Annotated in this window: 51 protein-coding genes and 7 pseudogenes (1 of these 58 running past the window's edge); 36 read left to right on the top strand and 22 right to left on the bottom strand. The window is 71.2% G+C overall.

Annotated features, from left to right (window positions below):
* Together AB0G47_RS36470 and AB0G47_RS36465 are read right to left on the bottom strand one after the other, a co-directional pair.
* Window positions 1-195, bottom strand: the 5' end (the start) of a protein-coding gene (locus tag AB0G47_RS36470) for a YncE family protein (RefSeq protein WP_360778953.1). The gene continues 879 nt to the left of window position 1, outside the view; the window shows 195 of its 1074 coding nt (coding positions 1-195); the start codon lies at window positions 193-195; its stop codon lies beyond the left edge, outside the window.
* A 148-nt stretch (window positions 196-343) separates the two neighbouring features.
* The gene (locus AB0G47_RS36465) at window positions 344-1219 is read right to left on the bottom strand and encodes a LysR family transcriptional regulator (RefSeq protein WP_360778950.1); all 876 of its coding nucleotides are present in this window, start codon (window positions 1217-1219) and stop codon (window positions 344-346) included.
* Window positions 1220-1369: 150 nt separating this feature from the next.
* Between AB0G47_RS36465 and AB0G47_RS36460 the strand changes: the two genes are divergently transcribed.
* Window positions 1370-2254, top strand: a complete 885-nt coding sequence (locus tag AB0G47_RS36460; protein WP_360779170.1) for an EamA family transporter — start codon at window positions 1370-1372, stop codon at window positions 2252-2254.
* Between the two features lie 19 nt (window positions 2255-2273).
* Here AB0G47_RS36460 and AB0G47_RS36455 read toward each other — a convergent pair whose 3' ends face one another.
* A complete protein-coding gene (locus AB0G47_RS36455; protein ID WP_360778947.1) occupies window positions 2274-2894 on the bottom strand; it encodes an L-threonylcarbamoyladenylate synthase in 621 nt (206 codons plus the stop codon).
* A 191-nt stretch (window positions 2895-3085) separates the two neighbouring features.
* On the opposite strand from AB0G47_RS36455, the gene AB0G47_RS36450 reads away from it, so the two are divergent.
* From AB0G47_RS36450 to AB0G47_RS36400, 11 genes are all read left to right on the top strand, one after another.
* Window positions 3086-4081 (top strand): DMT family transporter, encoded by a 996-nt coding sequence (locus tag AB0G47_RS36450; protein ID WP_360778943.1) that lies wholly within the window; start codon window positions 3086-3088, stop codon window positions 4079-4081.
* Window positions 4078-5559, top strand: coding sequence for a leucyl aminopeptidase (locus AB0G47_RS36445; protein WP_360778940.1), 1482 nt, complete (start codon window positions 4078-4080; stop codon window positions 5557-5559). Before AB0G47_RS36450 ends, AB0G47_RS36445 begins: the two co-directional genes overlap by 4 nt.
* Before the next feature lie 69 nt (window positions 5560-5628).
* On the top strand, window positions 5629-6546 hold the full coding sequence (locus tag AB0G47_RS36440) for a PhzF family phenazine biosynthesis isomerase (RefSeq protein WP_360778937.1): 918 nt from the start codon (window positions 5629-5631) through the stop codon (window positions 6544-6546).
* 150 nt (window positions 6547-6696) lie between these two features.
* Window positions 6697-7200, top strand: a complete 504-nt coding sequence (locus AB0G47_RS36435; RefSeq protein ID WP_360778935.1) for a methylated-DNA--[protein]-cysteine S-methyltransferase — start codon at window positions 6697-6699, stop codon at window positions 7198-7200.
* Between the two features lie 97 nt (window positions 7201-7297).
* Window positions 7298-8029, top strand: a complete 732-nt coding sequence (locus tag AB0G47_RS36430) for a 2OG-Fe(II) oxygenase (protein WP_360778933.1) — start codon at window positions 7298-7300, stop codon at window positions 8027-8029.
* Complete coding sequence (locus tag AB0G47_RS36425) at window positions 8026-8349, top strand: metal-binding protein (RefSeq protein ID WP_360778930.1); 324 nt, start codon at window positions 8026-8028, stop codon at window positions 8347-8349. The genes AB0G47_RS36430 and AB0G47_RS36425 overlap by 4 nt, the downstream gene beginning before the upstream one ends.
* Entirely contained in the window at window positions 8346-8942 is a 597-nt protein-coding gene (locus AB0G47_RS36420; protein WP_360778927.1) for a hypothetical protein, read from the top strand. Before AB0G47_RS36425 ends, AB0G47_RS36420 begins: the two co-directional genes overlap by 4 nt.
* Before the next feature lie 16 nt (window positions 8943-8958).
* Window positions 8959-9744 (top strand): SAM-dependent methyltransferase, encoded by a 786-nt coding sequence (locus AB0G47_RS36415; RefSeq protein ID WP_360778925.1) that lies wholly within the window; start codon window positions 8959-8961, stop codon window positions 9742-9744.
* Between the two features lie 74 nt (window positions 9745-9818).
* Window positions 9819-10625 carry an alpha/beta hydrolase gene (locus AB0G47_RS36410; protein WP_360778922.1) on the top strand — a complete coding sequence of 269 codons (807 nt, stop codon included), beginning with the start codon at window positions 9819-9821 and terminating at the stop codon, window positions 10623-10625.
* Between the two features lie 150 nt (window positions 10626-10775).
* On the top strand, window positions 10776-11054 hold the full coding sequence (locus tag AB0G47_RS36405; RefSeq protein ID WP_360778919.1) for a hypothetical protein: 279 nt from the start codon (window positions 10776-10778) through the stop codon (window positions 11052-11054).
* 63 nt (window positions 11055-11117) lie between these two features.
* Window positions 11118-12218, top strand: a complete 1101-nt coding sequence (locus AB0G47_RS36400; protein ID WP_360778916.1) for a sulfite oxidase — start codon at window positions 11118-11120, stop codon at window positions 12216-12218.
* 13 nt (window positions 12219-12231) lie between these two features.
* Here the strand turns inward: AB0G47_RS36400 and AB0G47_RS36395 are convergent.
* Window positions 12232-12447, bottom strand: a pseudogene (locus AB0G47_RS36395) (helix-turn-helix domain-containing protein); the annotation flags it as partial.
* A gap of 5 nt (window positions 12448-12452) precedes the next feature.
* Between AB0G47_RS36395 and AB0G47_RS36390 the strand changes: the two are divergent.
* A pseudogene (locus tag AB0G47_RS36390) lies at window positions 12453-12680 on the top strand (aldo/keto reductase); the annotation flags it as partial.
* Here the strand turns inward: AB0G47_RS36390 and AB0G47_RS36385 are convergent.
* Entirely contained in the window at window positions 12664-13554 is an 891-nt protein-coding gene (locus tag AB0G47_RS36385) for a serine hydrolase (RefSeq protein WP_360778913.1), read from the bottom strand. The pseudogene AB0G47_RS36390 and the gene AB0G47_RS36385 sit on opposite strands and share 17 nt — an antisense overlap.
* On the bottom strand, window positions 13551-14519 hold the full coding sequence (locus AB0G47_RS36380; RefSeq protein ID WP_360778910.1) for a LysR family transcriptional regulator: 969 nt from the start codon (window positions 14517-14519) through the stop codon (window positions 13551-13553). The genes AB0G47_RS36385 and AB0G47_RS36380 overlap by 4 nt, the downstream gene beginning before the upstream one ends.
* An 86-nt stretch (window positions 14520-14605) precedes the next feature.
* Here AB0G47_RS36380 and AB0G47_RS36375 point away from each other — a divergent pair, with 86 nt between their 5' ends.
* Window positions 14606-16267: a penicillin-binding transpeptidase domain-containing protein gene (locus AB0G47_RS36375; protein ID WP_360778907.1), complete on the top strand. Its 1662-nt coding sequence runs from the start codon at window positions 14606-14608 to the stop codon at window positions 16265-16267.
* Window positions 16268-16274: 7 nt separating this feature from the next.
* Here AB0G47_RS36375 and AB0G47_RS36370 read toward each other — a convergent pair whose 3' ends face one another.
* Entirely contained in the window at window positions 16275-17579 is a 1305-nt protein-coding gene (locus AB0G47_RS36370) for a phytase (RefSeq protein WP_360778904.1), read from the bottom strand.
* 298 nt (window positions 17580-17877) lie between these two features.
* Between AB0G47_RS36370 and AB0G47_RS36365 the strand changes: the two genes are divergently transcribed.
* The gene (locus AB0G47_RS36365) at window positions 17878-18372 is read left to right on the top strand and encodes a molybdopterin-dependent oxidoreductase (RefSeq protein WP_360778901.1); all 495 of its coding nucleotides are present in this window, start codon (window positions 17878-17880) and stop codon (window positions 18370-18372) included.
* On the opposite strand, the gene AB0G47_RS36360 is transcribed toward AB0G47_RS36365, so the two are convergent.
* Window positions 18369-18764 (bottom strand): TOBE domain-containing protein, encoded by a 396-nt coding sequence (locus AB0G47_RS36360; protein ID WP_360778898.1) that lies wholly within the window; start codon window positions 18762-18764, stop codon window positions 18369-18371. The two genes, AB0G47_RS36365 and AB0G47_RS36360, sit on opposite strands and share 4 nt — an antisense overlap.
* A 41-nt stretch (window positions 18765-18805) precedes the next feature.
* A complete protein-coding gene (locus AB0G47_RS36355; RefSeq protein WP_360778895.1) occupies window positions 18806-20287 on the bottom strand; it encodes an amidase family protein in 1482 nt (493 codons plus the stop codon).
* A gap of 150 nt (window positions 20288-20437) precedes the next feature.
* Here AB0G47_RS36355 and AB0G47_RS36350 point away from each other — a divergent pair, with 150 nt between their 5' ends.
* Together AB0G47_RS36350 and AB0G47_RS36345 are read left to right on the top strand one after the other, a co-directional pair.
* Window positions 20438-20980, top strand: a complete 543-nt coding sequence (locus AB0G47_RS36350; RefSeq protein ID WP_360778892.1) for an FABP family protein — start codon at window positions 20438-20440, stop codon at window positions 20978-20980.
* Between the two features lie 94 nt (window positions 20981-21074).
* Window positions 21075-22529: a glyceraldehyde-3-phosphate dehydrogenase gene (locus AB0G47_RS36345; RefSeq protein ID WP_360778889.1), complete on the top strand. Its 1455-nt coding sequence runs from the start codon at window positions 21075-21077 to the stop codon at window positions 22527-22529.
* On the opposite strand, the gene AB0G47_RS36340 is transcribed toward AB0G47_RS36345, so the two are convergent.
* Entirely contained in the window at window positions 22465-23280 is an 816-nt protein-coding gene (locus AB0G47_RS36340) for a Gfo/Idh/MocA family oxidoreductase (RefSeq protein ID WP_360778886.1), read from the bottom strand. The two genes, AB0G47_RS36345 and AB0G47_RS36340, sit on opposite strands and share 65 nt — an antisense overlap.
* Before the next feature lie 201 nt (window positions 23281-23481).
* On the opposite strand from AB0G47_RS36340, the pseudogene AB0G47_RS36335 reads away from it, so the two are divergent.
* The 4 genes and pseudogenes from AB0G47_RS36335 to AB0G47_RS36320 form a co-directional block, all read left to right on the top strand.
* A pseudogene (locus tag AB0G47_RS36335) lies at window positions 23482-23904 on the top strand (Gfo/Idh/MocA family oxidoreductase); the annotation flags it as partial.
* A gap of 30 nt (window positions 23905-23934) precedes the next feature.
* Window positions 23935-24165 (top strand): annotated as a pseudogene (locus AB0G47_RS36330) (DUF6807 family protein); the annotation flags it as partial.
* A gap of 35 nt (window positions 24166-24200) precedes the next feature.
* Window positions 24201-24947 carry a cupin gene (locus tag AB0G47_RS36325; RefSeq protein WP_360778883.1) on the top strand — a complete coding sequence of 249 codons (747 nt, stop codon included), beginning with the start codon at window positions 24201-24203 and terminating at the stop codon, window positions 24945-24947.
* Between the two features lie 75 nt (window positions 24948-25022).
* On the top strand, window positions 25023-25352 hold the full coding sequence (locus AB0G47_RS36320; RefSeq protein ID WP_360779183.1) for a hypothetical protein: 330 nt from the start codon (window positions 25023-25025) through the stop codon (window positions 25350-25352).
* A gap of 38 nt (window positions 25353-25390) precedes the next feature.
* Here the strand turns inward: AB0G47_RS36320 and AB0G47_RS36315 are convergent.
* Both AB0G47_RS36315 and AB0G47_RS36310 read right to left on the bottom strand, forming a co-directional pair.
* A pseudogene (locus AB0G47_RS36315) lies at window positions 25391-25585 on the bottom strand (metallophosphoesterase); the annotation flags it as partial.
* A 40-nt stretch (window positions 25586-25625) separates the two neighbouring features.
* A complete protein-coding gene (locus tag AB0G47_RS36310) occupies window positions 25626-26516 on the bottom strand; it encodes an NAD(P)H-binding protein (RefSeq protein ID WP_360778880.1) in 891 nt (296 codons plus the stop codon).
* Between the two features lie 173 nt (window positions 26517-26689).
* On the opposite strand from AB0G47_RS36310, the gene AB0G47_RS36305 reads away from it, so the two are divergent.
* Both AB0G47_RS36305 and AB0G47_RS36300 read left to right on the top strand, forming a co-directional pair.
* A complete protein-coding gene (locus AB0G47_RS36305; RefSeq protein WP_360778878.1) occupies window positions 26690-27523 on the top strand; it encodes a LysR family transcriptional regulator in 834 nt (277 codons plus the stop codon).
* A gap of 65 nt (window positions 27524-27588) precedes the next feature.
* The gene (locus tag AB0G47_RS36300; protein ID WP_360778875.1) at window positions 27589-27951 is read left to right on the top strand and encodes a DUF952 domain-containing protein; all 363 of its coding nucleotides are present in this window, start codon (window positions 27589-27591) and stop codon (window positions 27949-27951) included.
* Window positions 27952-27977: 26 nt separating this feature from the next.
* On the opposite strand, the gene AB0G47_RS36295 is transcribed toward AB0G47_RS36300, so the two are convergent.
* Window positions 27978-28856, bottom strand: coding sequence for an alpha/beta hydrolase (locus AB0G47_RS36295; RefSeq protein WP_360778872.1), 879 nt, complete (start codon window positions 28854-28856; stop codon window positions 27978-27980).
* A 158-nt stretch (window positions 28857-29014) separates the two neighbouring features.
* Between AB0G47_RS36295 and AB0G47_RS36290 the strand changes: the two are divergent.
* Together AB0G47_RS36290 and AB0G47_RS36285 are read left to right on the top strand one after the other, a co-directional pair.
* Window positions 29015-29229 (top strand): annotated as a pseudogene (locus tag AB0G47_RS36290) (AAA family ATPase); the annotation flags it as partial.
* Window positions 29230-29244: 15 nt separating this feature from the next.
* Entirely contained in the window at window positions 29245-31314 is a 2070-nt protein-coding gene (locus AB0G47_RS36285; protein WP_360779167.1) for a BTAD domain-containing putative transcriptional regulator, read from the top strand.
* Window positions 31315-31338: 24 nt separating this feature from the next.
* Here the strand turns inward: AB0G47_RS36285 and AB0G47_RS36280 are convergent, their stop codons facing one another.
* Window positions 31339-32532, bottom strand: a complete 1194-nt coding sequence (locus AB0G47_RS36280; protein ID WP_360778870.1) for an FAD-dependent oxidoreductase — start codon at window positions 32530-32532, stop codon at window positions 31339-31341.
* Window positions 32533-32771: 239 nt separating this feature from the next.
* On the opposite strand from AB0G47_RS36280, the gene AB0G47_RS36275 reads away from it, so the two are divergent.
* The 8 genes and pseudogenes from AB0G47_RS36275 to AB0G47_RS36240 all read left to right on the top strand — a co-directional run bounded on the left by AB0G47_RS36275 (window position 32772) and on the right by AB0G47_RS36240 (window position 40825).
* The gene (locus AB0G47_RS36275) at window positions 32772-33704 is read left to right on the top strand and encodes a DUF5829 family protein (protein ID WP_360779164.1); all 933 of its coding nucleotides are present in this window, start codon (window positions 32772-32774) and stop codon (window positions 33702-33704) included.
* Window positions 33705-33741: 37 nt separating this feature from the next.
* Window positions 33742-34731, top strand: a complete 990-nt coding sequence (locus AB0G47_RS36270) for a helix-turn-helix domain-containing protein (protein WP_360778867.1) — start codon at window positions 33742-33744, stop codon at window positions 34729-34731.
* A gap of 308 nt (window positions 34732-35039) precedes the next feature.
* Window positions 35040-35467 (top strand): annotated as a pseudogene (locus AB0G47_RS36265) (hypothetical protein).
* A gap of 43 nt (window positions 35468-35510) precedes the next feature.
* Window positions 35511-36221, top strand: coding sequence for a C39 family peptidase (locus tag AB0G47_RS36260; RefSeq protein ID WP_360778864.1), 711 nt, complete (start codon window positions 35511-35513; stop codon window positions 36219-36221).
* A gap of 155 nt (window positions 36222-36376) precedes the next feature.
* Complete coding sequence (locus AB0G47_RS36255; RefSeq protein WP_360778860.1) at window positions 36377-36802, top strand: GNAT family N-acetyltransferase; 426 nt, start codon at window positions 36377-36379, stop codon at window positions 36800-36802.
* A gap of 55 nt (window positions 36803-36857) precedes the next feature.
* On the top strand, window positions 36858-38303 hold the full coding sequence (gene argG, locus AB0G47_RS36250) for an argininosuccinate synthase (protein WP_360778857.1): 1446 nt from the start codon (window positions 36858-36860) through the stop codon (window positions 38301-38303).
* Window positions 38304-38462: 159 nt separating this feature from the next.
* Window positions 38463-39824, top strand: coding sequence for a S28 family serine protease (locus AB0G47_RS36245; protein WP_360778854.1), 1362 nt, complete (start codon window positions 38463-38465; stop codon window positions 39822-39824).
* 122 nt (window positions 39825-39946) lie between these two features.
* Window positions 39947-40825: a glycoside hydrolase family 16 protein gene (locus AB0G47_RS36240; RefSeq protein WP_360778851.1), complete on the top strand. Its 879-nt coding sequence runs from the start codon at window positions 39947-39949 to the stop codon at window positions 40823-40825.
* A gap of 52 nt (window positions 40826-40877) precedes the next feature.
* On the opposite strand, the gene AB0G47_RS36235 is transcribed toward AB0G47_RS36240, so the two are convergent.
* The 3 genes from AB0G47_RS36235 to AB0G47_RS36225 are packed head-to-tail and all read right to left on the bottom strand — an operon-like array spanning window position 40878 to window position 44463.
* Window positions 40878-41777, bottom strand: coding sequence for a geranyl diphosphate 2-C-methyltransferase (locus tag AB0G47_RS36235; protein ID WP_360778848.1), 900 nt, complete (start codon window positions 41775-41777; stop codon window positions 40878-40880).
* A gap of 20 nt (window positions 41778-41797) precedes the next feature.
* Window positions 41798-43006, bottom strand: a complete 1209-nt coding sequence (locus AB0G47_RS36230; RefSeq protein ID WP_360778845.1) for a family 2 encapsulin nanocompartment cargo protein terpene cyclase — start codon at window positions 43004-43006, stop codon at window positions 41798-41800.
* Window positions 43007-43050: 44 nt separating this feature from the next.
* Window positions 43051-44463 carry a family 2B encapsulin nanocompartment shell protein gene (locus AB0G47_RS36225; protein WP_360778842.1) on the bottom strand — a complete coding sequence of 471 codons (1413 nt, stop codon included), beginning with the start codon at window positions 44461-44463 and terminating at the stop codon, window positions 43051-43053.
* A 466-nt stretch (window positions 44464-44929) separates the two neighbouring features.
* Between AB0G47_RS36225 and AB0G47_RS36220 the strand changes: the two genes are divergently transcribed.
* A complete protein-coding gene (locus AB0G47_RS36220) occupies window positions 44930-46303 on the top strand; it encodes an FAD-dependent monooxygenase (RefSeq protein WP_360778839.1) in 1374 nt (457 codons plus the stop codon).
* 49 nt (window positions 46304-46352) lie between these two features.
* On the opposite strand, the gene AB0G47_RS36215 is transcribed toward AB0G47_RS36220, so the two are convergent.
* Complete coding sequence (locus AB0G47_RS36215; RefSeq protein WP_360778836.1) at window positions 46353-46961, bottom strand: DJ-1/PfpI family protein; 609 nt, start codon at window positions 46959-46961, stop codon at window positions 46353-46355.
* Between the two features lie 147 nt (window positions 46962-47108).
* On the opposite strand from AB0G47_RS36215, the gene AB0G47_RS36210 reads away from it, so the two are divergent.
* On the top strand, window positions 47109-48017 hold the full coding sequence (locus tag AB0G47_RS36210; protein ID WP_360778833.1) for a MerR family transcriptional regulator: 909 nt from the start codon (window positions 47109-47111) through the stop codon (window positions 48015-48017).
* Here AB0G47_RS36210 and AB0G47_RS36205 read toward each other — a convergent pair.
* The 4 genes from AB0G47_RS36205 to AB0G47_RS36190 all read right to left on the bottom strand — a co-directional run bounded on the left by AB0G47_RS36205 (window position 48014) and on the right by AB0G47_RS36190 (window position 53756).
* Entirely contained in the window at window positions 48014-48295 is a 282-nt protein-coding gene (locus AB0G47_RS36205; protein ID WP_360778830.1) for a hypothetical protein, read from the bottom strand. The two genes, AB0G47_RS36210 and AB0G47_RS36205, sit on opposite strands and share 4 nt — an antisense overlap.
* A 145-nt stretch (window positions 48296-48440) precedes the next feature.
* Window positions 48441-50858, bottom strand: coding sequence for a SpoIIE family protein phosphatase (locus AB0G47_RS36200; RefSeq protein WP_360778827.1), 2418 nt, complete (start codon window positions 50856-50858; stop codon window positions 48441-48443).
* A 105-nt stretch (window positions 50859-50963) separates the two neighbouring features.
* Complete coding sequence (glgX, locus tag AB0G47_RS36195; RefSeq protein WP_360778824.1) at window positions 50964-53102, bottom strand: glycogen debranching protein GlgX; 2139 nt, start codon at window positions 53100-53102, stop codon at window positions 50964-50966.
* 117 nt (window positions 53103-53219) lie between these two features.
* The gene (locus AB0G47_RS36190; protein ID WP_360778821.1) at window positions 53220-53756 is read right to left on the bottom strand and encodes a pep a2; all 537 of its coding nucleotides are present in this window, start codon (window positions 53754-53756) and stop codon (window positions 53220-53222) included.
* 297 nt (window positions 53757-54053) lie between these two features.
* Between AB0G47_RS36190 and AB0G47_RS36185 the strand changes: the two genes are divergently transcribed.
* A partial coding sequence (locus tag AB0G47_RS36185; RefSeq protein ID WP_360779161.1) for a maltotransferase domain-containing protein occupies window positions 54054-56375 on the top strand: 2322 nt, incomplete at its 3' end.

Raw genomic sequence — 56375 nt, 5'->3', positions numbered from 1 at the left:
CCGCTCGGAGTACGCGGACTGGTAGAGGCCTTTGACGAGCGGCGCGGAATCGACGGTCGAGCCGGCCGAGCCGCTCGGGGCGGACGCGTGACCGGAGTGCGCGGTAGCCGTGGCGGGCAGCGCGAGCGAGCTGCCCGCGGCGAGGGCCACGGCGACCGCGGCGGCACGGCGGATACGGCGGGTGATGGAGGTCATGCTGCGTCAATCTCCTTGACAGAGGCACCTCTGTGAGAGGCGATCACTCATCAACTTAGCTTAGGCTCACCTAAGTAAATGACGATTCGCCGTGTGGCGCGCACCACAACTCGCCGGAGTGGTGCGGGCGTTGGCGTGAACAGCCCCCTCACGCCCGAGCGGACCGCTCGCCCCGTGCCCGGTAGAGGTCCGCGAGGAGCGCGACGGCGGCGTGCGTCGCCGGGTGCGGATCGTGGCGCCGCCAGATCAGCCGGACGGTGATGGGCGCGGCGTCGCGCAGCGGCCGGAAGACGACGCCGTCGCGGCGGTACTGGTTGCCGGTGCTCTCGGGGGTGAGGCCCACGCAGCGGCCCGACGCGATGATGGCGAGCCAGTCGTCGATGTCCCGCGTGTACTCGACGGTCGGCCGCGTCCCCTCCGGCCACAGCTCGGCCGTGGTGGTGCCGGTGCGCCGGTCGATGAGCAGGGTCCGCTCCCGTATGTCGGCCAGCGGGACGGAGCGGCGCCTCGCCCACGGGTCGTCAGCGGCCATGGCGCAATAACGGCGTTCCTGTCCGACCACGGCGTCGGCGAACCGGGCCTCGTCGAAGGCGGTCCGTACGACGGCGAGATCGCACAGGCCCTCCGCGAGGCCGCCGGTCGCCGAGTTCGTGCGGATCAAGTACAGCTCGACGTCCGGGTGTTCGGCGGCCCAGCGGCGCTGGAACTCCGCGGTGTGACGGCCCATCGCCGACCAGGCGTGGCCGATGCGGAGCCGGGTGTGCCCGGTGGTCGCCTCGCGCACGAGGTCATCGGCCTCCGCGAGGACATGACGGGCCCTGGCCAGGACCTGCACGCCGGCGGTCGTCGGCGTGACGCTCCTGCTGGTGCGGTGCAGCAGTCGCACCCCGAGGGTCTCCTCGAGGCCGGCGAGGGTGCGCGAGACGGCCGCCTGGGACACGCCGAGCTCGGCGGCCGCGTCGGTGAAGCTGCCGGTGTCGATGATGGCCACCAGGCAGCGCAGATGCCGAAGCTCCAGATCCATGACCCCAGCGTATAGATGAGCACTCACATGCATTTTGCGTATGCGTGCGGGAGGCGCATTCTGCGGTGCATGCGAAGGTCTCAAGGCGCCGACGGGCTCGGGGAAGTTGCGGGGGCGGAAGGTTCGGCCGGCCGGTTCTCGGGGACGGCCATGATGCTCGGCAGCGGTCTCTCCAACCAGGTCGGTGCCGCCACGGGCGCGCTCGCCTTCGACGCGATCGGTCCTGCCGGGGTGGTGGCCGTGCGGCAATGGGTCGCGGGCGCCCTCCTGATGGCGGTGGGCAGACCGCGGCTGCGCGCCTTCACCTGGCGGCAGTGGTGGCCTCTGCTGTGTCTCGCGGCGGTCTTCGCCACCATGAACCTGTCGCTCTACACCGCGATCGACCGCGTGGGTCTCGGCCTCGCGGTGACCCTGGAGTTCCTGGGCCCGCTGACGGTCGCCCTTGCCGCGTCGCGGCGGGCGGTGGACCTGGGCTGTGCCCTCGTCGCGGGGGCGGCGGTGGTCACGCTGGCCCGCCCGCAGCCCACCACCGACTACGCCGGCATCGCGCTCGGCCTGCTCGCGGCGGTCTGCTGGGCCTCGTACATCCTGCTCAACCGCACCGTCGGGGCCCGCCTTCCGGGCGCCGAGGGATCGGCGACGGCGGCGGGCATCTCCGCCCTGCTTTACCTGCCGGTCGGCATCGTGGTCCTCGCCCACCACCCGCCGACCCTCACCGCCCTTGCCTGCGCGAGCGCCGCCGGACTGCTGTCCTCCGCGGTGCCGTTCCTGGCCGATCTGCTGGCCCTGCGCCGGGTCGACGCCCGCTTTTTCGGGATCTTCATGAGCGTCAACCCCGTCCTCGCCGCCTTCGTCGGCCTGATCGCCCTGGGGCAGGCTCTGGACTGGGTGGAGTGGCTGGCCATCGCGGCGATCGTCGCGGCGAACGCGGTGAGCATTCTCGTGCCCGGACGGAGTCCCCGGCGGCAACCGGCCGTCCGGTCACGGCCGATGACCGCGGACCGGACGGCGTCCGGCGAGCCGATCCGCCACTAGGCAACTCGCGCGGGAGCGGCTACTCGAACCGTGTGGTGTCGCCCGCGCCGCGCCGCACGATCTCGGCCTCGCCGCTGGAGAAGTCGATGACCGTGGTCGGCTTCGTGCCGCAGTCGCCGGAGTCGACGACGTCGTCCACCACGTGGTCGAGCCGCTCCTTGATCTCCCAGCCCTGCGTCAACGGCTCGTCCTCGTCGGGCAGCAGCAGCGTGCTGGAGAGCAGCGGCTCGCCGAGCTCGGCGAGCAGGGCCTGCGTCACGACGTGGTCGGGAATCCGGACGCCGACCGTCTTCTTCTTCGGGTGCAGGAGCTGACGCGGCACCTCCTTCGTCGCGGGCAGGATGAAGGTGTAGCTGCCCGGCGTGGCCGCCTTGATCGCCCGGAACACGTCGTTGTCGACGTGCACGAACTGCCCCAGCTGCGAGAAGTCCCGGCAGACCAGCGTGAAGTGGTGACGGTCGTCGAGGTTCCGGATCGTCCGGATGCGGTCGAGGCCGTCACGGTTGCCCAGCTGACAGCCGAGCGCGAAACAGGAATCCGTCGGGTACGCGACGAGCGCGCCGGACCGGATGTCGTCCACCACCTTGCCGATGGTGCGCTGCTGCGGATTCTCGGGGTGCACGTCGAAGTACTTCGCCATCCGCCGAGCGTACGTGATCAGACGGCCGGCTCCGGCGCGGCGAACGGGCGTCGAGTGCGGATGTAGCTCAGCTTAACGATGGTGCAATTCTCTTTGCTTGTCCTTTCAGGTCGCCGACGGCATCGTTCAAGGGGCAACGGCCCGATGGGTCGAACGATGCGCGGGCCACGGCCCGGACAAGGAGAACCAGCGTGAGCGGCGTCCCCGGAAGAACCTACGCAGGGATACGGGTGGGGGTCCTCGCGCTCCTGTGGGGATCGACCTTCCTGTGGATCAAACTGGCCCTCGACGGTCTCTCGCCCGTCCAAGTCACCCTCGTACGCTGTGCGTTGGGAACCCTGACTCTCACGGTCCTGCTGTTCGGCGGGCGGCGTCGGCTTCCTCAGGGCGGGGCGACCTGGCGGCACATCGTCGTGGCCGCGTTCTTCTGCAACGCCCTGCCGTTCGGTCTCTTCAGCGTGGGCGAGCAGACCGTCGACTCCGGGGTGGCCGGCGTACTCAACGCGACGACTCCGCTGTGGTCGGTGCTCATCGGCCTCGCCATCGGCACGGAACGCGGGCTGCGCCCCGTCCGCCTGGCCGGGCTCCTGCTCGGCTTCGCGGGAGTGCTGCTGATCTTCGCCCCGTGGCAGCAGTCGGGGCTCGCGAGCTGGGGCGCGCTCGCCATCGTGGGCGCCGCGGGCAGTTACGCCGTCGGATTCGCGTACATGGGACAACATCTGGTCGGGAAGGGCATCCCCACCATCTCCCTCTCCACGGCCCAACTCCTCGCCGCGACGGGGCTTACGACGCTGATGGTGCCGGTCGGCGGCCTCGAAACGGTCCATGTCCATCCCAAAGCCCTGATCGCCGTCGTCGTCCTGGGTGTCTTCGCCACCGGCATCACCTTCCACCTCACCTACCGGGTCATCGCCGACGAGGGTGCGACGAACGCCGCGACGGTCGGCTATCTGCTGCCGGTGGTCTCCGTCGGGCTCGGCGCCGTCGTGCTCGACGAGGCCTTCAGCCTCCGCGTGGCGGCGGGCATGGTCGTCGTACTCGTCGGAGTCGGTATGACGCGACGTCAGAAGCGGGCAGCCGCACCGGAGATCATGCAGAACCCCGAGGGCGGCGACCCCCGGATCGTCGAAGCACAGCACGCAGAGCAGCACGCAGAACAGGACGCAGAACAGGACGCGGTGAAATGACCGAAGTGACGGTGACGGACTCCCTCGCGGAGTCGCTGCCCGTGGACGCCATCGTGATCGGTGTCGCCCAGGGACCCAAAGGGCCGATACCCACCCCCGACGCCACGGCGTTCGACGGCCTGTCGGCCGAACTGCTCGGTGCCCTCGGCATGACCGGTGCCGCGGGCGAGGCCGTCAAAGTCCCCGCGCCGACCGGGATCGAGGCGCGCCTCGTGCTCGCGGTCGGCCTGGGCGAGGCCGACGCCGACGGCGGGCACGACACCGAGGCGCTGCGCCGCGCCGCGGGCGTCGCGGCCCGGACCCTGGCCGGTGCGACGAAGGCCGTCCTCGCCCTTCCGGCCGCCACGGCCGATGCCGTGGAGGCGGTGGCGCTCGGCGGACTGCTCGGTGCGTACGCGTTCACCGCGTACCGGACCACCGGCGAGGACAAGCCGCCCGTGGGCGAATTGTCGATCCTCACCCGGCACGGGCACGCCGCGGCCGCGCTGCGCCGCGCCACGGTGATCGGCCAGGAGCTGAACCGTGCCCGTGACCTCGTCAACACACCGGCGAACGACCTGTATCCGGAGAGCTTCGCCGCCACCGTGCGGGTGGTCGGCGCGGAGTTCGGACTCGCGGTCGACGTGCTCGACGAGACGGCGCTCGCCGAGCACGGGTTCGGCGGCATCCTCGGGGTCGGCCAGGGCTCGGTGAATCCGCCGCGGCTTGTGCGGATCGCCCACACCCACCCCCGGGCGCGGACGAGCATCGCCCTTGTGGGCAAGGGCATCACCTACGACTCGGGCGGCATCTCGCTCAAGCCCGTCGGCTTCAACGAGATCATGAAGCGCGACATGTCGGGCGCCGCCGCCGTGTTCGCCGCCGTGACGGCCGCGGCACGGCTCGGCCTCCCGATCGACGTCACCGGCTGGCTGGCCCTTGCGGAGAACATGCCGTCCGGGTCCGCCGTCCGCCCCGGCGACGTGCTGCGGATGTACGGCGGCAGAACCGTCGAGGTGCGCAACACCGATGCCGAGGGGCGGCTCGTCCTGGCTGACGCCCTGGTGCGCGCAGCCGAGGAACGGCCGGATGCCGTCGTGGACGTGGCGACCCTGACCGGCGCCATGCGGATGGGGCTCGGCAACCGCCTCTTCGGGGTGATGTCCCCCGACGACGCGTTCCGAGAGCGCATCGTGGACGCCGCGGGGCGCACCGGCGAACCGGCCTGGCCGATGCCGCTGCCCGCCCAGCTGCGGGAGGGCCTTGACTCCCCGGTGGCCGACATCGCCAACCAGGGGGAGCGGATGGGAGGCGGACTCGTCGCGGGCCTGTTCCTCAAGGAGTTCGTGCCGGCCGGCACCCGCTGGGCACATCTCGACATCGCGGGACCGGCCTTCCACGAGGGTGCTCCGTACGGCTATACGCCCCAGGGCGGCACGGGAACCGCGGTCAGGACCCTGGTACGCCTCGCGGAGGAGCTTGCCGATGCCCGCTCTTGAGACCGTCACGGCAGCCGCGGCACCCTCGCCGTTCTGGTGCGGGCGGACCGAGCGCTCGGAGGGGCGGCGATGAGGATCCTTCACCAGGTCGACTCGTTCACCCGGACCCCGTTCACGGGCAATCCCGCCGGGGTGGTCCTCGACGCGGACGGCATGACGGACGCCGACATGCTCGCCGTGGCGCGCGAGCTCAACAAGTCCGAGACGGCGTTCGTGCTGCCCCCTGACGGCGCCGATCACGACGTACGCGTCCGCTTCTTCACCCCGACGACGGAAGTGCCCACCTGCGGGCACGCCACGGTGGGCGCGCACTTCGCCAGGGCCGTCGAGTACGGGCTGCCGTCCGGCTCGCTGGTGCAGAAGACGGGCGGCGGGCTGTGCCAGCGGGTGGAGATCATCCGTGACGGTGGCGGTGACCGGGTGCGGATCGGGATGCACCAAGGGGCGGCCGACTTCGGGCCCGAGCTGGACGGCACCCAGGTGGACCGCCTGCTGCGGGCACTCGGTGCGAAATCCGGCGACCTCGCGGAGGACGGGCCCGTCCAGATCGTCTCGACCGGGCACTCCAAGGTCATCGTGGAACTGCGCGACCGCGCCGCCGTGGACGGTCTGCGCCCCGAACCGGCCGCGCTGACTGCGCTCAGCCGCGAGGTCGGCAGCAATGGCTGGTTCGTCTTCACCCGGGCCACCGGCGAGGCCGAACTCCTCACCTGGGCCCGGATGTTCGCCCCGGCGATCGGCATCGCCGAGGACCCGGTGACCGGCAACGGGCACGGCCCGCTCGGCGCCTACCTGGTGCACCACGGAATCGTGCCCGCACCGGGCGGGCGGCTCGACTTCACCGGCCGCCAAGGCGTGGCGATGGGACGGCCCGGTGAGGTCGGCGTACGGGTCGACGTGCGGTCCGGCTCCCGGCGGGGCGGGGAACTCCTGGTCTCGATCACGGGCGACGCGACGACGGCGTTCCGCGCGCGACTGAACGCGTGACGAAGGCGTGAGGAATCACCCGCCGTCGCGTACGTCGACCAGCTGACAAGGGCGATGTCCGAATCCCGCCAGCATCCGTGATCGCGGCATCCCACTGTGGAGGTGAAACGAAAGCGAGCGAAAGCGAACGGAAGGGAGGCGAAGGCGACTATGACCGCCTACACGACCATCACCAGCCCGTTGGGCGAACTCTTGCTGGTGGGCGAGGAAACAAGCGACGGCACCACGCTGACGTCGCTGTCCGTGCCCGGCCAGAAGAGCGCCCCTGCGGTGCGCGCCGACTGGCGGCACGCACCCGACCGGTTCGCGGGCGTCGCCCGGCAGCTGGCCGCGTACTTCGCCGGTGAACTCACCGAGTTCGACATCGAGTTCACCCCGAGCGGCACGGAATTCCAGCGGCGGGTGTGGCGCGCCGTGGAGGACATCCCGTACGGCACGTCGACCACGTACGGCGCGCTCGCCGAGCGGCTCGGGGTGCCCCGCGGGCGCGTCCAGGCCCTGGGCGCCGCGATCGGTGCGAACCCGCTCCTGATCGTGCGGCCCTGCCACCGCGTCATCGGCGCGGACGGCTCGCTGCGCGGCTACGCCGGCGGTGTGGAGCGCAAGGTGCAGCTCCTCACCCATGAGGGCGCCCTGCAGCCCACCCTCGTCTGACGCGTCCCGGCTCCGTCCACGCCCCGGCCGGAGCCGGGGGACGCCCCGCCCCGCAAGCCGGGGAACGCCCCGCCCCGCAACCCGAAGGACCCGAACCATGACCGCCACCACGCGCCCCGCGAGCCGCGTCACGTCACGTGTCGACGCGGGGGACTGGTCCGCGCTGACCGCCGAGCTCGACGCGCACGGCCACGCACTCACCGGCCCGCTCCTGAGCGCGGGGGAGTGCCGTGAGCTCGCCGCCCTGTACGACGACGCCGACCGATTCCGCACCACCGTCGACATGGCCCGGCACCGCTTCGGCTCCGGCCAGTACCGTTACTTCACCCATGAACTGCCCGATCTTGTCCGGGAGTTGAGGGAGGCCTTCTACCCCCGGCTGCTGCCCGTCGCCCGCGACTGGGCCGAGAAGCTGGGGAAGGCCGCACCCTGGCCGGACAGCCTGGAGGAGTGGGTCGCGATGTGCCACGCGGCGGGCCAGTCCAAGTCCGCCCAGATCCTGCTGCGTTACGGCCCCGGCGACTGGAACGCCCTGCACCGCGACGTGTTCGGCGACATGCTCTTCCCGCTCCAGGTCGTCATCGGCCTCGACACCCCCGGAACTGACTTCACCGGCGGCGAGTTCCTCATGACCGAGCAGCGCGCACGCGCCCAGTCACGCGGATCGGCCACGACGCTGCCGCGGGGACACGGCCTGATCTTCACCACCCGCGACCGGCCCGTGGCCTCCAAACGTGGCTGGTCGAACGCCCCTATGCGGCACGGCGTGAGCACCGTCCGTTCCGGGCGGCGGCGCACGCTCGGCCTGGTCTTCCACGACGCGGCGTGAAGTCCCCGGGCGCGTACACACTCTGCGGCCCGGACGGAAAGCCGTATCGCAGCAGCACGCCCGGCACGCTGGGCGGACACCGGCGCGGGCGCCTGTACGGACGCCTGGACTGCCCCTCCGCGCTGCGCGCCATCGCCCGCGGCCACTACGTCGCCCACCGGGTGTTCTTCGCCGACGAGGCGACCGCGATCGCCGCCGGACACCGGCCGTGCGCGGTCTGCCTGCCCGCCTCGTACGCCCGATGGAAGGCCCACACGACAGGCCCAGACGACAGCCCAGGCGGAACTCCCCACACGGAAGGCGGCACGACCGCACCATGAGCATCCGCGACCGCACCATGAGCATCCTCGAAGAACGGGAGCACTCCCGCTCACCCCTCATCGCCGCAGCGGAACTGGCCGCCCACCCGGACCTGCCCGTCCCCCTCGCGCACACCGAAGCCGAACTCGCAGCCCTCATCGGCCTGTTGAGACTCCCCAAGGCGCGTATCGAGACCGTCGTCATCGGGCACAGCCGAGATCAGGCCTCCCGAAGCTCCGCCGGGGCGTTCGCCGCCGCCTGGACGGCACGCGGCGGCACGGTCATCGCGACGGTGCACTGGCCCGAGACGGCCGCCTCCTGGCTGCGCGCCGCGAACCGCCTGACCGCCGAACTGCCGCACGCCTGGGTGATGGCGGCCGCGCCCCTCGGCTTCGCCCAGCTCGCCCGACGCCTGCGGCACTCCACCGCATGGGACCCCGCCCGCACCTACGCCTTCGGCTCCCTCGCGGACTCGCGGCTGCCCGCGCTCGCCGGTCCTGGCGTCCTCGACGGGCTGCGCGGTGCGAGCACGGACGGCGCCACCTGGGACGTACGCCGGGGATGGGTCACCTCATACGCGCCGGTCAACTCCGCCCCCCGCTCGAACGGTTGACCTGTACGCTCGGGCGATGAACGCAGAAGACGCCAACCTCCTCATCGACACCAGCAAGCCCCACCCGGCCCGCGTCTACGACTGGCTGCTCGGCGGCAAGGACAACTACCTGGTCGATCAGGAGATGGGCGAGAAGCTGCCGCCCGAGGCGAGGGCCAACGCGGCACGGAACCGCGCGTTCATGCACCGTGCCGCCGCCTGGCTCGCGCACCACGGCATCCGCCAGTTCCTCGACATCGGCACCGGCATCCCCACCACGCCGAACCTGCACCAGATCGTCCAGGAGATCGCCCCCGCCTCCCGGGTCGTGTACGCCGACAACGACCCCATCGTGCTGCGTCACGCCGAAGCCCTCCTTGTCAGCACCCCGGAAGGCGCCACGGACTACATCCAGGCGGATGTGCGCAGGCCCGAGGCCATCCTCGACCACGCACGCGAGTTCCTGGACTTCGGCAGACCCGTCGCCCTGTCCCTCATCGCGCTGCTGCACTTCATCACCGACGACGAGGATCCGTACGCCCTCACCCGCTCCCTTGTGGACGCCCTGCCGTCCGGCAGCTACCTGGTCCTCTCGCACGGCACCACCGACGAGCATCCCGAGCTCGTGGAGTCCGTCAAGAACACCTACCGGGAGGGCCGGGTGCCGCTGCGGATGCGGCGCCGCGAAGAGGTCGAGCCCTTCTTCGACGGCCTGGAGCTCGTCGACCCGGGTCTGGTGACGGCGACGCGCTGGTACCAGGAATCGCCCGCCCCGAAGGATGAGTTGAGCGGCTTCTACGTGGGCGTCGCCCGCGTCCCGTAAGGGACGGGAGGAGCCCCCGACCTGCCCCGCGGCCCGCCTTTCCTTACGCTGGAATCAGAGGTGAGGAGGGCGTCATGCCGGCCATCGCCGTGCACAAGGCAGCGCTGCGTGAGGGGCTCGTCCTTCCGTATGCCGAGGTGGGCGGCCCCTCGGGTGTGCCGGTCGTCCTTGTCCACGGCTATGTCGACTCCTGGTGGACGTTCGAGCCGCTGCTGCGGCGCATGCCCGCCTCGCTGCATGCGTACGCGCCCACGCAGCGAGGCCACGGAGACGCCGACAAGCCCGCGGACGGCTATCTCCCCGAGGACTTCGCCACCGACCTCGTCGCCTTCATGGACGGCGTGGGGATCGAGCGCGCGGTGCTCGTCGGGGGATCGAGCGGAGGGGTGCAGGCGCGCATCGTCGCGGGCCGCTATCCCGACCGGGTGGCAGGTCTCGTACTCCTGGGCGTCCCGGTCGCCCTCGCCGACAAGCCCGCGGCCGCCGAGCTCTGGGAAGCCGTACGGGACCTTGAGGACCCGGTGGACCGTGACTTCGTGGAGCGGTTCGCGCTCGGCATGACGGCCGAGCCCGTCGCCCGCGGTTTCCTGGAGACCATCGTCGAGGAGAACCTGAAGGCACCCGCCCGCGTATGGCGGGAGACGCTGCGCGGCCTCCTCGAAACCGATCTGCGCGCGACCCTGGCCGGGATCCTCGTCCCCACCCTGGCCGTCTGGGGCGACCAGGACCCGATCGTGACGCGCGCGGAGCAACAGACGGTCCTCGACACCGTCATCGGCTCCCGGCTGATCGTCTACGAGGGCGCGGGGCATGCCGTGTACTGGGAAAGGCCGGAACGGGTGGTGCGGGACATCGCCGACTTCGCCAAGAGCGCCGCCTGATCAGCGGCGCCCCGCCGTGCTCGGCAGGATCGCTTGCGGATGCCATCGGCGTACGGGCGTGCTGTGCTGGCCATGGAGCGGCGGCCGCCACGCGGCGTCCCCCCACATGCCCTTCACCGCACCGCCTCGTCACACAAGGAGTCAGCCGTCATGGCGATCTTCATGCACGCCTCCCTCCCGGGTACCACCACCGACCAGTACGACGCCCTCAACGCGAAGCTCCAGGAAACGCCCGAGATCTTCGACGGCTGTATCGCCCACGTCTGTGTCCCGAGCAGCGACGGCCTGGACATCTACGACCTCTGGGAGTCCGAGCAGCACATGCAGGCGTTCACCGGGAAGCTGATGCCCGTCGCCGAAGGACTCGGCATGTCCGGTCCCGGCGGACAGCCAAAGGTGGAATCCGTGCACAACTACTGGATTCCCTGAGCCTGACCGTCACGCGAGACCGTTTGCCGTGCGGGCCCGGCCCGCACGGGCGACGATGGAGGCATGGAGCGGACATCCCTCGGTGATGTCAGCACACCGGGACGCGTAGCCGCCGCCGACGAGGGCATCAGCGAGGAAGAGCTGGGCCTGGCGGCACGCAATCACGGGCTGCCGCTGGAAGCGCTGCGCTACGACGTCACACCGCCCGGCCTCCACTACGTGCTGGTCCACTACGACATCCCCGCGGCCGACGCGGACACCTGGCGGCTCTCCGTCGGCGGACAGGTCCGTACGCCCCTGGAACTGAGCCTCGCGGAACTGCGGGCGCTGCCGGCCGTCACCCACCGGGTCACGATGGAGTGCGCGGGCAACGGCCGCGCCCGGCTGAGCCCGCGCCCGGTCAGCCAGCCCTGGCTGGTGGAGGCGGTGGGCACTGCCGACTGGACGGGCGTACCGCTGCGGTCGGTGCTCGCGGCGGCGGGGGTCGAGGGCGGCGCGGTCGAGGCCGTCTTCACCGGCGCGGACCACGGTGTCGAGCGCGGCGTCGAGCAGGACTACCGGCGCAGCCTGCAACTCCCCGTGGACGCGGACGTACTGCTCGCGTACGCGATGAACGGCGGCCCGCTGCCGCCCCAGCACGGCTACCCGCTGCGGCTTGTGGTTCCCGGCTGGTACGGCATGGCGCACGTCAAATGGCTCCGCCACATCGAACTGACCGACACCCCGTTCACCGGCTTCCAGCAGGCCGTGGCCTACCGGCTCCGGCAGTCTCCCGACGAACCCGGCGAGCCCGTCACCCGGATCGCCCCGCGCGCCCTGCTGGTCCCGCCCGGCTTCCCGGACTTCATGTCACGCGTACGGGTCGTGCGCCCAGGACCCGTCGATCTTGCGGGACGCGCCTGGTCGGGATACGGGCCGGTCACCCGGGTCGAGGTCAGCACCGACGACGGCCGCACCTGGACCGACACCGAGGTCGCGGGACGGGGCCCGCACCTCTGGGGATGGCAGGCCTGGCACACCACATGGCACGCGACGGCGGGCTGGCACACCCTGACCGTCCGGGCATCCGACGCCGACGGCAACACCCAGCCCCTCGAACAGCCCTGGAACCGGGGAGGCTTCGGCAACAACGTCGTGCAACGCGTCCCGGTCCTGTGCTGCTGATTGACTCATCGACTCATCGACCCGAGGCACGCAGCCGGGTCGCGTCCTGCGCGGGCGGCAGCCCGAAGGCACGCCGGTATTCGCGGTTGAACTGAGTCGCGCTCACGTACCCGACGGCCTGCGCGGCCTGTACGGCCGTGGCGTCTCCGGCGACCAGCAGCCGGCGCGCCTCCTGCAGCCGCAGCGGGCTCATCCCGGTGGCGGCCTTGAAGTGGCGGTGCAGGGTGGCGGTGCGCCGAAGCCAAGGGCGCGTCCGTCACCCAACTGGCGCTCGCCTGGCTCCTGGCCCAGGGTGACGACATCGTGCCGATCCCGGGGACGCGTGATCCACGGCGGCTGGAGCAGAATGTCGCGGCGGCGGACCTCACGCTCACACCGGCGGACCTGGCCCGTGTCCAGGAGATCTTGCCGCACGGCGGCGCGGGGTCCCGCTACCCGGAGTCGATCATGCCGTCCTGGTGACGCCCGCGGCCCGGATCGCGTCGACGGCGATCCGGGCCGTCGTGCCGATGACCGCGTCGGCCGCGGGCAGGACGGCGGCCGTGGCGGCGGCGCGGGTGAACACGGCGACCGCGTACCGGCCGCCGTCGGGGTACTCGATGACGCCGACCTCGTTGCGCAGCGTCGGCAGGCTGCCGGTCTTGCCCGCCACGTGTACGTCGTCGAAGGGGAAGCCGGAGGCCATCCGGTGCGGCCACACCTGCAGGCCGAGGATCCGGCGGATGGCCGCCCCGTGCTCGGCCGTGCAGGCCTCGTCACGCCAGACCGCGCCGAGCAGCCGGGTCATCTCGCGCGGGGTGCTGCGATTGGACCGGGCGGGGTCCAACGCCCGTAGCCTGCCGATGACATGAGGGTCCGTCAGGACTTGGGAACCGCCAGGACCCGTGTCTTCCCTGAGGGTGGCCAGGAGTCCGCCGAAGGTGTGCAGCGCCCGGGTGCGGCTCAGACCGAGGTCCGCGGTCGCGCGGTTGACGGCGTCGATGCCGACCCGGTCGAGCAGCAGGTCGGCGGCCGCGTTGTCGCTGACCGCCATCATCGAGTACGCCAGGTCGCGCAGGGACATACGGACGGGATCGAGCATGGCGGCGAGGCCGGTCCCGCCGGGAGCGCGGTCCGTCAGCGGGCATTCCACCTGCTCGGTGAGGTCGAGGACGCCGGCCGCGGCCCGCTGGTGGAGGGCGACAAGGAGACAGAGCTTGTGGACGCTCGCCGTGACGACCGGATGGTCGCCGCCGGCGTCGATCTCCGCGCCGGAGTCGATGTCGCAGGCGTGCAGCCAGCCGGTGACGCCGGCTTCGGCGAAGGCCGTGCGGATGCGGTTGAGGGTGTCGTTCACAGCCAGAACTCCGATGCGGGGCGCAGGTGGAGAGGTCGCGACGGCGGGTCGGCGCTCGCCCCCGCGGTGTCGCGCAGGGCGCGCGTCGCCGCGTCCGCGAAGGTGCTGACGGCGGAGTCCCGGTGCCCCTGCGGCCAGGCGACGGAGTGCCGCCAGGCCAGGGGTGCACCGGTGAGGGGGCGCCAGACGACGTCCGGGTCCCGGTCGCCGGAGGGGTGGACGTCCCGGGGGCTGAAGGCGACCGCGTTCGCCGAGAGGACCAGGCCCCGCACGAAGCTGGATCCCTGGCCGTGCCGGACGGTGGCGGGGGAGTAGCCGCCCCGCGCGCAGGTGGTCAGGATGTCGTCGTGCAGCGCGGGCGCCCCGGCGCGGGGGAAGAGGACCAGGTCGTATCCGCTGAGGGAGGCCAGCGGAATCTCGCCGAGCGCGGCCTGCGGCGCGGCGCGCGACAACAGCACGCCAAGCTCGCGGCGGAGCACAGGCCCCAGTTCGAGCCCCGTGATGTCGCACGGGTGGTGGATGAGCCCGACGTCCAGGTCGTGCGAGGCGAACCGGGCCAACTGCTGGGCGGTGGACAGCTCATGCAGCTCCAGCTCCAGCTCCACGCCGACGTGCCGCTGCCGGAAGTCCGCCATGATCGCGGCCACCGTCTCCCCGCCGATGTCGGCCGAGAGGCCGGCCCGCAGCAGCCCGCTCTCCCCGTCCCGGATACGGCGGGCGGTGGCCATCAGGGCATCGGATCGCGCAAGGAGCGCACGGGCCTCGTCGAGGAGCAGCACCCCTGCCTTGGTGATCGTCACCTGCCTGCTGGTGCGATCGAAGAGACGTACCCCCAACTCGCGCTCCAGACGCTGGATGCGCTGCGACAGCGGGGGCTGGGCCATCCCGAGACGGGTGGCGGCGCGGCCGAAGTGTGACTCTTCTGCAACAGCCACAAAGCACTCCAGGTGCCGCACCAGGTCCATGAGCAGCAACGATATCTCATCTGTATCAATGTGAGATTGATAGGGAACTTGGACATGCGTGACGAGCGGCTGCTCTCCTGCCTGGCATGACCGATACAGGCCACCGGCCCTCCGCCACTCCATCCGTCACCACCTACCGCCGTAGACCGCGCAAGGCGCTGCGGGCCGCCGTCGCGGCGGCCGTGGCGCTCGCCGTCGTCGCGGGCGGGGCCTACGCCGCCGACCTCGGTCCCTTCGACTCCGGTCCTGACGGCCCCGATCCGGCGGCCCTGACCCAGGCGCGCGCCTTCCTCGCCGACTGGGCGGGCGGCCGCCTGCCGGAAGCGGGGGCGCGCACCACCAAGCCCGGCGAGGCACAGCAGGTGCTGCGCAACTTCACCGCCGGGCTCGACATCAGCAAGCCCGCCCTGAACGCGTCAGCGGCCAAGGCGAAGCTTGCGGAGAACGGCACCGTCGCCGTCCCCTTCACCGCCAAGATGCCCGTGAAGGGCCTCGGCACCTGGACGTACACATCACAACTGCCCCTGCGCGAGCAGAACGGCCGATGGAGGGTGGACTGGCGCCTTTCGCTCGTGCACCCGCACCTGAGCGGCAGCGAGAAGTTCCGGCTGGAGCGCGAGGACACCGAAGGGCCGGGCGCCGTCGACCGCGACGGCAAGGCCCTGTCGGCCGACACTCACCCATCCCTCGCCCCGGTCCTCTCCGAGGTCGCCGTGGCGTCCGGGGCCGGACCGCACGGCGCGATCCACCTCGTCGACCGGACCTCCGGGGACGTCAGGAAGACGGAGGTCACCTTCGGCAAGAAGCCGTCCCGTCCCGCCGACGAGGCGGTGCGGACCACGATCGACCCCGCCTGGCAGGCCGCGGCCGAGAAGGCGCTCGCCGACGAGACCGGCGGCAAGGACGCCGCGCTGGTCGCCCTGCGGGTCGACAACGGCGAGATCCTGGCCGTGGCCAATTCGCCGGCCGGCTTCAACCGCGCCGTCTCCGGCACCTACGCGCCCGGCTCCACCTGGAAGATCGTGACGACCAGCGCGCTGCTGCTCAAGGGCGACGTCGCGCCGGACGACACCGTGGACTGCCCCAAGTACCTGACCGTCGGCAAGGAGTTCCACAACGTGGAGACCTCCGAGCACCGCGGCGCCAGCTTCCTGGAGGACTTCACCGAGTCGTGCAACACCGCCTTCATCAGCCTGCGCGGCAAGCTCGGCGACCGTGAGATGGGCGATGTCGCGGGCAAGTACTTCGGCGTCGGCCAGGAATGGCACACCGGCGTCCCGTCGTTCGACGGCTCGGTGCCCGAGCCCCGTGACGAGACGGAGAAGGCCGCATCGATGATCGGGCAGGGCCGGGTCCTCGCCAACCCGCTGATCATGGCATCCGTGACGGCGACCGCCGCATCCGGGACGTTCCGCCAGCCGACTCTCGTACGCGGCTCGAAGGACACCACGACCACCACGGACCTGCCCAAGAAGGTGGTCGGCGACCTGCGGACGATGATGCGCGCCACCGTCACCGACGGCACGGCCGACCTCCTCTCCGACCTGCCCGGCGACATCGGGGCCAAGACCGGTACGGCCGAGGTCGCCGATGGCACCCCCAACAACGGCTGGCTGGTGGCCCGCCGGGGCAATGTCGCCATCGCCTGCGTCGTCGAGAAGGGAGTCACCGGCGGCCGGTCCGCGGGCCCCGTCGTGCGCAGCCTGCTGGCATCCGTTCCCGACGACGGGACGCCGCCGACGTCGTAGCGCGCGGTCAGTCGTCGACGGCGTCCAGTACGTCACCGAGATCCACGAACTTGAAGTTGGTGGAAGGGCGTTCGCCGTCCCCGGGGGCGTCGTGGCCGTCCTGCACGACGAGCAGCCCGTTCGGGTACCGGGAGCCCAGCGGGGCGTTCAGCGCGGCGGCGCCGTCGCACTCCTCCGAGCCGTCGACGCCGGACGGGGCGGCGGTGACGCGGAATCCGCCCTCGTACTCGTTGGCGTCGGACACCTCGCGGTCGTATGCGGCGAAGGTGTTGTCGCCCTGGCTTGAGGCCAGGAGGTAGCCGTCGCCGTCCTGCTCGTTCACCAGGGTCAGGCCCTCGACGTCGGCGGAGATGCGGGTGCCGCCGTAGCCCGGGTCGGCGCCCGGGGTGCACTCCTCGGTCTCTTCGTCGTACGTTCCCGGGACGCCGAACTCACGGACCTTGTCGATGAGTTGCGGCTTGCCGGTCAGGTCGGCGGGCAGCCGCCAGATGCCGACGTCCTCCTGGCCCGCGTACAGCGTGCCGGTGGCCGCGTCGACCACCATGCCCTCCACCTGCGGGAGTTCACCTGGCTCGCCGCAGGAGGACCACGAACTCCCGTTGGGCAGACGGAAGTCGGCGGGAAGGTCGAGGGTGCGGATCTTGCGATAGCCGACCGTGCCGCCGGGACCGGGCGTGAGCTCGAGCAGTGCGATGCCGGTGCGCTCGCGGCGGCTGACCAGGGCGTAGGAGCGGCCGGTTGCCTTGTCGGTCCAGGTGGCGAGGCCGTACGCGGTGCGCTGCTCGTCGATCTCGGCCTGCGATGAGGAGAAGACCGGGGCCGCGGCAGGGTCCGTGACGTCGGTGAGGGGGCCACCGGTGCGGTCGCGGTCGATGCGGTAGAAGCGCAGCCGGTCGCTGCCACGGTCACTGGTGACGGCCAGGTCGGCTCGGCCCGATGACAGCCGCAGACCGTGCACGAGGTCGACGTTGTTGAATCGGCCGGGCGCGTGATCGGGGCCCGGAGCGGCGGGCGCGGGCACCGACTGCACCTCGCGCGCGTCCAGGTCGTACACGCGCAGACCGCCCTGCTTGGCGGTGCCGATCACCAGGCTGCGCCCCGGGTCGGCGGCGTTGCGCCAGATCGCCGGGTCGTCCGCGTCGGCGTCACCGCCCGCCTCGTCGTCGTGCAGCGCGGGGGTCTCGGAGCGCGGCGTGACGGTGGGCAGCGGCGAGGCGGCCAGGGCCTGGAAGGGCACGACGGTGGCGGCGAGCGCCGCGACCGCAGTGACGAGCGCGAGCCGTGCCGGCCGTGCGCTGTGGGACGTGACCACGTGGGGGACTCCTTCATGTCGGAGAGGCAGGGAGAGTGTGCGGCCCGTGGGTGAAGTCTTGCCCGGAGGTAACGCGTCCTGGTCGTGTGCGGGACGTGAACGGGCGGCGCTGGAGCGGCACTTGGGGAATTCGGGGCATGGGTCCGCGTCGACAGCAGGGGGATGCGTGACTGTGCGCAAATGAGAGGCATCTGATGCCTGCTCCATCCCATCCACTGAGCTGAATTCAGGAACGTATGGGCATCTGCGTTTCCGATAGGCCGCTGTCCGGGTACGGTCCTGCGGGAGGTGGTAGCCAGTGAGTCAGTCCCTCACGGCCGCAGGACCAGTGGCAGAGCTCGCCCTCACCGGTGACGTCGCGCGTCCGGCCCGGCTGACGGTGGCCGATCTGCTCGCCTGGCCGCAGCATCGGGTGCGGGTCAGCTTCGAGTGCGCCACGAGCGGCATGCGGCACCACCTCTTCGAGGGGCCGCTGCTGCACGACGTGCTGTCCGACGCCGGGCCGGGCTTCGACCCGGCGCGGCGCAAGGACCGGCTGCGGTTCCTGATCGCGGTGACGGGCGCGGACGGCCATCACGGCCTGCTGTCCTGGGCCGAGATCGACCCCGACTTCGGCCGGGCCCCCGTCTTGCTCGCCGTCGGCATCGACGACACCCCGCTCGACCGCGCCGGCCCGCAGCTGGTCCTGCCCCAGGACCGCTGCGGGGGCCGTCACATCAGCGGCATCCAGGCCATTCATGTGGACGGCCGTTACGCGCCCCCCGACGAAGAGCGCGAAGCCGTCGCGTCCTAGGGCCGGTCGACGTGTACGTTCGTCGACTTGACGCGTGCGGTGACGGTGACCCCGACCGCGAGATCCAGCTCCTCGACCGCCTCCTGGGTCACCATCGACACGAGCCGGTGCGGACCCGACTGGATCTCCACCTGGGCGACGACACCGTCGGACCGCACGGCCGTGACGATCCCCGTGAGGGCATTGCGCACCGACGTCTGCGGCGCGTCGTCATCGGGTCCCTGGCCCTGCGCCCGCTCCACGGCGAACCGCGCGAGGCCCACGCCGTCGATCGCCCGGTTCCCCGAGCCGTCCCGCTCCATCGAGAGCCGCCCGCCGTCGGCCCACCGGCGGATGGTCTCCGAACTCACTCCCAGCAGGCGCGCGGCCTGACCAATGCTGTACGTCGGCACGGCGGAACTCTAGCCGGGCGTCGGCCGGGTGCCGCGGCAGGTCACAGCGGGGGCTCCAAGTGTGCCCACGGCGCGGCCCCTTCGAGCTGGGTGGCCAGGGCGAGCAGCGGCCCCTCGCCGCCCAGCGGGCCCACGAACTGCACGCCCAGGGGCAGACCTTGCGGCGTGCGGTAGAGCGGCACCGACATGGCCGGGCGGCCGGTGATGTTGGCGAGCTGCGTGAAGGGGTTCGGAGCCAGGTTCTCCACCACCGCCCGCCTCCACAGCCGGGTCTTGCTGAGCCGGCCCGCCATGCCCGCCTTCAGCAGCCCCGCACCGACCTTCCGCGTCAGCCACGGCGTGTCCAGCTCGCCGACGCGGACCGGCGCACGGCCAAGGGTCGGGGTGAGCAGCAGGTCGTAACGCTCGTGGAAGGCGGCGAGGCGGCGGTTGTAGGTGTTCCAGCGGGCGTGCCTGATGGTGTACTCCGTCGCGCTCACCGCGTTGCCCGCAGCGGCGATCAGACGGGTGTCGAGTTCGAACCGGTCGTCCTCGGCGCCGGTGCGGTGCTTGATCTCCGCCATGGTCGCGGCCTCCGCCACCGCGTACATCGACATGAAGTCGTCGGCCAGACGCACCCCGTCGATGTGCGGCTCGGCCTCCTCGACATCGTGCCCGAGCCCGGTGAGCAGCTTCACGGCGAGGTCGACGGCCTCGACCGCCTCCCGGGCCACGGGGGTGCCGATGGGGGAGCGGGTGCTGACACCGATGCGGAGCCTGCCGGGCGTGCGGCGGGCCAGTTCCGCGTACGTGGTGTCGGGGCGCGCGGCAAGGAACGGCCCGCCTGCATCGGGGCGGGTGGTGAGCGTGTCCAGGAGGGCCGCGCTGTCGCGGACCGTACGGGAGACGACGCCGTTGCTCGCGGCGCCCATCAGGAGCTCGGCGTGGCCGGGACCCGCGGGTACAAGGCCGCGCCCCGGCTTGAGGCCGAACAGGCCGCAGCACGCGGCGGGGATGCGGATCGAGCCGCCGCCGTCGTTCGCCCCGGCCGCAGGGACGATGCCCGCGGCCACCGCCGCGGCGGAGCCTCCGGACGAACCGCCCGGCGTGTGGGCGAGGTTCCAGGGGTTGCGGGTCGCGCCCGTGACCTCCGGCTCGGTGATGCCCTTGATGCCGAACTCGGGGACATTGGTCTGCCCGAAGATCACCAGTCCCGCCTCCAGCCAGCGCCGCACCGCCTCACTGTGCTCGGCGGCCACGTCCGCCTGGGTGGCGCGCGAGCCGCGTCCGGTGGGCCGGCCCGCGTAGTCCTGCATCAAGTCCTTGATCAGGAACGGCACTCCGGCGAGCGGCCCGGAGAGCTCCTGGGCGGCGCGCTCGCGGGCGATGTCATGCATGGGCCGGATGATCGCGTTGATCTTCCCGTTCACGGCCTCGGAACGGCTGACGGCCGCCTCCAGGAGTTCGCCCGGCGTGACCTCGCCCCGGGCCACCAACTCGGCGAGTCCGACCGCGTCGTGAGCCCTGTAGTCGCCGTACTCCACCGCGTACCCCCTGAGAGTTGGAACCCATGGTCCCGTGGAGCGTAGATCGTGGACGGTCGGCAGAGGAATGGGGCGGCTGCTTCCCGCCACGGGGTGGACCGCAGCCCTAGGCTTCCCCAGGCACCGACCCCGACCCCAGGAGCGCACCCCGTGTTCGACCCCGCACCCGCGTACCCGTACCCCGACGCCCACGGACCGGAGGAGAAGCCCGCGCCGCATGCCCTGCTCGCGCCCGTGCTCGGGTTCCTGGGGACCTGGCACGGCCGTGGCGAGGGCGGGTACCCGACGCTCGACGGTGACTTCGTGTACGCGCAGGACGTCACCTTCAGCCACGACGGCCGCCCCTTCCTGCACTACGAGGCGCGGGCCTGGCTGCTCGACGCCGACGGCGCGCCGCTGCGTCCGTCGGCCCGGGAGAGCGGCTGGTGGCGGCTGCAGCCCGACGGCCGGGTCGAGGCCCTGATCACCCAGCCCACCGGCATCGCGGAGATCGCGGTCGGGCATGCCGCCGACGGCACCGTCGACCTCTCCACCTGCGACGTGGCCCGCACCCCCACCGCCAAGGAGGTCGAGGCCACCCGCCGCCGCTACACCCTGACCGACGACGGCGCACTCACCTTCGTCCACGACCTCGCGGCGGTCGGCCGGCCGCTGCAGCACCACCTCTCCGCACACCTGAGCCGCAAACCGTAGGGCGGGCGCGGGCGGCGCTGTGACCTACCCCATGGAAAGATCAAAGTGACCAGGGGTTACCATATGAGCGCCGCCTAGCTCGAAAGATAAACCTGTGACTGTCAATGACGACTCGTTCACCAACTGGAAAAACCGCGAGGAGATCGCGGAGTCGATGATCCCGATCATCGGGAAGCTGCACCGTGAGCGGGACGTGACGATCCTGCTGCACAGCCGCTCCTTGGTGAACAAGTCGGTGGTCAGCATTCTGAAGACGCACCGCTTCGCCCGGCAGATAGCCGGTGAGGAGCTCTCGGTCACCGAGACGCTGCCGTTCCTGCAGGCCCTCACCACGCTCGATCTCGGCCCGTCCCAGATCGACATCGGCATGCTCGCCGCGACGTACAAGTCCGACGACCGCGGTCTGACGGTGGAGGCGTTCACCGCCGAGGCCGTCGCCGGTGCCACGGGTGCCAACAAGATCGAGTGCCAGGAGGGCCGCGACGTCGTCCTCTACGGCTTCGGCCGTATCGGCCGCCTCGTCGCCCGCCTGCTCATCGAGAAGGCCGGCTCCGGCAACGGACTGCGGCTGCGCGCCATCGTCGTACGCGGTGGAGGCGACCGGGCCGCCGAGGACATCGTCAAGCGCGCCTCGCTGCTGCGCCGCGACTCGATCCACGGCCAGTTCCAGGGCACGATCACCGTCGACGAGGCGACCAGCACGATCCTCGCCAACGGCAACGCGATCAAGGTGATCTACGCCAACGACCCGTCCGAGGTCGACTACACGGCGTACGGCATCAAGGACGCCATCCTCATCGACAACACGGGCAAGTGGCGCGACCGCGAGGGTCTCTCCAAGCACCTGCGCCCCGGCATCGACAAGGTCGTCCTGACCGCTCCGGGCAAGGGCGACGTCCCGAACATCGTCCACGGCGTCAACCACGACACGATCAAGCCCGACGAGCAGATCCTGTCCTGCGCCTCGTGCACCACGAACGCGATCGTCCCGCCGCTGAAGGCCATGGACGACGAGTACGGCGTGCTGCGCGGCCACGTGGAGACCGTCCACTCGTTCACGAACGACCAGAACCTGCTGGACAACTACCACAAGGCCGACCGCCGCGGCCGTTCCGCGCCGCTGAACATGGTCATCACCGAGACCGGCGCGGCCTCCGCCGTCGCCAAGGCGCTGCCCGACCTCAAGGCGCCGATCACCGGCAGCTCGATCCGCGTCCCCGTCCCGGACGTCTCGATCGCCATCCTGAGCCTGCGCCTGGGCCGCGAGACCAGCCGCGAGGAAGTCCTCGACTACCTCCGTGACGTCTCACTGCACTCGCCGCTCAAGCGCCAGATCGACTTCACCACCGCCCCCGACGCCGTCTCCATGGACTTCGTCGGCTCGCGTCACGCCTCGATCGTCGACGCCGGTGCCACCAAGGTCGACGGCGACAACGCGATCCTCTACCTCTGGTACGACAACGAGTTCGGCTACTCGTGCCAGGTCATCCGGGTCGTCCAGACCGTCTCCGGGGTGGAGTACCCGACCTTCCCGGTCCCGCAGGTCTGATCCAGCAGGCCCTGAGGCCCACGGGGGCCGAAGGCCCGAAGCACGACCGGTCCGGTGTCCCGCGCTGCGGGGCACCGGACCGTCGTCGTTCAGGCGGCCCAGCCTCCGCGCAGTAGAAGAAGAGCCCGCCCTGCGCGTACACCGTCTCGGGCTCGGTGCCGAGCCGCCAGCTGACCAGGTCGAAGTGGTGGGTCGCCTTGTGCACCATCAGGCGGCCGGAGTTGGCCTTGTTCCGGTGCCGGCGGCGGAAGTAGTCCGCGCCGTGCCGCAGATCGAGCAGCCACTCGAAGTGGACCGAGCCGATGTCGCCGATCTCGCCGCCCGCGAGCAGCTCGCGCACGGCCGAATGCACTGGGTTGTAGCGGTAGTTGAAGGCGACGCGGACCTCGCGGCCGGTGCGGCGCTCGGTGTCGAGGATGCGGCGGGCGCGGTCGGCGCTCGTGGTCATCGGCTTCTCGGTGACCACGTCGCAGCCCGCTTCGAGGGCGCGGACGATGTACCGGTCGTGGAGGTGGTCGACGGTGCAGACGACGACGAGGTCGATCCGCTCGCGGCGCAGCATCTCATCGAAGTCCTCGGCGGCGTACGCCGGCACGGGTGGCCGGCCGGGGTGGTCGACCGCGATCCAGTCGTTGTGGACGGTCATGCGGTGCGCGTTGACGTCGCAGAAGCCGGCCAACTCGATCCGGTCCGCGTAGGGGCCTGCGAGTGCCTCGGTGAAGAGTTGGGCGCGGGCGCCGAGGCCCACCACGGCGCAGCGGCGACGGGGTACGGCGTTAGGGCATGCGGAATCCGTTCGGCGGGATGGATTTCGGCGGGGTGCGATGCGGCGGGACGGGTGCGGTTGATGTCGCCTGTCGCCCCCTGAGGCTGACACTCCGGATCGCCCGCTGTCCACAGATTGATTCGTTTCATTCCTTGCTGCCGGGGGTCTTGTCCTGACAATCGCGCCGTGTCTAGGGTCGCCATCGGGGCAAGCGCTTTCTGTCGCCGTCCACCGGCCGTCCACCGCCGTACGAGGAGACCCGTGTCCTCCACCCCCACTCGCCTGCGGGCCGCCGTCGTCGGTACCGGCGGCATCGTCACCGGCAGCCATCTGCCCGCCCTGCGGGCCCACTCCGGCCGGATCGAGCTGAGAGCCGCGGTCGACCCCGCCCGGCTCGACGCGTTCCGCACCCGGGCCCGTGCGTCGGGCATGGACGTCGAGGGGTACGCCGGCCTCGCCGCGACCTGGTCCTCATCAGCACCCCGCCGTCGCTGCACGCAGATCGTGGCCGCGCTGACGGCGGGCGTCTGGGTGCTGTGCGAGAAGCCGCTGTGCCTCCCGCTCGCCGAGTACGACGAGATCGCCGCCGCCGAGGAGGCATCGGGAACGTACGCATCCGTGGTCTTTCAGCACCGCTACGGCTCGGGCGCCGTCCACGCCCGCCAAGGCCCCTGGCTCGCCTTCACCGCCGAGCACGGCGACGTCGACGCGCACTCCACGCTCGTCTTCGCGCACGCCCTCGAGCACCTCGACGCCGTCCATGCATCGCATTGGTTCGTACGCTCCGAACCCATCCCCACCGTCGCGTTCTCCTGGGCATTCTTCGAGGAGTTCGAGCTGGCCCCCGGCGCGTGTTTCGCCTACCGCTACCGCGACCGCGTCTCAACGCACCTGAAGGGACTGACATGGTGAGCCTCCCGCACCCGCTGCCCGGAGCCGTCGGGCTCTCGCACCTCACCGCCTACGACTGGGAGGCAGCCGACGGCGTCTGCGGCGGCAGCCCCCATCTGCACCTGGTGTGCACGGAGGCGTATGTCGTCACCGGCGGCCGCGGCGCCGTCCAGACGCTCAGCCCCGACGGTTACCGCGACGTCCCCCTGGAGGCGGGCTCGGTTGCCTGGTTCACGCCGGGCACCGTGCACCGCATGGTGCAGGGCGGGGAGCTGCGGATCACCGTGCTGATGCAGAACAGCGGCCTGCCCGAGGCCGGGGACGCGGTCTTCACCTTCCCGCCCGACGTGCTCGCCGACCCCGAGCGGTACGCCGCGGCGGCGCGGCTCCCTGCGAAGTCCGGTCCGGAGGCGGAGGCCGCCGCACGCAAACGCCGCGATCTGGCCGTCGAGGGATATCTGCCGCTGCGCGAGGCGCTCAGGGCCGGGGACAACGGCCCGTACCTGGAGTTCCAGCAGGCCGCGGCCCGCCTGGTCCGGGACAAGGTCCCCACGTGGCGTGAGCTGTGGCGGGCGGGCGCGCTGGCCACGGCCGAGCGCACCGGCACGCAGCTCGACGCGCTGGAGGCGGGCGACCCCGGCTACCTCGCCGCATCGGGCACGTACGACACCGCTCCTTCGCGGCGCGGCGGATACGGCATGTGCGGCCGCCGCGACGAGTACGAACTGCCGGGCACCACCTTCCCGTACCACGACGAGTAACCGCCCCCCAAGAAGCGCGCGTCAAGAACCAGAGAGGAGCTTCGGGCCGCGCATGACGCTTTTCGCTGACGTGCTGTGGCTCGGCGCCGTCACGTCCCTGCCTGCGTCCCGCTGATCACCGCTCCCGCCGCGCTCGGCAGCGGCCTGACCCTCCTCGCGCTCGCGGCGGCGGCGCTGTGTGCGTGGCTGCCGCTGCCGCTGCCGCTGCCGCTGCTGGTGCCGGGGCCACTGGCCCTTGCGCTGACGGCCATCGACGTACGGGCTGTGCGCCCCGAAGGGGCGCGAGGAACTGCGCGACCAGCCACGACGGACCCGCGGACGAATACCGCACTCCCCGCGGAGCGCCTGGTAACCGCCGATCGGCGCCGCGGCGTGGCTGTCGGCAGCGCATCGGGTTCGTCGTGATTGCCTGCCACCAGGTGCAGGGGGAGGGGAAACCGGCGGATCAGTTCGTGGAGGGTCCGGTACTCCTTCGGACTGCCGTGATCCACCAGATCGCCGGTGATCACCACGCAGTCCGGCCGGGGGTGGAGCGCGAGGATTCGGCCGAGCGCCCGGTCGAGCCCCCTGGCGGGATCACCCGCCAGGGGGCCGGTCGTGAGGTGCGGATCGCTGAGATGCGCGATGGCTGTCGTCATCCCGTCATCCTCGAACGTTCCAACGCCCTTGAGGGGATGGTCAATCGGCGACTGCCGGCGCGAGTACCTCCTCGCACCACTGACGGAAGGTCGTGGGCGCGTTCTCGGGAGTGCTCGGCGCGGTGGCGCCGTAGTAGCCCTGGTCGTTCAGGGAATCCGTCATGTCGGCAAGGCCCTGCGCCCAGGCCTCGCTCGCCCCGAAGCGCACCATCGTCACCTTGTAGTCCGCGCCGGTGGTCTGCTGCGCGCGCACCGGACGGCCGATGACCTCGGCGACGACCTGCGCCATGGCCTCGGGGGACAGGTCGTCGGGTCCGACCAGGGGGACGTCGGCCTGCCCGGTCCAGGTTGTGTCGAGCAGCAGCCGGGCCGCCGTGGCGGCGATGTCGCGGGTGGCGCAGGTGCGCAGGACGCGGTCCGGAGCCAGCGCCAGGCGGAGCGTTCCCGTGGCGCGGACCGACTCGGCCTGGCCCAGCAGGTTCTCCATCAGGAACGGCGGGCACAGTGCCCGGTAGTGCGCCCCCATCGCGGAGATCGCCTCGTCCGCGGCGAGCGACGCCGAGATCTGCCCGGCGTTCTTCGCCACTCCGCGGCCCAGGGTCGAGACGCCGACGACCCGCGTGACACCCTGCTGCCCGATCACCTCGCGCAGCGGCTCGGTGAAGTCGCGGAAGTGGCCCTCGACACTGTCGGCCCCAGGCGTCGGGGGCACCAGCCAGAACAGGCGGTCGGCGTCCGCGCACGCCTCCTTCAGGACGGCCGGGTCGGCATGAGATCCCCGTACGACGTCGACGCGTTCGCGCGCCCGCTCGGAGAGACGGGCGGGGTCGCGGGCGATCACCCGGATCGGCGGGGTGCCGTCGGGGGCGTCGAGGAGACGGTCGAGGACCTGGCGGCCGATCTGCCCGGTCGGGGTGGTGATGACGATCATGAACAACTCCCATAGACGTACGTCGACTTGGAGATGGCAGGTGGTGCCTCAGGAGGCTTCGGCGGGTGCTTCGCCGGATGTCGTCGAGCCTGCTGCGTCGCGCGCCCGAACTGAAGGACCGATCAGCTCCCGCTTGTTACCCTCAGGGCAATACCGACCGGAGGGGGGAGAGCGTGGAGTCCCGGCCGCTGAGCTACTTCGTCGCCGTTGCCGAGGAGCTCAACTTCGCCCGCGCCGCGGAGCGCCTCGGCATCTCCCCGCCGCCCCTGTCCCGCGCGATCCGCCGGCTTGAGACGGATCTCGGCGTCACCCTCCTGGAGCGGACCACCCACAGCGTGACGCTGACCCCGGCCGGGTCGGTGCTGCTCGCCGAGGCGAGGATCGCCCTTGACGCCCTGCGGGCCGCCGCGCGCCGGGCGCAGCGCGCGGCCTCCCCGGAGCCGAAGCTGGTCCTGGCCGTCAAGGCCGACGGGGACGCGGGACTCCTGGAGCCGATCCTGGCGCGGCACGCCGCCGATCCCGCGGCCGTGCCCGTCGCCGTCCGGCTGTGCGCCTGGCACGAACAGCCGCGGCTCCTGCGCCAGGGGGAAGCCGATGTGGCCCTGGTGCACGAGCCGTTCGACCGCACCGGCCTGGACAGCGAGACACTGGTCGCCGAACCGCGTGTCGTGGCACTCGCCGCCACGCACCCGCTCGCCGGCAAGGACCAGGTGGCGCTCGCCGATCTCGGCCTGCGCCCCGGCGATGTGGACCGCTTCATCGACGAGACCCGCGGCCGGGGCCACGACCTCGCCCAACTCCTCACGCTCGTCGGCCTCGGCGACGTCACCCCCTTGTTCCCCGTCTCGGTGGCCGACCGCTACCCACGCCCCGGTGTCGTCTACCGCCCGGTCACGGACGCACCGCCCGCGGTCCTCGCCGTCGCCTGGCCGCAGCAGTCCCGCTCGACGGACGTGGCGGCACTCGTCCGCGCCGCCACGTCCGTGGCGGAGGCGGGCCAGGGGTGAGTGCGGCAGCGCCGGCGTGCCTGCGCGGGACCCCCTTGTCATGACCGCTGCGGTATAACCGGCGCATGATCTACCACGCCGTGCCGCTCAGCGAGTGGAGCGCCAAGACCGACCGCCCGTACGCACCCGCTTCGCTCGCGGAGGAAGGGTTCGTCCACTGTTCCCCTGACGAGGCGACAACTCTGGCCGTCGTCAACGCCTTCTACCGGAGCGCGCCGCGGCCGCTGCTGGTGCTGTGCCTCGACGAGGACCGTCTCGCCGCCCGGGTGGAACACGAGGCGGCGGCCCCCGCCCCGCCGCCCGGCGTCGCCGAAGACACCCTGTTTCCCCATGTGTTCGGGCCGGTCAACCGTGACGCCGTCGAGCGGATCCTGGAGGTCGAGTGGGACGAGGAGGGTTCGGCCAGGGAATTGAAGCAGGCGAGCTGACACGCGTGGCTAGCCCCCGCCGACGGTCAGCGGGCAAGCAGGTGCCGCAGGGCCTTGGCGATGTCGGTGGGGGCCTCCTCCGCCATGAAGTGCCCGCACGAGACGGTGGCGTGGCGCAGGTCGGCCGCCCACGCTCCCCACAACGTCGCCGCCTCGAAGCCGAGTGCGGCGCCCCAGTCCTGCTGGAGGACCGTCACGGGCATGGTCAGCCGGTTGCCCGCCGCGCGGTCCGCCCGGTCGTGGTCGGCGTCGATGCCCGCGGAAGCGCGGTAGTCCGCGACGATCGAGGGCACGGCATCGCGGCAGGCCCGCAGATAGGCGGCCCGGATCTCGGCCGGGACGGCCTCGGGGTCATGGGCCCACACGTCGAGGAAATGACCGAAGAATTCGTCCGCGCAGGCGGCGATCATCTTCTCGGGCAGCCCTGGTGGCTGGGCCATGAGGTACAGATGAAAGCCGACGGCCGCGGCCGTGCCGTGCAGGGCCTCCCACATGTCGAGGGTGGGCAGTACGTCGAGGCAGGCCAGATGGGTGATCACGTCCGGATGGTCGAGCCCCGCACGGAAGGCCACCAGCGCTCCCCGGTCGTGCCCGGCCAGCGCGAAACGGTCGTGCCCGAGGCTCTTCGCCAGGGCGACGATGTCACCTGCCATGGTCCGCTTGGAGTAGGTGTCGGGGCTCTCCGCCACGGGCTTGTCGCTGTCGCCGTAGCCGCGCAGGTCGGGGCAGACGACGGTGTGGTCGGCCGCGAGGTCGGCGGCGACATGGCGCCACATCAAGTGCGTCTGGGGGAAACCGTGCAACAGGACGACTGGCGGCCCCGAGCCGCCGACTGCCGCGGTCAGGGTGATGCCGTCGGCCACCGGCACGCGGTGGCGGTCGAATCCGTCGATGGTGGGTTCCATGGCTGCGCTCATTTCGGTGCGGAGGGTTCTCGCAGGTCGGCGTCCCGGATTCGGCCGGCGGCCGGCGCCGGGCCCGCGTCCCGGTCACGCGGTGGGTCAAGCCTGCGGGCCCCCGATGAGCAGCCGATGAACGCGCTGTACGTTGAGGCCGGCGGGCCGAGGCCGTGCGCGCCGTGTCGGATGCCGTGCGGCGCACCCGTGCCGGGACCGCCGACCCCGACCGGCCCACCGGATCGTTCCTCTTTCCTGGGGCCGACCGGCGTCGGTAGGACCGAGCCGGCCACGGCGCTCGCCGACTTCCTCTGCGACGTCGATGCGGGCCAGGGCCCGCATCGACTTGAGCGGGTACGGCGATAAGCACAGCGTGGGACGGAAGGACGGGCGGGACGTGCACGTGGAGTTCGGGGTGCTCGGCCCCGTCGCTGCCTGGGGCGAGGACGGCGCTGTCGTCCCGCTCAAGGGGCCGAGGCACCGGGCGGTCCTCGCCCGGCTGATCGTGGCCCGCCGGCGCGTCGTCCCGGTCGCGCGCCTGGTGGAAGACCTGTGGGAGGAGCCCCCTGCGGACGCGGTCGGCACGATCAGGACGTTCGTCGCCGGTCTGCGCCGCGCGATCGAACCGGACAGGCCGCCCCGGGCGCCGGCCCGCCTGCTCGTCACCGAGGGCCCCGGATACGCGCTGCGGGCCGCCCCCGATGACGTCGACGCCTGGCGGTTCGAGAAGGACGTCGGGTCCGCCGCCGAACTCCCGCCGGGGCGGCTCGTGGCCCGGCTCACCGACGCGCTCGCGACCTGGCGCGGTCCCGCCTACGCCGACTTCGCGGACGAGCCGTGGGCCCGCGCCGAGCGCTCCCGGCTCACCGAACTGCGCCTGCACGCCGTCGAGCGCCGCGCCGAGGGCAGGATCGCCCTTGGCGCGGCCGCCGAGGCGGTGCCGGACCTCGACGCCCATGTCGCCGACCACCCGTGGCGCGAAGACGCCTGGCATCTGCTCGCGACGGCCCTGTACCGGTCGGGACGCCAGGCCGACGCGCTGTCCGTGGTCCGCCGCGCACGGCGGATGCTCGGCGAACACCTCGGGGTGGACCCGGGCCCGCGGCTGCGCCGCCTCGAAGCGGACATGCTGCGCCAGGAGGACCATCTGGACCCGGGCCCCGGCGGAACGGCGGCCCAGGTCTGGGCCCAGGCGGCAGCGGCGTACGAGAACGCGGTGCCCTCACGCTCCCGCGCCCGCCTGGAGTCCACGGCCGGTCTGATGCGCGACCTGGCGGTGACCGGAGGCGGCGGCCTGGAGGCCGCCCGGCGCCACCGGGTCGCGGCCGTGGCCGCCGCGGAGCAACTGGGCGACCCGGAACTGACGGCGCGCGTCATCGGCATCTACGACGTGCCCGCGATCTGGACGCGGTCGGACGACCCCGAACAGGCCGCATGGCTGGTGGGCGCCGCCGAACGCACCTTGCGGCTGCTTCCTGCCGAACGGCACGACGCGGTACGCGGACGGCTGCTCGCCACGGTCGCCGTCGAGTCCCGCGGCATGCTCCCCGGCGAGCCGAGCGCGTCGGGCACCCATGCGCGCGCCCTGCAGGCCGCACGGCAGTCGGAGCGGATCGCACGGGACCTGGGCGACGCGTCACTGCTTGCCTTCGCGTTGAACGGCGTGTTCATGCAGACGTTCCAGCGGGCGGGCCTCGCCGCACGGCGCGATGCGATCGGCGCCGAGTTGGTGTCCCTGTCCGGACAGAACAACCTGGTGACCTACGAGGTGCTCGGCCATCTCATCCGGCTGCAGGCGCGCTCCGCGCTCGCCGACTTCGCCGGGGCCGACCTGCACGCGGAGGCGGCGGACCTCCTGTCCCAGCGCCACGAACTGCCCCTCGTCGCCGTCTTCACGACGTGGTACCGGGCGCTGCGCACGTCCCTGACAGCGCCCCTTGCGACGGCGGAGTCCGCGTACGAAGCGGCCGCCGCGACCCTGGAGGGCGCGGGGATGCCGGGGCTGCGGCACGGCCTGCCGCCGCTGGCCCGGCTGAGTCTCTACGTCCGCCACGACGCGACGTCGCGGATCGAAGCGATGTCCCGAACCGACGCGACGTCCCGAACCGACGCGACGTCCCGAACCGACGCGACGTCCCGGATCGCCGCGATGGACCGGGGCCTCGACTGGGGCCCCTACGAACCCTGGGTGCGCCCCCTCCTGCTCGCGTCCCGCGGCGACGATGCGGGCGCCCGTGCCGGGCTCCGGGACATCGCCGCACCGCCGCGCGACCTGCTGTTCGAGGCGCTCTGGTGCGTCGTGGCACGGGCCGCCGTCCTCGTGGGCGACCACGCGGTGATGCGCCGCGCCCGTACGCAGCTGGAGCCGGCGTCCGCCGAACTGGCGGGCGCCGGCAGCGGGTTGATCAGCTGCGGTCCGGTCTCCAGGTACTTGGACGAGCTGGCCTCGGCGCTCGCACGCGCATAGTGGCGATGCCGGGGACCCGACGGTTCACCGGGCCGCGTCCAGCTCCGCGCGCAGCCCGTGGAACACCTTGGGCCGGTTCGCGCACACCACGCCGACGAGCCGGCCCCCGTCGCGGTAGGCCCGCACCGCGAAGTCGAGACGTCCGGGTGCCGTGGGGTCCCCGTCGACCTCCAGGGTGTCGGCGTCCTGCGGCGCACCGGCGACCTGGAGGTTGTTGCCGTACTGCTGGGTCCAGAACCACGGCTTCGGTGCGTACGGATCGGGCGAGCCGAGCAGGCTGCGGGCGACGGCGGCGCCTTGCTCCTGGGCGTTGAACCAGTGCTCGAACCGGCACAGTTGACCCTCAGGACCGTAGGGGCCGCGGGCCACGTCCCCGGCCGCGTGGACGTCGGGCGCCGAGGTCCTGCCGTGGGCGTCGACGACGATGCCGTCGTCGACCTTCAGTCCCGCGCGCTCGGCAAGCGCCGTCTCGGGGACCATGCCGACGGCGACGACGACCGTGTCCGCCGTCAGCGTGCCGCCCGTGTCGTCGGTGGCGACGACACGCCCGTCCCGCCGCTCGAAGCGCTCGAGCCGCACGCCGGTGCGGATCTCCACGCCCTCGGACCGGTGCAGGCGGGCGACCGCATCGGCGACCGCACCCGGCAGCACCCGGCCGAGCGGCTGCGGCTCGGACTCGACGACCGTCACGTCACAGCCGAGCCCGCGGGCGGTGGCCGCGACCTCGAGACCGATGAGACCGGCCCCGACCACCAGCACCCTGCCGCCCGCGGACAGCGTGCCGCGCAGCGCGTCGGCCTCGGCGAGGCTGCGCAGTTGGTGGACGCCGGGCAGGCCGTCGGTTCCCGGAAGGCGGCGGGGGCGGCCGCCCGTGGCGAGCAGCAGCCGCTCGTAGGGGAGGACCGTTCCGTCGGCGAGGAGCACGGTCCGCTCGGTCACGCCCACCTCGGTGACCGCGGTGCCGGTGCGCACGTCGACGCGCTGCTCCGCCCAGCTTTCCGCGGGACGCAGCAGCGTACGGGCGGGCGGCAGCGCCCCGGAGAGGACCTCCTTGGACAACGGCGGTCTGCGGTAGGGGAGTTCGGGTTCGTCGCCGACGAGGGTGAGCTCGCCCGCGTACCCTTCGGCGCGCAGCGTGAGCGCGGCGGTGGCTCCCGTGATGCCCGCGCCGACGATGACAACAGGGCCGGTCAGCGGGGCAGGGGCGGTGGTGGCCACGGGCTCTCCAAGGGGTCGAAGTCGATCTGTGCTCAATCGCATGATGGGCAACGGTAACTGCCCGCGCGGGCCGCTCCCGAGGCCCTCCACTGGGGCAAGGTGACCGGCAGACGTCAGTTTTGCGACGCCTCCCTCGAATCGACGGCGACCGGGACCGCGTCCGCCCTACGATCGCCCGCATGCCCCTTCAGCGCATGCCTCTTGAGCGCACGCCCTTCCAGCGCATGCTCCTTCACCGCATGCTGCGGACCGTCATGGTCCTCGCCGTGGCCGTCGCCGCCGCCCTCGTCGGGACGGTCGGGGGCGGTACGAGCACGGCGCGGGCCGAGGAGGGAAAGCCCTCCCAGGGGCGGCAGTTGCTCTTCTTCAATCACGCCTACGGCGTGCTCGACCGGGAGACCGCGGATGCCATCGAGCACTCCGCCTATCTGCGGGAGTTCGCCGACTTCCAGGTCCGCACCACCACCGGCTCCGACGGACAGACGTGGACCGGGCGTTATCTGATGGGCCGCGAGACCTACCTCGAACTGTTCGGCGTCGGTGATCTGCCGGGCCAGGACGGCGCCTTCGGTTCCGCGGGGATGGGCGTATCGACCGAGCGGGCGGGTGACGGGGCGAAGGTCATCGAGCGGCTGCGGGACCTGGGGGTGACCGAGCCGGTCGAGTTCCAGCAGACGCGTGACTTCGGCGACGGCGTCCCGGTGCCGTGGTACGACGCCGTGCTCACCACGGACCGGTACGACTCCTTCGGCGCCTGGGGGATGGAGTACCGGCCGGAGTACTTCGCCGACCCGCGCAGCAAGACCGAACCGCCCAACTACCCCGGTGACGTGGGCCGCGAGCGCTATCTGCCCGACGACTACCGCGACCACGAGATGCGCGACGTCACATCGGTCCGCCTCGCCGCCTCCGCGCGTGACGTGGACAACACGGTGCCGCTGCTGCGCGCCGGCGGGTTCGCCGTCCGAGAGGTGGGCGACGGCGCCGTGGCGACGCGGGGCGGTGTCACGGTCCGGCTCGACGCCGCGCCGCGCGATCAGGCGGGACTGCGGCAGGTCACGTTCGCGCTCAACGGGCCCGTGGGGTACCGGCACGAGGAGCGGATCGGCCGGTCGACCCTCGTCGTCGGCCCGGGGCTCGGCGCCGTGTGGAGTTTCGACGCACCGAAGTAGCCGCGCGGGAGCGGGGACGGGTGCAGGGGGGGCGGGCATGCTGCGGGTGTATTTCACCACCGAGGACCTTGCGCGGGTGCGGGTCGCCTCGGGGCCCGACTACCTCTGGGAGATCAGCAACAGCGTACAGACCCTCCAACGACGTGACGGCTCACGGGTGTTCGGCGCGTGGCGCCGGTGGGCGGGCCCGCGTCTGTCGGGCAGCTGCCGACTGCTGCCTCCCCTGCTGCCGCCGTACGGCAACTCGCCGGACTTCCTCACCCCCACCCACGGCGACTGCGCCACCCTCCAGGCGGCCGTCGAGACCCTGGTGCGCACACCCCGGCCGCGGCTGCGCACCGATCTGACGCGGGTGGCCGCATCGCGTCGACTCCCGGGCTGGACGGAGTCGTTGGCCGGGGGAGACGGCGAGGCCCTGCGGAGACTGGGGGGGGCGCTCCACACGTACCACCTGGAGGCGCTCGCGCCCTTCTGGCCGCGCATCCACGCCCATATCGACGCCGACCGCATCGTGCGTCTGCACAGTCTTCTCGACGGCGGCACCGACGGCCTGCTCGCCGGTCTCGGCCCCCAACTCGGTTGGAAACCGCCGGTGTTGGAGGTCGACTACCCCGTGGACCATCAGCTGCGCCTGGACGGCCGTGGTATCACCCTCCAGCCCTCGTTCTTCTGCTGGCCCACGCCCGTCACGCTCGCCGACGGCGAACTGCCGCCCGTCCTGGTGTACCCCATGGACCACGCGATGGACTGGACCCGCCCCGCGCGACCCGACCGCAGGGACGACGACGCTCTGGGTGCGCTCATCGGGCACACCCGCGCCGCCGTCCTCAAAGCGGTCCGCACCGGCTCCTCCACGATCGAGCTCGCCCGCCTCCTGGCGGTCACCCACCCCGCCATCAGCCAGCACATGAAGGTGCTGCGCGGGGCGGGCCTGGTGACCACGGTGCGCAGGGCCGGACGGTCGTTCCACGTCGCGACCGCGGAAGGGCGTGCGCTGGTGCGCAGTTGCGAGCGCGGCGGGTCGTAAGCCTCAGCTTTCATTCCTTGCGGATGGCGTGAGCATGCCAGCACCCTTGCCGGGTTGTTGCACACGCGTCCCCCACCGCGTGGTGTCCCAACAGCGCGCCGTGCGCGGAGTGTTGCCGCCCCGCCGACGCGGCGCGGGCCGCGAGGGCGCCCGCGCACGGGCGGGGGACGCATCGACGATCCGATGAAGGAGTGGCGATGCGTACTCCCCACACCCACACCCGCACCCGGACGCTCCCCCTCCCCCGAACCGCGGCCGCGGCCGCCTCACTCGGCCTCGGTCTCGCCCTCGCCGGCACCCTGACCGCCCTGCCAGGCCCGGCCCAGGCCGCCGTGCCCCACGCGGCCGCGGCGGAATCCTCCGGGCACGGCCTGAACTCCTTCCAGGAGCGGCACGGGCTGTCCCGCACCGGCGTGGTCGACGGCGCGACCGCCAGAGCCCTGCACCGCGCATCCGATGCCGAACTGCTGCGGACCTTCCGGACCGCGGCCGACCTCGGCCCGGAGGAACTCGGCAGATCACCGACGTACCCACCTCGTCCAAGTCCTTCTACGGAGTGGCACCCTTCGGCAGCAATCCGGGACTGATCCAGATCGACGGCTGGCAGACGATGCCGCCCGGCGACGTCTGCCGGGCCGTCCAGGTCTCGGCCTTCCCCGACCGCTATGCGCAGTGGGAGCAGTTCGCCCGCGACCTGCTCGCCCAGGAAGGCCCATCGGTCCCGCCGATCCCGTGACCCATGGGCGTCAGTCCCTCCACCCCTCACCCCAGGAGCCCGTATGCGCAAGAGACTTGTCGCCTCGGCGATCGCCGTTGCCGCGGTCGGAGCCCTCGTCACCCCCGCCGCGGCGCACGCGGAACCCGCACACCCCGACGCCGTGTCGGTCCTCCGGCACGGCTCGAAGGCCGGGACCGCGGTCGTCAGCGGACGCAACGAGCCGGGCACCCGCCTGAGCGTCGGCGGCGTCGACACCGCGGGCGCGCACACCCTTCCGGTCGACTACCAGGTCCAGGAGACCGGCTACTGGTGCGGCCCCGCCGCCACCCGCATCGCGCTCTCCGCACGCGTCGCCCCGCCGAGCCAGGGCGACCTTGCCGCGCAGCTCGGCACCACCGAGGCCGGCACCGATCACATCAGCCAGGTGACGGGCGTGCTCAACGGCAACCTCGGCACCGGCTGGTACGAGACCAAGGAGATGCCGAACGACCCGCCCACGCAGGCCCAGAAGGACCTGCTGTGGAACGACATCGTCCTGGACATCGACAACAACTACCCGCTGGTGGCCAACATCGTCGCCCCGCCCGGCAACCAGCCGCCCGGCTACCCACCGGACCAGACGATCTACCACTACTTCACGGTCATCGGCTACGACGACGCGAACCGCACCGTCCTCATCGCCGACCCCGCCTCCTTCGGCGGCAACCAGATCTACTGGCTCTCCTTCGATCAGCTCGCCACCTTGATCCCGCCGAAGGGCTGCGCCGCCTGACCGTCGGGCCGCCCGTGTTCCCCCCTCGGCGCTGGGCGGCCCGACACACGCGGGGCGGCGGCCAGCAGGTTTTACGCGGCTGTAGAAGGGTGGCTAGGGTGCGGGCAATGTTCTGCGACAGCGTTGTCTGCGGGAGGCATCTTGAGTCACATGCCGTGCTCTACGAGACGTCACGCGAGAACCGCGAGAACCGCGAGAACCGCGAGAACCGCGAGAACCGCGTGAGCCGCCCGGCCAGGGAAGCCGCCGCCCGCTTCGAGCGCATCGCGGAGACACTGCCCGCAGGCCGCAGGGCCGTCGCCATGGTGGACCTCGCCGACCGGTCGGTGGGCCGCCTCGACTACCAGATCTGCCATCCGTGCCGGCTCGGCTACATCGGCAACATCGCCGTCGCCGCCCACTGGCAGGGCCAGGGCCTGGGCCGCCACGCCTTGCACACGGCCCTGGCCGGCTGCGCGGACTACTCCTGGTCGACGTCACGGCAGTCGTCCGAGGGGCGGCGCTTCTTCGCCGCCATAGAGGACGAGACGGAGACCGCCTTCCCGCCCAGTGGGGTGCGGTGCCCGCACATGGCCCCCTGAAGCAGGGCCAAGACATCGCTTTGCATGACCATGCGCGATGATGCATACTCTTCCTATGTCTAAGGTCCTCACCTCCCTTCCCGCCGGCGAGCGCGTCGGCATCGCCTTCTCGGGCGGCCTCGACACCTCGGTCGCGGTCGCGTGGATGCGCGACAAGGGCGCCGTCCCGTGCACCTACACCGCCGACATCGGCCAGTACGACGAGCCCGACATCGCCTCGGTGCCCGGCCGCGCGAAGAGCTACGGTGCCGAGATCGCGCGCCTGGTCGACTGCCGTGCCGCGCTGGTCGAGGAGGGCCTTGCCGCGCTCACCTGCGGCGCGTTCCACATCCGCTCGGGCGGGCGTGCCTACTTCAACACCACGCCGCTCGGCCGTGCCGTCACCGGCACCCTGCTGGTCCGGGCGATGCTCGAGGACAACGTCCAGATCTGGGGCGACGGCTCGACCTTCAAGGGCAACGACATCGAGCGGTTCTACCGCTACGGCCTGCTCGCCAACCCGCACCTGCGGATCTACAAGCCCTGGCTCGACGCGGACTTCGTGACCGAGCTCGGCGGCCGCAAGGAAATGTCGGAGTGGCTCGTCGCGCACGACCTGCCCTACCGCGACAGCACGGAGAAGGCGTACTCCACCGACGCCAACATCTGGGGCGCCACCCACGAGGCCAAGATCCTCGAGCACCTCAACACGGGTGTCGAGACCGTCGAGCCGATCATGGGCGTGAAGTTCTGGGACCCGTCGGTCGAGATCGCCACCGAGGACGTGACCATCGGCTTCGACCAGGGTCGCCCGGTGACGATCAACGGCAAGGAGTTCGCCTCCGCCGTCGACCTGGTGATGGAGGCCAACGCCATCGGCGGCCGCCACGGCATGGGCATGTCGGACCAGATCGAGAACCGGATCATCGAGGCCAAGAGCCGCGGCATCTACGAGGCGCCCGGCATGGCCCTGCTGCACGCCGCGTACGAGCGTCTCGTCAACGCGATCCACAACGAGGACACCCTCGCCCAGTACCACAACGAGGGCCGGCGCCTCGGCCGCCTCATGTACGAGGGCCGCTGGCTCGACCCGCAGGCGCTGATGGTCCGCGAGTCGATCCAGCGCTGGGTCGGCACGGCCGTCACCGGCGAGGTCACGCTGCGGCTGCGGCGCGGCGAGGACTACTCGATCCTCGACACCACGGGCCCGGCGTTCAGCTACCACCCGGACAAGCTGTCCATGGAGCGCACCGAGGACTCCGCGTTCGGCCCGGTGGACCGGATCGGCCAGCTCACCATGCGCAACCTCGACATCGCCGACTCGCGCGCCAAGCTGGAGCAGTACGCGGGCCTCGGCCTGATCGGCACCGGCAGCCCCGCCATCGGTGCCGCGCAGGCGGCCGCGACCGGCCTGATCGGCACCATGCCGGAGGGCGGCGCCGAGGCCATCGCATCGCGCGGCGAGGTCTCCGAGGACGACGCGATGCTGGACCGCGCCGCGATGGAGTCCGGCACGGACTGACCGGCCACGCCGAGAGGAACCACCAGAAGGGCCGACCCGGCGCCGGGTCGGCCCTTTCTGATCCCCAGGCCGCGCCGCCCGTAGTCACCCCCCGCGCGGGGGAGGCCGCTCACCCGGCCAGGGGGCCCGCGGGCCCACCCCGACGGCTTGACTTGCCGCATGCGAAACGTTCACCGCACCCGCCTCCGCATGGCCCTCGTCGTCCTCGGCCTGCTGACCGTCCCGCTGACCGCAGGGCCGTTACCGGGAGCCGTGGCCCCTGCAGCGGCGGCCCCCGGCGCCGAGCAGCCGCCGGACGGAGACATCCGCGCGCGCATCGAGGCCATCCCCGGCATGCGGGTCACGGCCGAACGCGCCGCCCCGCAAGGGAAGCGCTACTTCGACCTTGCCTACCGGCAGCCCGTGGACCACCGGCATCCCGAGCGCGGCACGTTCGAGCAGCGGCTGAGGCTGCTGCACAAGTCGACCGACCGGCCGACGGTCCTCTACACATCCGGCTACGGCCTCGTCTCGAACCCCGACTTCCGCTCCGAGCCCACCCAGCTCGTCGACGGCAATGAAATCGTCACCGAGCAGCGGTACTTCGACAAGTCCGTGCCGAAGCCCGTCGACTGGTCGAAGCTGGACATCCGGCAGGCCGCCGACGACCACCACCGCCTGATCCAGGCGCTCAAGCCGCTCTACGACGGCCGCTGGATATCGACGGGCGGCAGCAAGGGCGGCATGACCTCGGTCTACCACCGGCGCTTCCACCCCCGGGACGTGGACGGCACGGTCGTCTACGCGGCCCCCGACAACGTGAACGACCGCGACGACAGCGCGTACGACGCGTTCATCGAACGCGTGGGGACACCGGCCTGCCGCGCCAGGCTGAAGGCCGTACAGCGCGAGGCGTTGGTGCGGCGCGACGAGATGGTGGCCCGGTACACGACGTGGGCGGCCGACAAGGGGCACACGTTCGGGATCATCGGCAGCGCCGACAAGGCGTACGAACTCGCCGTGCTGCGGGCCGTACCGATGTACTGGCAGTACGGCGACGCCCAGTGCACCGACGTCCCGGAGCCCACGGCCTCGACGCAGCAGCTGTACACCTGGCTCGACCGGACCACTGGCCTCGCGAACTTCACGGACACCACGCTCAAGCCCCTGACGCCGTACTTCTACCAACTGGGCACCCAGCTCGGCTATCCGCAGTACAGCACCCCCCACCTGACCGGTCTGCTCCGCCACCCCGGCGTCCAGGACGTACGCACCTACGTGCCCCGCGACATTCCGCTCCGCTTCCAGCCGCACGCGATGGCCGACATCGACCGCTGGGTACGGCACCAAGGGAGCCAACTCCTCTTCGTCTACGGCGAGAACGACGTGGCGACCGCCGAGCGCTTCCGGCTCGGGCGGGGCAGCCGCGACGCACACCTCTACGTCGCCCCGGACACCAACCACCGGGCACGCATCGAGTCGCTTCCCGCGAAGGACTCCGCCGCCGCCAAGGCCACGCTGCGGCGCTGGGCCGGCCAGTGAGGAGTTCTTCCACGGCGACGCACGGGTATGGCGGGACGTCGCGCGCTCCGCGAGGATGACCCCCTTCCACGAAGGGCATCGCGATGGGAACTCACGCGGCGGCGAGACGAGGAAGGCCGGTCGTGCTCGCGGCGATCGGCACCGCCCTGCTCGCCGCCCTGCTGTCCATCCCGAGCGCAGGGGGAGCGCCACGGTCGGCCGACGCCTGCGCCGCCACCTCCGCCACCTCCGGCACCGAGCTGCCCAGTGGTGACTGCGGGCCGTTCTGGCAGGTCCTCGCCGAGGACTTCAACGGCGACCGGGTGCCGCTCGGCGCGTTCCGTGACTGCGACCACCACGCCGACACCTCCGCGGCGTACTGCGGCGGCCTCAAGGGCGACTACCGCGACAACTGGTGGGCGTACCCGACCGGTTGGCGTGACACGGCGAACGACCGCGGCCGCGATGTCGTCGGTGTCTACCACCCGGAGGACACCGTGAGCGTGGGCCCTGCGGAGAACGGCGACGGCCGGATGCGCATCCGGATGTGGCGGCCCGCCGACGGCGGCCCCGTCCACGCCGCGGCGGTCGTGCCGCGTGCCGTCATGCAGATGAAGTACGGCAAGTACAGCGCCCGCATCAAGGTCACCGACCCGGCCCCCGGATACAAGTCGGCCTGGCTGCACTACGGCGGCGGCTGCGAGATGGACCACCCCGAGGGCAACTGGACCGGCTCGCTCACCGCCTTCCACCATCCCTGCGGCGGCGGCGAGCAGGGCTCGTTCCGCGGCGCCGACGACTGGACCGAGTGGCACACGGTGTCGACCGAGTGGACCCCCGGACACGTCCGCTTCTTCGTCGACGGACGTGAGACGGGACATGACACCAGGGGCGTGCCGGACGACCCGCTGTCCTGGGTCCTGCAGAACGAGAGCGCCCTTGAAGGACCCGGAGCGGCGCCCGGCAGCAGCGCGCAACTGGAGATCACCTGGGTCGCCGCGTACGCGTACAACTGGAAGTGACATGGGGGCAGGGCCCGTTCCGTCGGGAACGGGCCCTACCGATCAGCCGATGTCAGACACGGTCGGCCGCGATGAGGAGGTACTGGAAGGACCCGTCCTTGTACGAGTTGATGAACGCGTCCTCGATTCCCGTGACCAGAGAGGACGTGGCCCGCAGCTCCCAGTACGGCAGGGTGTCGGGGGTGAGATCGACGACGGCCTGCGGGACGAGGCGGTTGTCGGCCATGGCGCGCAGATACTCGCGGCGCGAGTGGATGTTGCACTCGAAGTGCGCGTTGATCTGGGAGACCCACTTGGAGGGCTGGCCGTACCGCGGGTTCCAGCAGCCGGTGATGGTCACATAGCGGCCGCCGACCTTGAGGACGCGGGAGTGTTCGGCGAAGAGGTCGTGCAGGTCGACGTACATGGTCGACTCGTTGTTCCACGAGGCCGCGGCCTGCCCGGTCTCGAAGGGCGTGGAGAGCATGTTGCAGACGCGGGCGCGGACGTGGTCCTGGATGCGGAGCTCGCGCGCACGCCTGTTGGCGAAGTCGGCCTGCTTGGCCGACAGTGTGACCCCTTCGACCGTGCAGCCGAAGCGCTGGTGCGCCATCACCATCGAGCCGCCGCGGCCGCAGCCGGCGTCCACCAGGGTGTCGTCACTCCCGATGTCACCGAGGTGCCCCAGGAGGAACTCGGCCTGCGCCGACTCCAGTCGGTGCAGCTCGGCGATCAGCTTCTTCTCGCTCTCGCTGTCCTCGGCGTCACCGAGCGCGGCGTGGTCGACGCCGCCGATGCCGTAGTGGTGGTGGTACAGACCGTCGACATCGCCGAGACGCAGGTTCACGGGCCTGGCCTCCCCGTCCCAGTAGCGGGCGATGTCCCCCTGGTAGGGCGTCGCCGGGCCGGGGATGCGCAGGGGGGTGCCGGTGGAGGTGGCGGTGAGTTCGGTGCTGGTCACAGATGAATCCATTTCTCTTACCGGAACTTCTCTTACCAGAAGTCGGGCAGGCTGTAGCGGTAGGTGTTGGTCTGGTGCCAGTAGTGGTTGCCGTCGACCCAGGCGGCCACGCCGCGCAGGAAGCGCTGCACACTCGGCACGGGGCAGGCGGCGGCCAGGGCCGCGGCTTCGGCCTCGAAGTCGTGCATGAGGTCGTTGTGGACCTCGACCGCCTTCAGATAGGCGTCCTGGGCGGAGAGGTCCTCCCGCTGGGCGATCACGACCGGCAGGTTCAAGTGCACGCCAGGAGCGTCGAGTTCCTTGGTGTACGAGTACAGGTCGTTGACGATGGTCGTCGCGTTCCCCGCGAGAGCGATGACCTTCTGCATGGCGGGCTGTGCGTGCAGGTCCGCCGGCAGTTCGTAGCCGCCGACGGTGTCGGTGATGGTCGGGCAGGGGCGGAAGTTGTTGAACTGGCGCATCGCCAGGTACTCCCACACTTCGGGTACGTGTTCCAGCTGGGCCCAGGCGGCTTCGGCGAGGTAGCCCAGGTGCAGCCGTGCCATGTCGTGCCGGAACCGGTCGGCCTGCGCGGCGCTGCCCACCTGGACGAAGTACTCCATGGCGGAGCTGTAGGCGCGCCGGGGCGCGTCCGCGTGGAGCGACTTCGCCCAGTGCGGCTGGTACTCCTGCGTCGTGTACAGAGGATCCAGGGCGGTGTGCGCGAGCAGCAGACGTTCGCCGAGGCCGACGGGCGAGCCCCCGTGGTCCTCGCAGTAGCAGTCGTCCACCGCGTTCTCGGCCACCATCAGGCGGGTGGCGATCATCAGGTGGTCGACGGTGGGCGCGTCCGGATGGCAGGCGACCATGTAACGCCCCACGGAGAACCCGTCGAACTGCTCCTCCCAGTCATCGGGATACAGGGAAACCTCGTCAAGGGCCCAGGACTTGATCCTGCGGCTGACCTCATCGACCCGCACCGGGTCGGGCTCGGGCACCGGGTGGAAGTAGAGCCCCGGGATCGGCGTGCCTTCCGCCGGAGCCACCGGTTGCGGCGGCGCCGGTTCCGGAGGTGTCGGCGGCTCCTCCCGCAGCATCAGCCGCAGGCCCCCCGTGCCCAGGCCGCTGGGGCCGCGCAGGAGCCGCTCCAGGCCGGCGCTCGGGGCAGGCGCCGCGGCAGCAGGGGCATCGAGGGGAGGCGGGCCGCCGATGGCGGCCTTGATGTCGCGGGCGCGGGCCGCGGCGTCGGCGAGTACGTGCATCCATGGCTCCTTCGGGGGGTGGGCGGCCTCGCGGGCCGGGGCCGCTACCTGGGCCAGCGGGCGATCTGCACGTTCTCCATCACGCCGACCGCGTCCGGCACGAGGATGGCGGCGGAGTAGTAGGTGCTGACGAGGTAGGACGTGATGGCCTTCTCGTCGACGCCCATGAAGCGGACCGACAGGCCCGGTTCGTACTCGTCCGGCAGACCGGTCTGATGCAGTCCGATGACGCCCTGGTTCTCCTCGCCGGTACGCATGCAGAGGATCGAGCTGGTCTTCTCCTCGGTGATCGGGATCTTGTTGCAGGGGAGGATCGGGACCCCGCGCCAGGCCGGGACCTGCTGGCCGCCGAGGTCGACGTGGTCCGGATAGAGCCCGCGCGCGTTGAACTCGCGCCCGATCGCGGCGATCGTCTTGGGGTGTGCGAGGAAGAACTTCGACCCGCGACGGCGGCAGAGCAGCTCGTCCATGTCGTCCGGTGTCGGCGGACCCGAGTGTGTCTGGATGCGCTGCTTGAAGGCGGCGTTGTGGAGCAGGCCGAACTCCCGGTTGTTGACGAGCTCGTGCTCCTGGCGCTCGCGCAACGCCTCGACGGTGAGCCTGAGTTGCTCCTCGGTCTGGTTCATCGGCCCGTTGTAGAGGTCGGCGACCCTCGTGTGGATCCGCAGAATGGTCTGGGCGACGGAGAGTTCGTACTCGCGCGGCTTCAGTTCGTAGTCGGCGAACGCGCCGGGCAGTTCGTGCTCGCCGGTGTGGCCGGCCGACATCGCGATCTCCGCCTCGCCGCGACGGTTCTGCCGTTGGCGGGAGAGCGCCGCGAACTCCGCGAGATGGTCCCGGAGGCTCGGCGCCGTGGACAGGACGGCCGCGAAGTCGGCGCGTGACAGGGTCAGCAGGGTGCCCGAGGTCTCGGCGGTGGCGGTCTGCTCCCACCGGGCGTCCTCGTCGATGAGGGCGTTCTCCCCGAACTGGTCGCCGTCGGCGAGTACGTCCAGGGCGACCTCGTCGCCGTACCTGCCGACGGTGGTCTGGCTGATACGGCCGTGGGCGATCAGGTGCAGCCGCTCCGCGGGCGTGCCGCGCTCGACCAGCGTCTCGCCGATCCGGAAGTCGCGCTGGACGCACCGATCGGCGATGGCGGTCAGCACCTCGTCGTCGTCGAAGCCGCGCAGCAGGGCCAGTTCACCCAGTTCACGGGGGATCACCCGGACGTCGGAGCCGTCCTGGACGAACTCCACGGTCCCGTCGCCGACCGTGTACGTCAGCCGACGGTTCACCCGGTAGGCGCCGCCCTTGGTCTCCACCCAGGGGAGCATCCGCAGCAGCCAGCGGGAGGTGATCTCCTGCATCTGCGGGGCGGACTTGGTCGTGGTGGCGAGGTTGCGGGCGGCCGCAGTACCCAGGCTGGACTGCCGCGGCAGCTCCACTTGTGCTTCCGGGCTCGAGTCAACAGTCATCGGGCGAGCTCTCCTTGGTCAGTGCGGTGGCGTGCGTATGCGGACGTCACCGGGCAATAGGAGGGAAACAGGGGTATAAGAACGGGAATCCGGCCAGATCCAGAGGGAACACTAACGGCCGCTCGGCCGCCCGGACCAAGGAAAGTCGCCGACATTAACTCGATACGATGATCGAGCGCGCGCGATGTTTGCGCAGGTACCGGCGGGATTAAGCCCCGATTGACGGCACGTTCCGGCGCGCTGCGGACGGCTTTGCGCGATGCGGACCGACCGGCTGAAGGGCCGTCGAAGTGCCGTACAACCAGGCCGTCGTGGGCCGGTGAGGCGCACGCACACCGCAGCAACCGTCCGTATGCGCAGGGGCAGCCCTGCGTCACGGCGTCGGAAACGCGACACGGCTCCTGCAGGGAGGGGTACCGCTGGGGCGAAACTGCGACTAGTGCGGCTGAGAGGAACGGGACCCGTCATGACCAACAACCAGCACAGCGCGTCGCCAGGCACTCGCTGGGAGCGGGCCGTCGTCGTCGGTGGCGGGTACGCCGGTCTCGTCACCGCCCGCGTCCTGGCCGATCACTTCAGAGAGGTGCTCGTCCTGGAGCACGACCCGGTGCGGTCGGACACGGGCGTGCATCCGCACGTCCCGCAGGGCTACCACGCACACGCGTTGCTCGCCCGGGGCGGCGAGGCGCTGGAGGCGCTCTTCCCGGGGCTGCGTGCGGAGCTCGCGGAACTGGGTGCGCCGGTCCTCGACTACGGCGAGCGGATGAGCTTTCTGCTGCCGACCGGCTATGCGCCGACCGACCCGGTGGGCTTACCCATCCAGACCTTTACCCGCGACGAGCTCGAACGGCGCCTGCGGCAAAGGGTGTTGGCCCTGCCGGCAGTACGCGTGCTCCCGGCGACGCGCTGCGAGACCGTGACGGCGAGTGCCCCCGGCCGGCTGGACCGGGTCCGTTACCGCACCGACGGCGCCGACGGGTCGGCCGACGTCACCGCGGACCTGGTCGTTGACGCCTCGGGTCGCTCCACCTCCGTCGACCGGTGGCTCACCGACGCACGGCTGCCGGTGTCCGCCAAGACCGTCATCAAGGCGAAGATCACCTACACCTCCGCGTGCTACGAACGCCCGCCGCAGGACCGGCAGGACTTCGACATCGCGTACCAGATGGCCTTCGCGCCCGACGTCCCGCGCGGCGGAGTCATCCTTGCCGTGGAGCACCACCGCTGGATGTGCTCGCTGCTCGGCGTCGACGAGCACGTGCCGCCCACCGACGACGAGGGCTACCTCGACTTCGCCCACAGCCTCGGCAACCCCCGCCTCGCCGAACAGATCAAACGCGGCACCCGGCAAGGAGAGATCCACCGCTACACCAACCCCGGCAACGCGTGGCGCCTGCACCACAAGAACGCCCGCTGGCCCGAACGCCTCATCGCGGTCGGCGACTCGCTCTGTGTGTTCAACCCGGTGTACGGCCAAGGGCTCACGGTCGCCGCGCTCGAAGCGGAGCTGCTCGGCCGCCAGCTGCGCCGCCGACGGGCCGACGCGGCCGGACTCGACGGCCTCAGCCGCGCCTACCAGCGCGCCGCGGCCCGTGTCATCAAGGTCCCCTGGACCATGGCCACCAGCTCGGACCTGATGTGGGCACCCGCCGGACAGCCGCGGTCCGCACGCTTCGCCCACTGGTACAACAAGCACGTCTTCGCCCTCGCCGTGCACGACCCGGACGTGTGGGCCCGGTTCGTACGGGTGCTGAACATGACGGCCCCGCCCTCGCTGCTCTTCCGCCCGGCCGTGCTCGCCAAGGTGATACGCCGCGCGCTCACGCGCCGCCCGAGCTGAGACGGCGATCCTCAAGCGTGAACTCGCGGTCGACTGACGTGCGGTGGCGTCAGCGCAGGACCGCCTCGCCCGTGCGGACGGCACGCAGCGCGCGCTCGACGGTCTCCTCGTTCTCGCCGACCGGAGCCACATAGTTGATGACGTCGCGCGCGGCGTCATCGCCGAGCGTCCGGGCCATCACCCACGTGGCGAGATACTGCGAGGCCAGGCAGCCGCCCGCCGTCGCGATGTTCCCCTCGGCATGGAATGGCGCGTCCAGGACGGTGACACCGCAGGCCTCGACAAAGGGCCGGCTCGTCATGTCCGTGCAGGCGGGCATGGAGTTCAGGAGCCCGAGCCGGGCGAGCACCAGCGCGCCGGAACACTGCGCACCGATCAACTGGCGCGAAGGGTCAAGGGGCAGCCTGGAGATCAGCTGGTCGTCGGCGACCACGTCTCGCGTCTTCACGCCGCTGCCGATCAGTACGACGTCGGCCTCGGTCACGAACTCCATGGGGCGCTGCCCGGTTGTCTCGACGCCGTTCATCGACGTGACCACCGGCGTCGGTGTCGTGATGAAGGCCTCCAGGCCGTCCTTTCGGCACCGATTGATCAGCGCGGAGGCGATGAAGCTGTCGAGTTCATTGAATCCGTCAAAGGTGACCACGGCTACCTGCATGGCATCTCCTCGAAGTCCGGAACCGGCCTGGAGGTGCAGATTCTCAGGCGTGTTGCGCCCAGCAACCGGGCCAATCGGCGTCCGGTGGCTCAGTTGTGTCGGCAAACGCTTGACTCTCCATCCGCTGGAGGGATGAGAGTTGGCCTCGTGAGCGACCACACCGAGCTGCTGACCATCGGCGAACTCGCCCGGCGCACCGGGCTTTCCGTGCGGACCATCCGATTCTGGTCCGACAGCGGAGTCGTGGTGCCGACCGGCCGCACGGCCGGCGGCTTCCGGCTCTACGACGCCGATGCGACCGCCCGTCTCGACCTCGTCCGGACCCTGCGCGAGCTGGGCCTTGACCTGGAGACGGTACGCCGGGTCCTTGACAGGCAGGTGACGGTGCGCGATGTGGCCAGGGCGCACGCGCGGGCAGTCGACGCGGAGATCCGCACACTGCAGGCACGGCGCGCGGTCCTTGACCGGGTCGCTCGGCAGGGCAGTACGACCAAGGAGATGAGACTCATGCATGAACTGGCCCGGATGTCCGCCGACGAGCGACAGCGGATCATCGACGATTTTGTCCACGAGACCTTCGACGGTGTCGACCCCGACGCGCCGGGCGCCCACATCGCCCAAGCCATGCGCACCGTACCGAAACACCTTCCCGCCGACCCGACCGCCGAGCAGGTGGACGCCTGGGTGGAGCTGGCCGAGCTGGTCGGCGACGAGCCGTTCCGGGAACGGGTACGCGAGATGGCCCTGGCCGGGGCGCAGGGAGAGCAACAGCCGGCGGGCCCCGACCCGGCGAAGGTCGCGGAGCACGCCGGCCAGGCGGTACGCGAACACGTCGCCCCCGCAACGGCCGCAGGCAAGGAGTTCCTTCACCGCATCGTCGACCCCGGCCTGCCGCCAGCGGAACGCGCCCGGCTGGCCGATCAGTTGGCGACTTTCACCGACCGCAGGGTGGAGCGGTACTGGCAGCTCCTTGCCGTGCTCAACGGTCGGCCGCAGGTCCCCTCGCAGGTGCCTGCGTTCGAATGGCTGATCGCCGCCCTGCGAGCGGAAGATTAGGGGGCGTCGATGATTTTGCCGTTCTTGTCGAGCGTGTGGGTGCGCCAGTACACGTCCCACTTGTCGTCGACCTGCTGCGGCACTTTGCCCTTCGGGTAGCGCACAAATCCCGCCGGCGGCTCGTCCTTGTCCGCGACGCACGCGGAGCCGGTGTCGCCCACGGTCATGACCGGGTACTCGCCGCTGCTGCAGATGTCCTCCTGGTACTCGAAGTCGGAACATCCAGTGACAGCCACGCACGCGGCGGCGCTCACGAGAGCGGCAGCGGGTCGGCTCATCCTGCGGCGCATGGTCACGGTGGTCTCCAGTCGTTCGGCTTGCCTCACTCTCGCCGCCGGGAAGCCGCCGGACCCTGAGTACACGTACTCAGAAGCGCGTGTGCGCATGCTCAACTCGCTTCACTCCGCCGGTATTTGAAATCGGTCAGGACAGCGACGACGACGGTCCCGTCGTGGGAAAGGCCTGTTCCGTCCAGATGGTCTTGCCGGAGCGGGTGTAGCGCGTTCCCCACCGCTGGACCAGCTGCGCGACGATGAACAGGCCGCGCCCGCCCTCGTCGTCGTCGCCGCTGTGGCGCAGGTGCGGTGAGGTGTGGCCCCGGTCCGCGACCTCGCACAGGAGGGTGCGGTCGCGGATGAGGCGTACCTGGATCGGGCCTTCGGCGTACCTGACCGCGTTGGTCACCAGCTCGCTGACGCAGAGCTCGGTCGCGAAGGACAGCTCCTCCAGACCCCAGCGGTGCAGCTGTTGGGTGGCCAGCTCCCGGGCCTGGCCCGCGGCGACCGGTTCCGCGGGCAGTTCCCACTCGGTGACCTGCGAAGGGTCGAGTTCGCGGGTACGGACAAGCAGCAGGGCGGTGTCGTCGGCCGTCGAGCCGCCGGGCAGGAGCTCTGCCACGGCCCGGTCGCAGAGCTCTTCGAGCGACACGTGCCGGTCGCTGAGTACACGTCCCAGGATGTCGAGCCCGTGGTCGATGTCGCGGTCGCGGGCCTCGACAAGGCCGTCGGTGAAGAGCGCGAGCAGGCTGCCCACCGGCAGCTCGATCTCCATCGACTCGAACGGCAGACCGCCGAGGCCCAGCGGCGGTCCTGCCGGCAGGTCCGGGAAGGACAGCCGGCCGTCCGGGTCGACGACCGCCGGCGGCAGGTGCCCGGCCCTGGCCATGACGCAGCGCCGCGACACCGGGTCGTAGACCGCGTAGAGGCAGGTCGCCCCGGTGGTCACATCGGCGTACATGCCGTCGGGCGTTCCCAGCTCGGCCCGCTGCTCCTCCGCCGACTGCGCCACCAGATCGTCGAGCCGCGAGAGCAGCTCGACGGGATCCAGGTCCATCTGGGCGAACGCGCGCACGGTCGTACGCAGCCGTCCCATGGTGGCGGCCGCCTGCAGACCGTGGCCGACCACGTCTCCGACCACGAGTCCGACCCGGGTTCCGGACAGCGGGATGACGTCGAACCAGTCACCGCCGACGCCTGTCACGTCGTCCGTGGGCAGATAGCGGTAGGCCAGGTCGACCGCCGACTGCTCCGGCACGTGCTGCGGCAGCAACTGGCGCTGGAGGGCAAGCGATGCGGTGCGCTCACGGGTGAAGCGGCGCGCGTTGTCGATGGACACGGCCGTACGGGCGACCAACTCGTCGGCCAGCGACACTTCGCCGCTGTCGAAGATGGCCCCGGTGCCGCGTATGAAGGTGACGAGTCCCAGCGTGCTGTTCCCGGCCCGCAGCGGCACTACCAGGACCGAGTCGTCGAGCACGAGCCCGCCCGAGGCGAGGCTGCGGTCCTGCGGTGAACCGGACGGGTACTCCACGGGGGAGTGGCTCACGGAGGGAGCGGGCGCAGGCCCCTCTCCCGGCTTCTCCTGGCCGGCTTCATCGGCCGAGCAGCGGGCGACCCGCACCAGGGACATCGCCGCCGAGCCGCTGGTGGCCGGCACCTCGCCCTCCAGTACGGCCCTCGCGAGGTCGACCGTGACTGTGCTCGCGAACTCCGGCACCGCCACCTCGGTGATCTTCTCGGCGGTGACCATCACATCGAGGGCGGTACCGACTCCGCGGCCCGCCTCGACGAGCAGGGCGAGGCGACGCTGGGCCCTGTAGCGATCGGTGATGTCGAAGGCGTCCTCGCACACCCCAAAGACATGTCCATTGGCATCCTGGAGCCGGTAGTAGGCGCAGGACCAGAGGTGGTCCGTCTCCGGGTCGGTGGGCGGCCTGCCCTGGAAGTGCAGGTCCAGAAAGGGCTCTCCGGTGTCAAGGACGTGCCGCATGACCGTGTCGAGGGTGGGCGGATGCCCCCGGGTCACGAACTTTCCCTCGGAGTACAGCTCATCGGCCCGAGAGCCGCGGAACTCGGCGAGGGGTCGCCCCATCTCCTGTTCGTACGCCGAGTTGCACCAGGTCAGGCGCAGGTCGGTGTCGTAGATGGCCAGGCCTACGGGTGACTGGGTGGCAAGGCCGTGCAAGAGGGACTGCCGGGCTTCCCAGATCCGCAGATCCTGCAGCTCCGTCGCCACGACGACGCGCAACGCCGTGTCGGCGCCCGCCAGCGGACACACCGCGGTGGCGACGGTCAGTTCACGCCCGTCCCGGTGCAGGGCGACGCGGATCTCGTTCCCCCGGAACAGGGGAGGGGGCGGGAGAACGGCGGCCGCCTGGCCGGGCGGCAGGAGAGTGGCCACGGGCTTACCGAGGATCTCCTCCGCCTTGTAACCGAGGAGCCGCTCCGCCGCGGGGCTCCATCCGATGACCGTGTCCTGGGCGTCGACGACCGCCGTGGCCGCCCTGTTGACGTCGAGGGGGCCACGAAAGTCCGAGCTCCGCTCCGCGTTCCATACAGTCATCGCGCCACACCAGCCCCGTTCATCCCCTACAGAATCCGCCGTCCCCGGGGCGGGCACAACCGCTGTACGCCCACCCAACGGAATCCTGAGGCCCCCGCCACCGCGTCATGGCGCGATGTGCGCCCGGGACAGCAGGAGCAGACTGTGCGCCCCTACGGCGATCTTGCTGTCCGCCTTGTGTTCGCTCTCGTCCGAAAGGCCTCGCGGGTCCGAGGTGTCGATCCGTGTGCTCCAGCGTTCGCCGAACGCGGTGCCCGGCAGCTGGAAGACGATCGGCTCCCGGTGGCTGTTCACGAGCAACAGGAAGGAGGTGTCCACCACAGGTCTGCCGCAGGCGTCGGGTTCCGTGATCGCGTCACCGTTGAGGAAGACGCCGATGGCGTGGGCGTCGGGCCGCTGCCAGTCCTGGCGCGTCATCTCGTGCGCGTCGGGCCTGAACCACACCAGATCCGGCAGCGGCCCGGCCCCGTGGGTCGTGTCACCAAGGAAGAAGCGGCGTCTTCGCAACACCGGGTGCTCGGCCCGCAGCGCGATCGCCCGCCGGGTGAAGGCGAGCAGATCACGCCGGTCCTCGTCGAGATCCCAGTCGACCCAGGAGATCTCGCTGTCCTGGCAGTAGGCGTTGTTGTTGCCCAGTTGGCTGCGGCCCATCTCGTCGCCGTGGGCGATCATCGGAATCCCCTGCGAGAGCAGGAGTGTGGCGAGGAAGTTGCGCTGCTGGCGCGCACGGAGCTCCAGGATGCCCTCATCGGCCGTCGGCCCCTCGACGCCGCAGTTCCACGAGCGGTTCGCGTTCTCGCCGTCCCGGTTGTCCTCGCCGTTGCCCTCGTTGTGCTTGTCGTCGTACGAGACCAGATCACGCAGCGTGAATCCGTCGTGCGCGGTGACGAAGTTGACGCTTGCGCGCGGACGGCGACGGTCGTGCTGGTAGAGGTCGGACGACCCGGTCAGCCGGGAGGCGAACTCGGCGAGGGAGTTGTCCGCGCCGCGCCAGAAGTCCCGTACCGCGTCGCGGTACTTGCCGTTCCACTCCGACCAGAGCGGCGGGAAGTTGCCGACCTGATAGCCGCCCTCGCCGACGTCCCAGGGCTCGGCGATGAGTTTGACGCGTCCGACCACCGGGTCCTGCTGGACCAGGTCGAAGAACGCGGAAAGCCGGTCCACGTCGTGGAACTGCCGGGCGAGCGTGGCGGCCAGATCGAAACGGAACCCGTCCACATGCATCTCGGTCACCCAGTAGCGCAGCGAGTCCATGATCAGTTGCAGGACGCTGGGGTGCCGCATCAGCAGGCTGTTGCCCGTGCCGGTGGTGTCGAAGTAGTGCGCCGGATCGCGCTCCGCCAGGCGGTAGTACGAGGCGTTGTCGATGCCGCGGAAAGCGAGGGTCGGGCCGTTCTCGTTGCCCTCCGCGGTGTGGTTGTAGACCACGTCCAGAATCACCTCGAGCCCGGCCGTGTGCAGCTTCTTGACCATCGACTTGAACTCGGTGACCTGCTCGCCGCGCGAGCTGTGCGCCGCGTAGGCGTTGTGGGGCGCGAAGAAGCCGATGGAGGTGTACCCCCAGTAGTTGGACAGGCCGCGGTCGCGCAGGAAGCCGTCCTGCACGTACTGGTGCACCGGCATCAGCTCGACGGCGGTCACCCCCAGCGAGAGGAGGTGATCGATCACGGGCTCGGTCGCCAACCCCCCGTAGGTGCCCCGGAGTTCAGCGGGGACCCCGGGGTGCCTGCGGGTCAGGCCTCGCACATGGGCCTCGTAGATCACGGTCTCGGCGTAGGGGCGCCTCGGCAGTACGTCGCCCTCCCAGGGGAAGGAGGGGTCGGTCACCACCGAGAGCATCGTGTGCGCTGCGCTGTCGGCCGGTTCGGGACCCCGCGCCGCGTGCTCGTAGAGTGCCGCGTCGTTGTCCACCTCCCCCTCGAACGCCCTGGCGTAGGGGTCGAGGAGCAGCTTGGCGGGGTTGCACCGATGGCCCGTGGAGGGTTCCCAGGGGCCGTGCACCCGGTATCCGTAGCGCTGTCCCGGGCCGACACCCGGCAGGTAGCAGTGCCAGACGAAGCCGTCGACCTCGGTGACGGAGACGCTGTCGTGGGTGCCGTCCTCCTGGATGAGGACGAGGTCGACACGGTCGGCGACCTCGCTGAACAGGGCGAAGTTCGTCCCTTCGCCGTCGTAGGTCGCGCCGAGCGGGAAGGGGTGTCCGATCCAGGTGCGCACGCTGCTGCCTCCGTATGGGTGACGCATGGATGAGCGTGGTCGTCGGCGTGTGTCGCGCGTACCGCTCCCATGGACGCGGACGGGCCGCGGCTTCTCCGAGGGGATGCCGCGGCCGTGGCGCGCCGCCACCGTCGAGCGCCGCGTTCAGCCGACGGGCACCGCTTGCGGCAGCGGATCCGACGCCGCGGGCCGCTTCCCCAGCGTGGGGCACAACTCGTCCCGCTGCTCGTCGTGCCCGATCGGGGAGGCGGCCGCGCGCAGAGTGGGCGCGGGCGGGGCGGGGGTCAGCAGGGCGCCGTCGGCGGACCGGGCACGGTGCGAGAACCAGATGATTTTGCCGTTGCTCGCCGGGTAGTTGCCCCAGCCGTCGCTCAGCGCGGCGATCTGCGCCAGATAGCCCTCCGGCCCGCAGTGCGGATGACGAAGGTCGCGTTCGCTGTCGGACACGGCGGTGATGAGGTGCTGGCCGGTCCACCACATCTCGACGACGGTGTGCTTGTCCGTCGCATGCGTCTCGATCGCCTGCAGCAGCACGCTTGCGCAGTGGCTCACGGGTTCGACGAGAACCCCCAGGCCCCAGTGCCGGAGGTGTGCGGCAAGAATGCGCCTGACCTGCCTGACCCGCTGGGGGGTGAGCTCCACCTCGAGGTAGTAGTAGTGGCAGGGGACTGCGGTCTTCATCGCTCTTGACTCCTCTCGGCGAAGCTTCCGACCGGTCGGCTCGTCGAGCCGCCGCCCCGAACACGAAGCGTGCGAGTTGATCGCTCCTGAGTCATTTCAGGGTGGGAGTGCTGCTCCGTTCGTGCAACACGAGCGGCTCGTGCCGGTTGTTGAAGATCCAACAGGACGCTGCGTGCACGGGCGTGCACTATGGGTCAGGAAGTGCGTCCGGCACTTACACCGGTTTGTCGACCCCCTCCGGCGCCAGCCAGGTGCACCGCGAGGGACTCGCGGGAGCAGGAGAAGGTGACCAGCGTGATGCTGCTGCCTGACAAAGCCGAGGTCGCGCGGCACCTGAACCGATACCGGTCCTGGGAGCGGCTGTTGCTGGCCGGTCGCGCCGACCTCGGTGTGCGAAAGCACTTCGAGAACACCGCGTACACGCTGTGCGTCCTGATGGGAGAGCGCACGGCGCGGCTCGCCGCGGAGGCCGCCGAGCGCTATCTCGGCCTGCGGCCGTCGCGTCGGCAACCGGCGGCCATCAGCCCGTGGCCGCCGGCCACAAGTGGCCACGGCCTGCGCCCCGGGCACCGGGGCGTGGCAAAGGAGAGAGCGATGACCCGAGCTCCGCGGACGAGCCCCGCCCCGTCGATGGCCCTCGCCCGGTCGATGGCCTCCGCTCCGTCGACGGGCCCGGCTCCGGATTTGACGGGCCCGGCCCCGGATTCGACGGGCCCAGCTCCGGAAGAGGCTCTGGTCTCCTTCACCGTGCCCATCCTGGACGTCGCCCCGATCGTCGATTGCGGCCGCCGTCCCGCGAAGGCGGTCCCGGGGGAGACCTTCCGGGTGACGGCCACCGTATTCGGCGAGGGCGATGACCCGGTCGGTGCCGAGGTCGTCCTGATCGGCCCGGACGGCCGGGCCCGGCCGTGTGCCCCCATGCGCGAACTGGCCCCGGGCACCGACCGCTGGGGCGCGGATGTGACACCGGACGCCGAGGGGCGCTGGACGTACGCCGTGGAGGCCTGGGCGGATCCGGTGACCGGATGGCGTAGCTCCGCACGGATCAAGGTCCCGGCCGGCATCGACGCCGAAGTGACGCTCGAAGAGGGCGCGCTGCTGTACGAGCGGGCCGCGGGCGGAGTGCCGGACGGCGGGGAGCGCCAGGCACTCCTTGACGCCGCGGAGGCTCTGCGGGACGAGCAGAGCTCGCCCGAGGCACGTCTGGAGGCCGCGCTCGCTCCGTGGGTGGACGAGGTGCTCTCGCGGCACCCGCTGCGTGAGCGCATCACTCGATCGCACGCATTGCCGCTGCTGGTGGAGCGGGAGCGGGCGCTTTTCGGTTCTTGGTACGAGTTCTTCCCGCGCTCGGAGGGTGCCGTCGTGCGCGAGGGCGAGCCCCCGGTCTCGGGGACCTTCCGTACGGCGGCCGAGCGGCTGCCGGCGATCGCGGAGATGGGCTTCGACGTCGTCTATCTGCCGCCGATCCACCCCATCGGGACCACCTTCCGCAAAGGGCCGGACAACTCCCTCTCCTCCGGCCCGCAGGACGTGGGCGTGCCCTGGGCGATCGGCTCCCCGGAGGGCGGGCACGACGCGGTCCACCCCGACCTGGGCACGCTCGACGACTTCGACGCCTTCGTACGCCGGGCAGCCGGCCTGGGGCTCGAAGTCGCCCTGGATTTCGCGCTGCAGTGTTCCCCCGACCATCCGTGGGTGGAGAAACACCCGGAGTGGTTCGCGCACCGGGCCGACGGGACCATCGCGTACGCGGAGAACCCGCCGAAGAAGTACCAGGACATCTATCCGCTGGCCTTCGACCGTGACGTGCCGGGTCTGGTCGCCGAGACCGTACGTCTGCTGCGGTTCTGGATGGACCACGGCGTGCGTATCTTCCGCGTCGACAATCCGCACACCAAGCCCGTCGTGTTCTGGGAGGAGGTGATCGCCCGGATCAACGGCACCGACCCGGACGTCATCTTCCTCGCCGAGGCCTTCACCCGTCCCGCGGTCATGCGGGCCCTGGCCCAGGCAGGCTTCCAGCAGTCGTACACGTACTTCACCTGGCGGAACACCAAGCAGGAACTGACCGATTGCCTGACCGATCTCAGCGTCGAGAGCGCCGCGTACCTGCGCCCCAACCTGTTCGCGAACACCCCGGACATCCTCCCCGGATACCTCCAGGAGGGCGGTCGCCCGGCCTTCGAGGTGCGGGCGGTGCTCGCGGCCACCCTCTCGCCGAGCTGGGGCATCTACGCCGGGTACGAGCTGTGCGAGAACACCGCGGTCGGCGCGGGCAGCGAGGAGTATCTGCACTCGGAGAAGTACCAACTGCGCCCGCGCGACTGGGAGTCGGCCGAGCGTGCGGGCTGTTCCATCGCGCCGCTCATCACCACGCTCAACGGGATCCGGCGGCGCCACAGCGCCCTGCACTCGCTCAGGAACCTCCGTTTTCACCGAACCGACAACGACGCCCTCATCGCCTACAGCAAGCGCGATGGCCAGGACACGGTTCTGGTGGTCGCCAACCTCGACCCTCATCAGGCCCAGGAGGCCACGGTCTCGTTGGACATGCCGGAACTCGGCCTCGACTGGCACGAGACCGTGCCGGTGCGCGACGAGCTCACCGGCGTGACCTAC

It is taken from the genome of Streptomyces sp. NPDC021622 (assembly GCF_040640795.1).
Classification (GTDB): domain Bacteria; phylum Actinomycetota; class Actinomycetes; order Streptomycetales; family Streptomycetaceae; genus Streptomyces.
Note: the sequence above shows the minus strand (reverse complement) of the source record. Positions and strands in the feature narration are given on the sequence as shown.

Bases quoted from the DNA above. Each gene is read 5' to 3' on its own strand.
- AB0G47_RS36190 (WP_360778821.1), bottom strand. From the start codon at position 53,756: ATGAAGACCGCAGTCCCCTGCCACTACTACTACCTCGAGGTGGAGCTC.
- AB0G47_RS36295 (WP_360778872.1), bottom strand. From the start codon at position 28,856: ATGGAACCCACCATCGACGGATTCGACCGCCACCGCGTGCCGGTGGCC.
- AB0G47_RS36405 (WP_360778919.1), top strand. From the start codon at position 10,776: ATGGCGATCTTCATGCACGCCTCCCTCCCGGGTACCACCACCGACCAG.
- AB0G47_RS36275 (WP_360779164.1), top strand. From the start codon at position 32,772: ATGCTGCGGACCGTCATGGTCCTCGCCGTGGCCGTCGCCGCCGCCCTC.
- AB0G47_RS36260 (WP_360778864.1), top strand. From the start codon at position 35,511: ATGCGCAAGAGACTTGTCGCCTCGGCGATCGCCGTTGCCGCGGTCGGA.
- AB0G47_RS36230 (WP_360778845.1), bottom strand. From the start codon at position 43,006: ATGCACGTACTCGCCGACGCCGCGGCCCGCGCCCGCGACATCAAGGCC.
- AB0G47_RS36440 (WP_360778937.1), top strand. From the start codon at position 5,629: ATGAGGATCCTTCACCAGGTCGACTCGTTCACCCGGACCCCGTTCACG.
- AB0G47_RS36435 (WP_360778935.1), top strand. From the start codon at position 6,697: ATGACCGCCTACACGACCATCACCAGCCCGTTGGGCGAACTCTTGCTG.
- AB0G47_RS36400 (WP_360778916.1), top strand. From the start codon at position 11,118: ATGGAGCGGACATCCCTCGGTGATGTCAGCACACCGGGACGCGTAGCC.
- AB0G47_RS36380 (WP_360778910.1), bottom strand. From the start codon at position 14,519: ATGGACCTGGTGCGGCACCTGGAGTGCTTTGTGGCTGTTGCAGAAGAG.
- AB0G47_RS36445 (WP_360778940.1), top strand. From the start codon at position 4,078: ATGACCGAAGTGACGGTGACGGACTCCCTCGCGGAGTCGCTGCCCGTG.
- AB0G47_RS36325 (WP_360778883.1), top strand. From the start codon at position 24,201: ATGGTGAGCCTCCCGCACCCGCTGCCCGGAGCCGTCGGGCTCTCGCAC.
- AB0G47_RS36430 (WP_360778933.1), top strand. From the start codon at position 7,298: ATGACCGCCACCACGCGCCCCGCGAGCCGCGTCACGTCACGTGTCGAC.
- argG (WP_360778857.1), top strand. From the start codon at position 36,858: ATGTCTAAGGTCCTCACCTCCCTTCCCGCCGGCGAGCGCGTCGGCATC.
- AB0G47_RS36310 (WP_360778880.1), bottom strand. From the start codon at position 26,516: ATGATCGTCATCACCACCCCGACCGGGCAGATCGGCCGCCAGGTCCTC.
- AB0G47_RS36225 (WP_360778842.1), bottom strand. From the start codon at position 44,463: ATGACTGTTGACTCGAGCCCGGAAGCACAAGTGGAGCTGCCGCGGCAG.
- AB0G47_RS36270 (WP_360778867.1), top strand. From the start codon at position 33,742: ATGCTGCGGGTGTATTTCACCACCGAGGACCTTGCGCGGGTGCGGGTC.
- AB0G47_RS36455 (WP_360778947.1), bottom strand. From the start codon at position 2,894: ATGGCGAAGTACTTCGACGTGCACCCCGAGAATCCGCAGCAGCGCACC.
- AB0G47_RS36215 (WP_360778836.1), bottom strand. From the start codon at position 46,961: ATGCAGGTAGCCGTGGTCACCTTTGACGGATTCAATGAACTCGACAGC.
- AB0G47_RS36245 (WP_360778854.1), top strand. From the start codon at position 38,463: ATGCGAAACGTTCACCGCACCCGCCTCCGCATGGCCCTCGTCGTCCTC.
- AB0G47_RS36200 (WP_360778827.1), bottom strand. From the start codon at position 50,858: ATGACTGTATGGAACGCGGAGCGGAGCTCGGACTTTCGTGGCCCCCTC.
- AB0G47_RS36460 (WP_360779170.1), top strand. From the start codon at position 1,370: ATGATGCTCGGCAGCGGTCTCTCCAACCAGGTCGGTGCCGCCACGGGC.
- AB0G47_RS36235 (WP_360778848.1), bottom strand. From the start codon at position 41,777: ATGGATTCATCTGTGACCAGCACCGAACTCACCGCCACCTCCACCGGC.
- glgX (WP_360778824.1), bottom strand. From the start codon at position 53,102: ATGCGTCACCCATACGGAGGCAGCAGCGTGCGCACCTGGATCGGACAC.
- AB0G47_RS36410 (WP_360778922.1), top strand. From the start codon at position 9,819: ATGCCGGCCATCGCCGTGCACAAGGCAGCGCTGCGTGAGGGGCTCGTC.
- AB0G47_RS36465 (WP_360778950.1), bottom strand. From the start codon at position 1,219: ATGGATCTGGAGCTTCGGCATCTGCGCTGCCTGGTGGCCATCATCGAC.
- AB0G47_RS36300 (WP_360778875.1), top strand. From the start codon at position 27,589: ATGATCTACCACGCCGTGCCGCTCAGCGAGTGGAGCGCCAAGACCGAC.
- AB0G47_RS36205 (WP_360778830.1), bottom strand. From the start codon at position 48,295: ATGAGCCGACCCGCTGCCGCTCTCGTGAGCGCCGCCGCGTGCGTGGCT.
- AB0G47_RS36220 (WP_360778839.1), top strand. From the start codon at position 44,930: ATGACCAACAACCAGCACAGCGCGTCGCCAGGCACTCGCTGGGAGCGG.
- AB0G47_RS36375 (WP_360778907.1), top strand. From the start codon at position 14,606: ATGACCGATACAGGCCACCGGCCCTCCGCCACTCCATCCGTCACCACC.
- AB0G47_RS36420 (WP_360778927.1), top strand. From the start codon at position 8,346: ATGAGCATCCGCGACCGCACCATGAGCATCCTCGAAGAACGGGAGCAC.
- AB0G47_RS36415 (WP_360778925.1), top strand. From the start codon at position 8,959: ATGAACGCAGAAGACGCCAACCTCCTCATCGACACCAGCAAGCCCCAC.